At 69.1% G+C, this 57,671-nt stretch carries 46 protein-coding genes (2 of these 46 running past the window's edge); 21 read left to right on the top strand and 25 right to left on the bottom strand.

Annotated features, from left to right (window positions below; genetic code table 11):
* From GV790_RS04210 to GV790_RS04220, 3 genes are all read left to right on the top strand, one after another.
* Positions 1–13,309 carry the 3' portion of a non-ribosomal peptide synthetase gene (locus GV790_RS04210; RefSeq protein WP_425343129.1) on the top strand. It extends 323 nt beyond the left edge of the window, so the window shows 13,309 of its 13,632 coding nt (coding positions 324–13,632); its start codon lies beyond the left edge, outside the window; it ends in the stop codon at positions 13,307–13,309.
* On the top strand, positions 13,306–14,295 hold the full coding sequence (locus tag GV790_RS04215; protein WP_163810686.1) for an ATP-binding cassette domain-containing protein: 990 nt from the start codon (positions 13,306–13,308) through the stop codon (positions 14,293–14,295). Before GV790_RS04210 ends, GV790_RS04215 begins: the two co-directional genes overlap by 4 nt.
* Before the next feature lie 104 nt (positions 14,296–14,399).
* Positions 14,400–15,200 carry an ABC transporter permease gene (locus GV790_RS04220; protein ID WP_163811095.1) on the top strand — a complete coding sequence of 267 codons (801 nt, stop codon included), beginning with the start codon at positions 14,400–14,402 and terminating at the stop codon, positions 15,198–15,200.
* 103 nt (positions 15,201–15,303) lie between these two features.
* Here GV790_RS04220 and GV790_RS04225 read toward each other — a convergent pair whose 3' ends face one another.
* The gene (locus tag GV790_RS04225) at positions 15,304–15,639 is read right to left on the bottom strand and encodes an RNA polymerase-binding protein RbpA (RefSeq protein ID WP_014351500.1); all 336 of its coding nucleotides are present in this window, start codon (positions 15,637–15,639) and stop codon (positions 15,304–15,306) included.
* A 385-nt stretch (positions 15,640–16,024) separates the two neighbouring features.
* On the opposite strand from GV790_RS04225, the gene GV790_RS04230 reads away from it, so the two are divergent.
* Positions 16,025–16,348, top strand: a complete 324-nt coding sequence (locus tag GV790_RS04230) for a hypothetical protein (RefSeq protein ID WP_048833443.1) — start codon at positions 16,025–16,027, stop codon at positions 16,346–16,348.
* Here the strand turns inward: GV790_RS04230 and GV790_RS04235 are convergent.
* Entirely contained in the window at positions 16,299–17,396 is a 1,098-nt protein-coding gene (locus tag GV790_RS04235) for a hypothetical protein (protein WP_163810688.1), read from the bottom strand. The two genes, GV790_RS04230 and GV790_RS04235, sit on opposite strands and share 50 nt — an antisense overlap.
* Before the next feature lie 181 nt (positions 17,397–17,577).
* The gene (locus GV790_RS04240) at positions 17,578–18,270 is read right to left on the bottom strand and encodes a M23 family metallopeptidase (RefSeq protein WP_178127542.1); all 693 of its coding nucleotides are present in this window, start codon (positions 18,268–18,270) and stop codon (positions 17,578–17,580) included.
* A 183-nt stretch (positions 18,271–18,453) separates the two neighbouring features.
* Here GV790_RS04240 and GV790_RS04245 point away from each other — a divergent pair, with 183 nt between their 5' ends.
* Complete coding sequence (locus GV790_RS04245) at positions 18,454–18,795, top strand: ArsR/SmtB family transcription factor (RefSeq protein ID WP_163810690.1); 342 nt, start codon at positions 18,454–18,456, stop codon at positions 18,793–18,795.
* Here the strand turns inward: GV790_RS04245 and GV790_RS04250 are convergent.
* Positions 18,777–19,760, bottom strand: coding sequence for a glycosyltransferase family 9 protein (locus GV790_RS04250; protein ID WP_163810692.1), 984 nt, complete (start codon positions 19,758–19,760; stop codon positions 18,777–18,779). The two genes, GV790_RS04245 and GV790_RS04250, sit on opposite strands and share 19 nt — an antisense overlap.
* Positions 19,761–19,997: 237 nt before the next feature.
* On the opposite strand from GV790_RS04250, the gene GV790_RS04255 reads away from it, so the two are divergent.
* The 4 genes from GV790_RS04255 to GV790_RS04270 all read left to right on the top strand — a co-directional run bounded on the left by GV790_RS04255 (position 19,998) and on the right by GV790_RS04270 (position 22,945).
* Positions 19,998–20,591 carry an HdeD family acid-resistance protein gene (locus tag GV790_RS04255; RefSeq protein ID WP_163810694.1) on the top strand — a complete coding sequence of 198 codons (594 nt, stop codon included), beginning with the start codon at positions 19,998–20,000 and terminating at the stop codon, positions 20,589–20,591.
* 61 nt (positions 20,592–20,652) lie between these two features.
* Positions 20,653–20,958: a hypothetical protein gene (locus GV790_RS04260; RefSeq protein ID WP_138448780.1), complete on the top strand. Its 306-nt coding sequence runs from the start codon at positions 20,653–20,655 to the stop codon at positions 20,956–20,958.
* A 179-nt stretch (positions 20,959–21,137) separates the two neighbouring features.
* Positions 21,138–21,749, top strand: a complete 612-nt coding sequence (locus GV790_RS04265) for a class I SAM-dependent methyltransferase (RefSeq protein WP_163810697.1) — start codon at positions 21,138–21,140, stop codon at positions 21,747–21,749.
* A gap of 845 nt (positions 21,750–22,594) precedes the next feature.
* A complete protein-coding gene (locus tag GV790_RS04270; protein ID WP_163810699.1) occupies positions 22,595–22,945 on the top strand; it encodes a hypothetical protein in 351 nt (116 codons plus the stop codon).
* A 49-nt stretch (positions 22,946–22,994) separates the two neighbouring features.
* Here the strand turns inward: GV790_RS04270 and GV790_RS04275 are convergent, their stop codons facing one another.
* The 3 genes from GV790_RS04275 to GV790_RS04285 form a co-directional block, all read right to left on the bottom strand.
* The gene (locus tag GV790_RS04275; RefSeq protein WP_163810701.1) at positions 22,995–24,206 is read right to left on the bottom strand and encodes a Dyp-type peroxidase; all 1,212 of its coding nucleotides are present in this window, start codon (positions 24,204–24,206) and stop codon (positions 22,995–22,997) included.
* Positions 24,199–24,765 carry a copper chaperone PCu(A)C gene (locus GV790_RS04280; RefSeq protein ID WP_163810703.1) on the bottom strand — a complete coding sequence of 189 codons (567 nt, stop codon included), beginning with the start codon at positions 24,763–24,765 and terminating at the stop codon, positions 24,199–24,201. Before GV790_RS04280 ends, GV790_RS04275 begins: the two co-directional genes overlap by 8 nt.
* Positions 24,766–25,214: 449 nt before the next feature.
* Positions 25,215–25,751 (bottom strand): hypothetical protein, encoded by a 537-nt coding sequence (locus tag GV790_RS04285; RefSeq protein ID WP_280210853.1) that lies wholly within the window; start codon positions 25,749–25,751, stop codon positions 25,215–25,217.
* Between the two features lie 160 nt (positions 25,752–25,911).
* Between GV790_RS04285 and GV790_RS04290 the strand changes: the two genes are divergently transcribed.
* The 4 genes from GV790_RS04290 (at position 25,912) to GV790_RS04305 (ending at position 30,065) form a co-directional block, all read left to right on the top strand.
* Entirely contained in the window at positions 25,912–26,187 is a 276-nt protein-coding gene (locus GV790_RS04290) for a hypothetical protein (RefSeq protein WP_163811100.1), read from the top strand.
* Positions 26,188–26,271: 84 nt separating this feature from the next.
* Complete coding sequence (locus tag GV790_RS04295; RefSeq protein WP_163810705.1) at positions 26,272–26,955, top strand: response regulator transcription factor; 684 nt, start codon at positions 26,272–26,274, stop codon at positions 26,953–26,955.
* Positions 26,952–27,989 (top strand): HAMP domain-containing sensor histidine kinase, encoded by a 1,038-nt coding sequence (locus GV790_RS04300; protein ID WP_163810708.1) that lies wholly within the window; start codon positions 26,952–26,954, stop codon positions 27,987–27,989. The genes GV790_RS04295 and GV790_RS04300 overlap by 4 nt, the downstream gene beginning before the upstream one ends.
* 588 nt (positions 27,990–28,577) lie before the next feature.
* A complete protein-coding gene (locus tag GV790_RS04305) occupies positions 28,578–30,065 on the top strand; it encodes a DUF4153 domain-containing protein (protein WP_280210851.1) in 1,488 nt (495 codons plus the stop codon).
* A 45-nt stretch (positions 30,066–30,110) separates the two neighbouring features.
* Here the strand turns inward: GV790_RS04305 and GV790_RS04310 are convergent, their stop codons facing one another.
* Both GV790_RS04310 and GV790_RS04315 read right to left on the bottom strand, forming a co-directional pair.
* Positions 30,111–30,872 (bottom strand): SDR family NAD(P)-dependent oxidoreductase, encoded by a 762-nt coding sequence (locus tag GV790_RS04310; protein WP_163810710.1) that lies wholly within the window; start codon positions 30,870–30,872, stop codon positions 30,111–30,113.
* Between the two features lie 72 nt (positions 30,873–30,944).
* Positions 30,945–31,805, bottom strand: coding sequence for a LysR family transcriptional regulator (locus GV790_RS04315; RefSeq protein ID WP_163810712.1), 861 nt, complete (start codon positions 31,803–31,805; stop codon positions 30,945–30,947).
* A gap of 86 nt (positions 31,806–31,891) precedes the next feature.
* Between GV790_RS04315 and GV790_RS04320 the strand changes: the two genes are divergently transcribed.
* Positions 31,892–32,896: a bile acid:sodium symporter family protein gene (locus tag GV790_RS04320; RefSeq protein WP_163810714.1), complete on the top strand. Its 1,005-nt coding sequence runs from the start codon at positions 31,892–31,894 to the stop codon at positions 32,894–32,896.
* 3 nt (positions 32,897–32,899) lie between these two features.
* Here GV790_RS04320 and nuoN read toward each other — a convergent pair whose 3' ends face one another.
* The 15 genes from nuoN to GV790_RS04395 all read right to left on the bottom strand — a co-directional run bounded on the left by nuoN (position 32,900) and on the right by GV790_RS04395 (position 50,304).
* Positions 32,900–34,513, bottom strand: a complete 1,614-nt coding sequence (gene nuoN, locus GV790_RS04325; protein ID WP_163810717.1) for an NADH-quinone oxidoreductase subunit NuoN — start codon at positions 34,511–34,513, stop codon at positions 32,900–32,902.
* Positions 34,510–36,132, bottom strand: a complete 1,623-nt coding sequence (locus GV790_RS04330) for an NADH-quinone oxidoreductase subunit M (RefSeq protein ID WP_163810719.1) — start codon at positions 36,130–36,132, stop codon at positions 34,510–34,512. The genes nuoN and GV790_RS04330 overlap by 4 nt, the downstream gene beginning before the upstream one ends.
* Entirely contained in the window at positions 36,129–38,015 is a 1,887-nt protein-coding gene (gene nuoL, locus GV790_RS04335) for an NADH-quinone oxidoreductase subunit L (protein ID WP_163810721.1), read from the bottom strand. Before nuoL ends, GV790_RS04330 begins: the two co-directional genes overlap by 4 nt.
* Before the next feature lies 1 nt (position 38,016).
* Complete coding sequence (gene nuoK, locus GV790_RS04340) at positions 38,017–38,316, bottom strand: NADH-quinone oxidoreductase subunit NuoK (RefSeq protein ID WP_036536861.1); 300 nt, start codon at positions 38,314–38,316, stop codon at positions 38,017–38,019.
* Entirely contained in the window at positions 38,313–39,179 is an 867-nt protein-coding gene (locus GV790_RS04345; RefSeq protein WP_163810723.1) for an NADH-quinone oxidoreductase subunit J, read from the bottom strand. Before GV790_RS04345 ends, nuoK begins: the two co-directional genes overlap by 4 nt.
* Entirely contained in the window at positions 39,176–41,005 is a 1,830-nt protein-coding gene (gene nuoH / locus GV790_RS04350; protein WP_163811103.1) for an NADH-quinone oxidoreductase subunit NuoH, read from the bottom strand. Before nuoH ends, GV790_RS04345 begins: the two co-directional genes overlap by 4 nt.
* 16 nt (positions 41,006–41,021) lie before the next feature.
* The gene (locus tag GV790_RS04355) at positions 41,022–43,514 is read right to left on the bottom strand and encodes an NADH-quinone oxidoreductase subunit G (protein ID WP_163810725.1); all 2,493 of its coding nucleotides are present in this window, start codon (positions 43,512–43,514) and stop codon (positions 41,022–41,024) included.
* Complete coding sequence (nuoF, locus tag GV790_RS04360) at positions 43,511–44,839, bottom strand: NADH-quinone oxidoreductase subunit NuoF (RefSeq protein WP_163810727.1); 1,329 nt, start codon at positions 44,837–44,839, stop codon at positions 43,511–43,513. The genes GV790_RS04355 and nuoF overlap by 4 nt, the downstream gene beginning before the upstream one ends.
* A complete protein-coding gene (nuoE, locus tag GV790_RS04365; RefSeq protein ID WP_163810729.1) occupies positions 44,836–45,555 on the bottom strand; it encodes an NADH-quinone oxidoreductase subunit NuoE in 720 nt (239 codons plus the stop codon). Before nuoE ends, nuoF begins: the two co-directional genes overlap by 4 nt.
* On the bottom strand, positions 45,552–46,922 hold the full coding sequence (locus GV790_RS04370; RefSeq protein WP_228815096.1) for an NADH-quinone oxidoreductase subunit D: 1,371 nt from the start codon (positions 46,920–46,922) through the stop codon (positions 45,552–45,554). Before GV790_RS04370 ends, nuoE begins: the two co-directional genes overlap by 4 nt.
* Complete coding sequence (locus GV790_RS04375; RefSeq protein WP_163810731.1) at positions 46,922–47,614, bottom strand: NADH-quinone oxidoreductase subunit C; 693 nt, start codon at positions 47,612–47,614, stop codon at positions 46,922–46,924. The genes GV790_RS04370 and GV790_RS04375 overlap by 1 nt, the downstream gene beginning before the upstream one ends.
* Positions 47,611–48,165: a NuoB/complex I 20 kDa subunit family protein gene (locus GV790_RS04380; protein WP_163810733.1), complete on the bottom strand. Its 555-nt coding sequence runs from the start codon at positions 48,163–48,165 to the stop codon at positions 47,611–47,613. The genes GV790_RS04375 and GV790_RS04380 overlap by 4 nt, the downstream gene beginning before the upstream one ends.
* Positions 48,166–48,235: 70 nt before the next feature.
* Positions 48,236–48,616 (bottom strand): NADH-quinone oxidoreductase subunit A, encoded by a 381-nt coding sequence (locus tag GV790_RS04385; RefSeq protein ID WP_163810736.1) that lies wholly within the window; start codon positions 48,614–48,616, stop codon positions 48,236–48,238.
* A gap of 306 nt (positions 48,617–48,922) precedes the next feature.
* Positions 48,923–49,333, bottom strand: coding sequence for an Rv3143 family two-component system response regulator (locus GV790_RS04390; RefSeq protein WP_163810738.1), 411 nt, complete (start codon positions 49,331–49,333; stop codon positions 48,923–48,925).
* Between the two features lie 95 nt (positions 49,334–49,428).
* A complete protein-coding gene (locus GV790_RS04395; protein WP_256673018.1) occupies positions 49,429–50,304 on the bottom strand; it encodes a LysR family transcriptional regulator in 876 nt (291 codons plus the stop codon).
* Between the two features lie 124 nt (positions 50,305–50,428).
* On the opposite strand from GV790_RS04395, the gene GV790_RS04400 reads away from it, so the two are divergent.
* From GV790_RS04400 to GV790_RS04420, 5 genes are read left to right on the top strand one after another with little or no spacing between them, the layout of a single operon-like run.
* Complete coding sequence (locus tag GV790_RS04400; RefSeq protein ID WP_163810740.1) at positions 50,429–51,871, top strand: form I ribulose bisphosphate carboxylase large subunit; 1,443 nt, start codon at positions 50,429–50,431, stop codon at positions 51,869–51,871.
* A gap of 27 nt (positions 51,872–51,898) precedes the next feature.
* Positions 51,899–52,321, top strand: a complete 423-nt coding sequence (locus tag GV790_RS04405) for a ribulose bisphosphate carboxylase small subunit (RefSeq protein ID WP_163810742.1) — start codon at positions 51,899–51,901, stop codon at positions 52,319–52,321.
* Positions 52,311–53,315, top strand: a complete 1,005-nt coding sequence (locus GV790_RS04410; protein ID WP_163810745.1) for an AAA family ATPase — start codon at positions 52,311–52,313, stop codon at positions 53,313–53,315. Before GV790_RS04405 ends, GV790_RS04410 begins: the two co-directional genes overlap by 11 nt.
* A gap of 15 nt (positions 53,316–53,330) precedes the next feature.
* A complete protein-coding gene (locus GV790_RS04415) occupies positions 53,331–54,383 on the top strand; it encodes a class 1 fructose-bisphosphatase (protein ID WP_163810747.1) in 1,053 nt (350 codons plus the stop codon).
* Positions 54,384–54,422: 39 nt separating this feature from the next.
* On the top strand, positions 54,423–55,301 hold the full coding sequence (locus GV790_RS04420; RefSeq protein WP_163810749.1) for a phosphoribulokinase: 879 nt from the start codon (positions 54,423–54,425) through the stop codon (positions 55,299–55,301).
* A gap of 33 nt (positions 55,302–55,334) precedes the next feature.
* Here the strand turns inward: GV790_RS04420 and dinB are convergent, their stop codons facing one another.
* Positions 55,335–56,603 (bottom strand): DNA polymerase IV, encoded by a 1,269-nt coding sequence (dinB, locus tag GV790_RS04425; RefSeq protein WP_178127544.1) that lies wholly within the window; start codon positions 56,601–56,603, stop codon positions 55,335–55,337.
* Positions 56,604–56,702: 99 nt separating this feature from the next.
* Here dinB and GV790_RS04430 point away from each other — a divergent pair, with 99 nt between their 5' ends.
* Both GV790_RS04430 and GV790_RS31725 read left to right on the top strand, forming a co-directional pair.
* Positions 56,703–57,122 (top strand): BlaI/MecI/CopY family transcriptional regulator, encoded by a 420-nt coding sequence (locus GV790_RS04430; RefSeq protein ID WP_163810751.1) that lies wholly within the window; start codon positions 56,703–56,705, stop codon positions 57,120–57,122.
* A protein-coding gene (locus GV790_RS31725) for a M56 family metallopeptidase (protein WP_163810753.1) crosses the window boundary here: on the top strand, positions 57,119–57,671 show its 5' portion. Its footprint extends 395 nt past the window's final position; the window shows 553 of its 948 coding nt (coding positions 1–553); the start codon lies at positions 57,119–57,121; its stop codon lies off the right edge, out of view. The genes GV790_RS04430 and GV790_RS31725 overlap by 4 nt, the downstream gene beginning before the upstream one ends.

Here is a 57,671-nt window from a genome sequence, read left to right on the forward strand (position 1 = left end):
GCACGCCGCGGCCATGCAGTGGATGAACGAGCACGCCAGCTCACCCATCGACCTGGACAACGATCCGCTCATCACCAACGCGGTGCTGCGCTACGGCGACAACGACTACATCTGGTACGCCCGCGCGCACCACATCGTCATCGACGGCTACGGCGCCATGAACGCGCTCACCCGGACCGCGGAGATCTACACCGCGATCGAGAACCAGACCGAGCCCGCCGTCTCCCGGGCCACCCCGCTGGCCGAGATCTACGCCGACGAATCCCGCTACCGCGATTCCGCGCGGTTCCGCAGCGACCGCGAGTACTGGATGGAGCAGCTGGAGGGCGTGGGCGGCACGCTCAGCCTGTCCAACGCCAGCAGTGCCGTGCCGATGCCCGATCCGGGCCGCCGCCGGGCCACCGCCGTGCTGGACGAGCGCACCGAAGCCGCCGTCACCGCGGCCACCACCGCCTTCGGCGCCGCCAACTCGACGTTGTTCGCCGCGGCGCTGGCCTGCTACGTCCGCTCGGTCACCGGCACCGACGATGTGGTGCTGAGCCTGCCCGTCTCGGCCCGCACCACCGTCGCGCTGCGCCGATCGGCCGGCGTGGTGTCGAATGTGGTGCCGCTGCGGGTGCGGTTCGCCGAGGAGACCACCGTGCGCGATGTGGTGCGCGCGGTCGAACTCCAGATCACCGGCGCGCTGCGGCACCAGCGGTACCGTCACGACGACATCCGGCGCGACTGCGGATACTCGCGCGACGCGCGCGGGTTCTTCGGCCCGATGGTCAACATCATGTTGTTCCACAACGAGCTGAAGTTCGGCAGTCTGCTCGGCTCGCTGCACGTGCTGGCCACCGGCCCGGTCGAAGACCTGTCGATCAACCTCTACAACGGCGTCGGCGACCGCATCCACATCGATTTCGAGGCCAATCCGCAGCTCTACGGCGAGACCGAACTCGCCATGCACCACGAACGATTCCTGGATTTCCTCGCCCGTTTCCTCACCGCCGGCACAGAAACCAAGGCCCTGTCGCTGACCGCGATCACCGACGCCGAACGTCATCGGGTACTGCAGGCCTGGAATGCCACCGAGGTACCGGTGGCCGCCGACACCCTGGCCGGGCTGTTCGGTACCCGTGCCGCGGCCTGCCCCGACGCGACGGCGGTCGAGTTCGAGGACCGATCCCTGACCTATCGCGAACTCGACGAACAGTCGAGCCGGCTGGCCCGGATGCTCATCGACCGCGGCGCCGGGCCCGATCGCGTGGTCGGTGTGTACCTGCGCCGCAGTCTCGACCTCGTGGTCGGCCTGTATGCCATCGTGAAGGCGGGCGCGGCGTATCTGCCGCTCGACGTCGACTACCCGCGCGAGCGGATGGAGCGGATCGTGCAGCAGGCCGCGCCGGTCGCGGTGCTGACGGCCGCGGCGGACGCGGCCGGCCTCCCGGAGCACGCGCCCGGCCTGATCCTCGACACCGCCGATCTGTCCGGCTACTCGCCCGATCCGATCACCGACGCCGACCGCTGTGCCCCGTTGCGTCCGGATCACCTTGCCTACGTCATTTTCACCTCCGGTTCCACCGGCAATCCCAAGGGCGTCGGCGTCAGCCACCGCGCCATCGTCAACCGGCTGCAATGGATGCAGCACGAGTACCCGCTCGACTCCGGTGACGCGGTGCTGCAGAAGACCCCGGCCACCTTCGACGTCTCGGTCTGGGAGTTCTTCTGGCCGTTGCAGATCGGCGCCCGGCTGGTGGTGGCCCGGCCGGACGGCCATCGCGACCCCAGCTACCTGGCCGAGGTCATCGCGGCCAAAGGCGTCACCACAGCGCATTTCGTGCCGTCGATGCTGTCGGTGTTCGTCACCGATACCGATGTGCGCGGCTGCACCGGGCTGCGCCGGGTGTTCTGCAGTGGCGAGGCCTTGCCGCCGGCCACCGTCCGCGATTTCCACGCGGCCCTGCCCGGGCCGCGGCTGCACAACCTGTACGGCCCGACCGAGGCGGCCGTCGACGTCACCTATTGGCCCTGCCCGGCCGACCCGGAGACGGTCCCGATCGGCTCGCCGGTCTGGAACACCCAGACCTACGTCCTGGATGCGCGATTGCAGCCGGTGCCGCCCGGCGGAGTGGGGGAGTTGTACCTGGCGGGCACTCAGTTGGCCCGCGGTTATCTCGGTCAGCCACGACTCACCGCCGACCGGTTCGTCGCCAATCCCTTCACCCCCGGCACCCGGATGTACCGCACCGGCGATCTCGCGCGCTGGCACCTGCGTGGCCGCGGCTCGGCGGGCGGGCCCGAGCGCGGCGTTCTGGAATACCTGGGGCGCACCGATTTCCAGGTCAAGATTCGCGGGCAGCGCATCGAACTCGGCGAGATCGAGGCCGCTCTGCTCGCCGACGAACGGGTCGCTCGCGCGGTCTGCGTCGCCCACACCGGACGCACCGGTGACGAACTGGTCGCCTATGTGGTCGCCGCGCCCGGTGCGCGCGGTGACGACGCGGCCGAACGGCTCGACACCGCGGCCCTGCTCACCCGCCTGCGCGAAACGCTGCCCTCCTATATGGTGCCGACGGCCTTGATGGAGCTCGACGAGCTGCCGCTGAGCGCCAACGGCAAGATCGATCGGGCCGCGTTGCCCGCGCCCGCGGCGCATGTCCGGCCCACCGGGCGCGCGAGCATCGCACCGCGCACGGAGATCGAGCGGGTCCTGGCGAACATCTTCGCCGAGGTGCTCGAGATCGACGACATCGGCGTGGAGGACGGCTTCTTCGATCTCGGTGGCAATTCGCTGATCGCCGCGCGCGCGGTGGCCCGGATCAACGGCACCCTCGGCGCAGGCGTGACCATCCGCGATCTGTTCGAGGCGGGCACCATCGCCGCGCTCGCCGAGCGTTTCTCCACCCAGCACCTGGACACCTCGTCGCCGGCCTTGCGCCCGACGGGCCGCCCGGCCACCATCCCGCTCTCGCCCGCGCAGCAGCGGCTGTGGATCCTCAACCGATTCGCCGAGCACGCGGCCGCCTACAACATGCCCCTGGCCGTGCGCCTGGACGGCAAGCTCGACATCGCGGCGCTACGGGCGGGCCTGTTCGACGTGCTCGACCGGCACGAAAGCCTGCGCACCACCTTCCCGGAAACCGTCGAAGGCCCGAGCCAGGTGATCCACGCCGCCACCGACATCCCGCTGCATCTGGACCCCATCGACGCCCGCGGCGCCGATATCGACGCACTGGTCGCCGAGTTCGCCGGATACGGCTTCGATCTGCGCAGCCAGGCGCCGATCCGGGTGGCGCTGTACGAGACCGGGCCCGACCGGCACGTGTTGCTGCTGGTGCTGCATCACATCTGCGGTGACGGCTGGTCGGTGGCGCCGCTCGCGCGCGACCTGATGACCGCGGTCGCCGCCCGCGCCGAAGGCACGGCGCCGCAGTGGACCCCGCTGCCGGTGCAGTACGCCGATTTCGCGCTGTGGCAGCGGGAGTTGCTGGGCGAGGAAACCGACCCGTCGAGCGCGCTGAGCCGTCAGCTGAACTACTGGCGCTCGGCGCTGGAGGAGTTGCCCGAGCAGCTGGACCTGCCGCTGGACCGCCCGCGCCCGCTGCGGCGATCCACCGCCGGTGCTCGCTTCGGGTTCACCATCGACCCCGAAACTCGCCGCGCCGCAGGTGAACTCGCCGTCGCGCGGGGCGTGAGCATGTTCATGGTGCTGCATGCCGCGTTCGCCGCCCTGCTGGCGCGCGTCTGTGGCAGCAGCGACATCGTCATCGGCACACCCATCGCGGGCCGCTCCGACCCGGCGCTGGACGAGCTCGTCGGCATGTTCGTCAACACCCTGGTGCTGCGCACCGAGGTGGATCCCGCCGCCGGGTTCGATCGGATGCTCGACGTCGCCCGCGAAACCGATCTCAATGCCTTCGCCAATGCCGACGTGCCGTTCGAGCGGCTGGTCGACGTCGTCAATCCCGAGCGGATGAGTGGCAGACACCCGCTGTTCCAGGTGATGCTGTCCTACGACCGTGCGCCCGAATTGCGCATCGAACTGCCCGGTGTACACACCGAAGTGCTTCCGCTGGCGGCCGACGTGGCCAAGTTCGATCTCCAGCTCGAAGTGCACGACGACACCACCGACGGTCCGTTGCATGCCGAATTCGGCTATGCCACCGATGTTTTCGACGACTCCACGATTCAGGCGCTGGCGCGGCGGTTCACCGCGATCCTCGCCGCCGCGGTGGTGCGCCCCGATGCGCCGGTCGGCGACATCGATATCCTGGACCGGCGCGAGAAGGCCGACCTGGTGCCGATCGCGGGCGGGCCCGCCGAACCCACCGTCACGCTGGCGCGGTTGTTCGCCCAGACCGCCGAACGCCTGCCGGACGCGGTGGCCGTCCGCTTCCGCGGCAACGACACCACCTACCGCGAGCTCGACGAACGCTCCAACCAGTTGGCCAGGGTGCTGATCTCACACGGCGCGGGCCCCGAGGTGGTCGTCGCCGTCGCATTGCCGCGCAGCCTGCATTCGATTCTGGCGATCTGGGCCGTCGCGAAAACGGGCGCGGCCTACGTCCCGATCGATCCGGGCTATCCGCGTGAGCGGATCGCGCACATGATCGGTGATTCCGGGGCCCTGCTCGGGCTGACGGATCCGAGTTCGCTGTCGGCGTTGCCCAGCTGGCCCGCCGATCCCGGTAAACACAGCCTGACCACCGGCACCTGGTTGATGCTCGGCTCCGGCGAGCTCGACATGGCGTGCGCAGCGCAATCGGCCGCGCCCGTCACCGACGCCGAGCGGCTCGGCGCACTGCGCGCGGGCCAGCCCGCCTATCTGATCTACACCTCGGGATCCACCGGCACACCGAAGGCCGTCATCGTCACCCACGCCGGCCTGGCCTCCTTCGCCAACGAGCAGCGGTATCTGTTCGGCGTCACCGATTCCGCACGGACCCTGCACTTCTCGTCGCCGAGCTTCGACGCCTCGGTGCTCGAGCTGCTGCTGGGATTCGCGGCCGGAGCCACGGTCGTGGTCGCACCCGCCGATCTCTACGGCGGCAGTGAACTCGCCGACTTCCTGCGCACCGAACGCGTCACCCACGCGTTCATCACGCCCGCCGCGCTTGCCACCGTGCCCAGCGAGCGGCTCGACGACCTGCGCTCGGTGATGGTCGGTGGCGAGGCCTGCACGGACGCGCTGGTGGCCACCTGGGCGGCGCGCTACCGCATGCACAACATGTACGGCCCGTCCGAGGCGACGGTCGCGGCCACCGTCTCGGACCCGATGCGGACCGGCGAACCGATCCCACTCGGCCACCCGGTGCGCGGTATGCGACTGTTCATCCTGGACAACCGCCTGCGCCCGGTGCCTCCCGGCACGCCCGGCGAGCTGTATGTGTCCGGACCGGGCATCGCGCGCGGCTACCACGGTAGGCACGCGCTGACCGCCGCCCGGTTCCCGGCGAATCCGCACGGCCGCCGCGGCGAGCGGATGTACCGGACCGGCGACCTCGTGGTGGCCGATCCCGCGGGCAATCTGCGCTTCCTCGGCCGCGCCGACGATCAGATCAAGATCCGCGGCTTCCGCATCGAGCTCAGCGAGATCGACCACGTGCTGCGCGCACATCCCGGCGTCGATTTCGCCGTGACAGTGGTGCACACCGATGCCAACGGACACCAGCGGCTGGCCTCGTATGTGAGCGGTGTGGAAGCGATCGACCCGGCAGCGGTGCTCGACACCGCACGCGGACGACTGCCCGGGTACATGGTGCCCGCCGCGGTCACCGTGCTGGACGAGGTTCCGGTAACGCCGTCGGGCAAACTGGATCGAAAGGCCTTGCCCGAACCGGTATTCGCGGCCACCGCCGCCTCCCGCGCGCCTGCCACCGAACTCGAGCTGCGGGTCGCCGCGCTGTTCGGCGAGGTGCTCGGCCGGCCCATCACCGGCGCCGAGGACAGCTTCTTCGACGTCGGCGGCAACTCGTTGCTGGCCACCCGGCTGGCCGCCTCGGTGTATCAGCACTTCGGCGTCGAATTGCCGGTGCGCACCATCTTCGAGGCGCCCACCGTGGCGGGCCTGGCCGCTCAGCTGGCCGAGGCTCCGCGTACTCAGCGCATCCCGCTGGTCGCGCACAGCCCGCGCCCGCACCGGATCCCGTTGTCGCTGCCGCAGCAGCGGCTGTGGTTCCTCAACCGTTTCGCCCCCGAATCCAGTGCCTACAACATCGCGTTCGCGCTGCGGATCGACGGCGATCTCGATATCGCAGCCCTGGGCGAGGCGCTGGCCGACATCGTCGACCGGCACGAAGTGCTGCGCACCCGATACCCCGACGACGAGCAGGGTCCGCACCAGGTCATCGTCCCGGTCGCCGATGCGGTACCCGCGGTCGTCCCGGTACCGGCCACCGAGGCCGAGGTGCCCGGGCTCCTCGAACAGCTGGCCCGGCGTGGATTCGATCTGAGCACCGACACCCCGTTACGGATCACCGTGCTGCGGGTGGACGAACGCCACCACGTGCTCGGCGTCGTCGTCCACCACATCGCCGCCGACGGCTGGTCGCTGGCTCCGCTCACCCGCGACCTCGCCACCGCCTACCTCGCACGTCGCGGTGGTGCCGCACCGAATTGGCAGCCACTGCCGGTGCAGTACGCCGACTTCGGGCTCTGGCAGCGTGAATATCTGGGCGAGGCCACCGACGCCGACAGCCCGGCCGCCCGGCAAGTGGAGTTCTGGCGCACCCAGCTGGCAGATCTGCCCGACGAACTGCCGCTGCCCTACGACCGCCCACGGCCCGCCGAACCGACCCAGATCGCTGGCTCGGTCCAGCGCACCCTGCCCGAGCCGGTGCGCAGCGCACTCGCCGAGCTGGCGCGCGACCAGGGCGTGAGCATGTTCATGGTGCTGCGCACGGCGCTGGCGGTGCTGCTGCGGGCGGTCACCGGCGGCCGCGACATCCCGATCGGCACCCCGGTGGCCGGGCGCACCCAGACCGAACTCGACGATCTGGTCGGCATGTTCGTCAACACGCTCGTGCTGCGCTCCGACGTCGACCCGGATCTCGCCTTCACCGCGCTGCTGCGCGCCGATCGCGACGCCGAACTCGCCGCCATCGCCAACGCCGACATCCCCTTCGAGCGCGTGGTCGAAGAACTGGGCCGGGATCCGCGCGCGACCGGCAGGCATCCGCTGTTCCAGGTCGCGTTGACGGTCCAGGACACCCCGCATCCACACCTGGAACTGCCCGGGCTGGCCTTGCAGGCGCACGCCCTCGATATCGCGTTGGCGAAATTCGACCTGGAACTGCGTGTCACCGATCCGGCCGAGGCCGGGGACGACGGCGCGCTCGAATTCGTCTACGCCGCCGAACTCTTCGACGAGGCCACGGTGCAGACACTGGCGGACCGATTCCTGACCGTGCTCGCCACGATCACCAGCGACCCAGGTATCCGCGTCGACCACATCGACGCACGCACCGAGGACGAACGCCGGCGCTTCGCCCCCGCTTATGGCGCACCCGCGCGACCGAAGCTCACGCTGGCGGAGGTTTTCGCACAGGCCGTGGCCGCGCATCCGGACCGCACCGCGGTCCGCTCGGGTGCGCTCGAGTTGACCTATGCGGAGCTGGAGCGGCGGTCGAATCGAGTGGCGCGCCGATTGATCCGGCACGGCATCGGCTCCGGCGACCGGGTCGCCCTCGGGCTGACCCGCTCGGTCGAGTCCGTGGTCACCGTGCTCGCCATCGCGAAGACCGGAGCCGCGTTCGTGCCGGTCGATCCGAACTACCCGGCCGACCGAGTCCGGCACATGCTGAGCGACTCCGGGTGCGCCGTCGGCGTCACGGTCTCCGCGCACCGGGAGCGGTTGCGTGCCGCCGACGACCGCGGCATCGCCTGGATCGTGCTCGACGACACCGCCGATGCGGAATTCGAGCCCGCGGCCGACGCCGCCATCGCCGGTGAGCGGCTGCGCCCGACCCGCATCGATGACCTGGCCTACCTGATCTACACCTCCGGTTCCACCGGGAAGCCCAAGGGCGTGGCCGTCACCCACGCCGGCCTGTCGAACCTGGCCGACGAGCTGGCGCAACACGCCGGGGTGCAGCCGGATTCGCGCACGCTGCACTTCTCCTCACCGAGCTTCGATGCCGCGGTGCTCGACCTGCTGCTGTCGATCGGTTCCGGTGCCACGATGGTCATCGCGGCACCGGATATCTACGGCGGTGACGAACTGGCCGAACTGCTCACCACCGAACGGGTCACCCACACCTTCATCACGCCCGCGGCGCTGGCCACGATCGACCACGATCGCTGGCCGCTGCCGGATCTGCGGAGCCTGATGGTGGGTGGCGAGGCCGTCGGGCCGGAGCTGGTGGCCCGCTGGGCGGTCGACCGCACCATGATCAACGGCTACGGACCGACCGAGACCACTGTGCTGGCCACCATCTCCGCGCCGTTCCAACCGGGCCGCCCGATTCCGATCGGCACTGTCGTGCGCGGTGCGCGGGCCGTGGTGCTCGACGAGCGTCTGCGTCCGGTGCCCATCGGGGTGCCCGGCGAGCTGTATCTGGGCGGACCGGGCCTGGCGCGCGGCTATTTCGACCGTTTCGCACTGACGGCGTCGCGGTTCGTGGCCGATCCGTACGGGCCGGCCGGATCGCGCGTCTACCGAACCGGCGATGTGGTGCGCTGGACCGCTGACGGCGAGCTGATCTACCTCGGACGCAGCGACCACCAGGTGAAGGTGCGTGGGTTCCGGATCGAGCTCGGCGAGATCACCGCAGCGCTGGCCGGGCATCCCGGCGTCGGTTTCGCGCACACCCAGGTCCGTGAGATCGCCGGTGCCGACCGCATCGTCTCCTACGTGCAGCCCGCCGGGGATCTCGATCTCGACGCGCTGCGCGCCCATGCCGCGGCGCAGCTGCCCGCGCATATGGTTCCGGCGGCGATCACCGTGCTGGAACGGATCCCGCTCACGCCGGTCGGAAAGCTGGACACCGCGGCACTTCCGGAGCCGACGCTGTCGCCCGCCCGCACTACCCGGCCGCTGTCCACCGACGCCGAGCGGCTGGTCGCCGACGTGATGTCCGACCTGGTCGGTGCCGATATCACCGGCGCCGACGACAATTTCTTCGACATCGGCGGAACCTCGCTGCTGGCCACCCAACTGGTCGCCCGGCTGGCAGCGGCAACGGGCACGCGACTGCAAGTGCGTGCCGTTTTCGCCGGCCCCACCGTCGCCGAACTGGCGGCGCGACTGGACGCGGGATCGCCCGACGAGGGCACCCCGCCACTGGTCGCCGGCGCCCGTCCGCAGCGGATCCCGTTGTCGGCGGCCCAGCGCCGGCTGTGGTTCCTCAACCGCTTCGACAGCGCGGCGGGCGCACCGAGCTCGGGGGCCTACAACGTGCCCGTGGTGTTGCGCCTGCGCGGACGGCTCGACCGCGCGGCACTCATCGCCGCGCTGCACGCGGTGCAGCGCAGGCACGAGACGCTGCGCACGGTCTTCCCGGTGATCGAGGGCGAACCGGCGCAAGTCGTGCTGGATCCGGCCGACGCGGCGATCCGGGTACGGACCGAGACCGTGCGGGCCGACGCGGTGGAACCGATCGTGCGCGAATTCGCCGCGGAGGGCTTCGACCTCGGCACCACGGTGCCGCTGCGGGCCGCCATCCTGACCGTCGCCCGCCCGAGTGTGGTCACCAGCGAACGCGACGAGCATGTGCTGGTGCTGGTCGTGCATCACATCGCGATGGACGGCTGGTCGCTGGAACCGCTGGCCGCCGACGTGGCCGCGGCCTATTGCGCCGCCAGGGAAGGCCGCGTGGACACCGTGCCCGCGCTCGAGATCCAGTACGCCGACTACACGCTGTGGCAGGAGCGGGTACTCGGCGCCGAGGACGACGCCGATTCCCTCATCAGTCGCCAACTGGACTACTGGCGCAACACCCTCGACCAGCTGCCCGAGCTGCTCGCGGTGCCCGCCGACCGGCCGCGTCCACCGACACCGTCCTATCGCGGCGGCACGGTGCGCTGCGCGGTCGACGCCGCCACCCACCGGGAACTGAGCGCTGTCGCCGCCGGGCACAACGTCAGCATGTTCATGGTGTTGCACGCCGCGTTGGCAGTACTGCTGCACCGGATGACGGCCGTGGACGACATCGCGGTCGGCACGCCGATCGCGGGACGCGGACATCCGGCGCTCGACCGCATGGTCGGCATGTTCGTCAACACCTTGGTGCTGCGCACCCGGGTGGACGGCGACGCCGCGTTCACCGACCTGCTCGCGGCGGTGCGCGATAGTGACCTCGACGCCTTCGCACACGCGGACCTGCCCTTCGAGCGCCTGGTGGAGGTGCTGAATCCGGCTCGGTCGCAGTCGCATCACCCGCTGTTCCAGGTGATGCTGTCGGTCCGCAACGAGCCGGTCCGGGTGTTGGAACTGCCCGGCCTGCGCATCGACGCCGAAGACGCCGACACCGGGATCGCCAAGTTCGATCTGCAGTTCACCCTCACCGAGAACCGCACCGCCGCAGGGGGCCCCGGCGGCATCTCGCTCGCGATCGACTTCGCGCGCGACCTGTTCGACGAGGAGACCGCGGAGAGGTTCGGCAAGCGCTTCGTCCGCCTGCTGACCTCGATCGCAGCCAGCCCCACCACCCCGGTCGGCGACCTGGACCTGCTCGATCCCGCCGAATGGCCGGAACTCGCGCCGGTACGCGGCGCCCAGCCGGATCGTCCGGTCACCCTGCCCGAGGTGTTCGCCGCGGCGGCGGCGTACGACCCGCACGCCATCGCCGTACGGTCGGACGGAACCGAGGTCACCTATTCGGCCCTCGACCGATGGAGCAACCGCCTCGCCCGCGTGCTCATCGACCGCGGAGTCGGACCGGAAACGCTGGTGGCGCTGGGTATTCCACGGTCGGTGGAATCGGTGGCGACGGTGCTCGCGGTCGCGAAGGCCGGCGCGGCGTTCGTACCCGTCGACCCGAACTATCCGGCCGGGCGCATCGCGCACATGCTGTCGGATTCGGGTGCCGCCCTCGGCATCACCCTCGCCGAGTACCGCGACAGCCTGCCCTCGACGGCCGAGTGGCTGGTGCTCGATGCCCCCGATATCCGCTCCGTGGTGTTGGCGGCCTCAGGTGACCCCATCACCGACGCTCACCGGATCACCCCACTCCGATTGGAGAACCCGGCCTACGTCATCTACACCTCCGGTTCCACCGGAACACCCAAGGGCGTCACCGTCACCCACGGCGGTCTGTCCAACTTCGCCGCCGAGACCGCGCAGCGTTTCGATGTCCGCCCCGGATGCCGGGTGCTGCACTTCGCGACGCCGAGCTTCGACGCCGCCATGCTGGATCTGCTGTTCGCCCTCGGCGGCGCCGCCACCCTGGTGATCACTCCACCGGGCGTGGTCGGCGGTGAGGAACTGCGCCGGGTGTTCATCGATGAAGCCATCACGCATGCCTTCATCACCACCTCGGCGCTCGGCACCGTCGATGCGGCCGGTGTCACCGAGCTGGCGCACGTACTCGTGGGCGGCGAAGCGCTACCGCCGGAACTGGTGACCAGGTGGTCGCGTGGCCGCAACCTGTACAACGTCTACGGCCCGACCGAGACGACCATCGTCACGATCATGTCCCAGCCGATGGCGCCGGACCGGCCCATCACCATCGGCGGGCCGATCCGCGGCGTGGACGCACTCATCCTCGATCCGCGGTTGCATCCGGCGGCCATCGGCGTCACCGGGGAACTGCACCTGGCCGGAGCCGCCCTGGCCCGCGGATACCTCAACCGCCCCGGCCTGACGGCGACCAGGTTCGTCGCCAACCCGTACGGCAAGCCGGGCGAGCGGATGTACCGCACCGGTGACCTGGTGCGTCTGTGGCCAGGCGCGGACGCGGGGTCCGGCGACATCGAATACGTCGGCCGGACCGACCATCAGGTCAAGATCCGCGGGTTCCGTATCGAACTCGGCGAGATCGACACCGCACTGGGCAGGCACCCCGCGGTCGAGGTAGCCCTCACCATCGGCCACCGCACCGCCGCGGGCGCCACCGCGCTGGTGTCGTATGTGAAGCCGCTGGCCGGCGCGGTGGTGACCGCCGCCGAGCTGACCGCCCACCTGGCGGATCTGGTGCCCAATTACATGGTGCCGCAGTCGATCATGATGATCGACCGGGTGCCGCTGAGCCCCGTCGGCAAACTCGACCGGCAAGCGCTGCCGGAACCGGTGTTCACCGGCGGTCAGGGCTACCGGGCACCGGCGACGCCCACCGAGGCGGCGGTGTGCGCGGCGTTCGCCGAGGCGCTCGGCATCGACCGTGTCGGCGCCGACGACAGCTTCTTCGAACTCGGCGGCAACTCGCTGCTCGCGACGAAGGTGGTGGCACGCCTGCGCGCCGAGGGCATCGAGATGCCGGTGCAGATGATGTTCGGTGAGGCGACCCCGTCCGCGCTCGCGGCACGGCTCGACGACAGCGGCGTCGCCGATGCGATGGCCGAGGCCCTGGCGCCGATCCTGCCGCTGCGGCCCGACACCGGCGCCAGCCGCGAGCCGCTGTTCTGCGTGCACCCGGCCATCGGTCTGGCGTGGTGCTACTCCGGGTTGCTCGCGCACCTGCCTGCGGATCGCCCCGTCTACGGCCTGCAGGCGCCGCACGTCACCGGAGGCGCGGGCTACGGCACGCTCGCCGAAGCGGCCGATCATTACGTCGAGCACATCCGGTCGGTGCAGCCGCACGGGCCCTACCACCTGCTCGGCTGGTCCCTGGGCGGGCTCATCGCGCACGAGATCGCGGTGCGGCTGCAGGAGGCGGGGGAGCAGGTGGCGCTGCTGGCGATGATGGACAGCTACCGGCTCTCCGAGAGCCTGCTCGATCAGGCCATGCCGAGCGTCGCCGACATCATCGGTGAATTCGGCAGCGAGCTGATCGCCGACGCCGGAGCGCTCGACGACCAGATGAGCCTGTCCGAGGCCGCCGCGCTGCTGCGATCCCAGCCGGGACCGTTCGCGGCGCTGACGGTCGAACACCTGGAACGGCTCTACGCCGGCTATGCCGACGGCACGGTGCTGGCCAACAGTTTCCGGCCCCGGGTGTTCGGCGGCGACCTGCTGTTCTTCACCGCGGCCGACGACGAGATCAACCGCGCGGACCGGGATCGATGCGCCGCCGCCTGGCGTCCGTTCGTCACCGGCGCCGTGCACGACCATCAGCTGCGCTGCACCCACGCGGCGATGACCACACCCGAAGCACTCGCGGTGATCGGACCGGTGCTGCGCTTCCACCTCGACGGCGCGGACCGGCAAGCGAAGGAGACACACAGGTGAGCCTGGCGGTGGAAGTCCTCGGCCTGGTCAAGAACTACGGCCGTGTGCGAGTGCTCGACGGGATCGACATCCAGATCCCGGCGGGCACCGTGATGGGATTGCTCGGGCCCAACGGTGCGGGCAAGACGACCACGGTGCGCATCGTCACCACGTTGCTACGGCCGTGCGCCGGGACGGTCCACGTCGCCGGCGTGGACGTGCTGCGCGATCCGGCCGCCGCCCGCCGCCGGATCGGGCTGTCGGGCCAGTACGCCGCCGTCGACGCGAACCTGTCCGGCTACGAGAACCTGCGCATGGTGGCCCGGCTCTACGGGATGTCGCATCGGCAGGCCGCGGCGCGCGCGGGCGAGCTGCTCACCGCGTTCGGGCTCGACCATGCCGCCGATCGCCGGGCGGGCACCTACTCCGGCGGCATGGCACGCCGGCTCGATCTGGCCGGTGCGCTGGTGGCGCGGCCGCCGGTGGTGGTCCTGGACGAACCGACCACCGGTCTCGATCCACGCGGCCGGCTCGACATGTGGCGGGTGATCGGCGATCTCGTCGACGACGGCACCACCGTGCTGCTGACCACCCAGTATCTCGAAGAGGCCGACCAACTCGCCGACCGGATCATCGTCATCGACCGGGGCAAGGTGATCGCCCGCGGTTCGGCCGACGAACTGAAGACCTCCATCGGCGGTGACCGGCTGACGGTCACCTTGGCCACCGGCCAGGAAGCCAAGCCGGCGCTCTCGGTGCTGGCCCAGGTGGGCATCGGCGAGCCGGTGCACGACATCGGCAGCCACGATGTGTCGATCGTGGTGGGCGAGGGGTCGCGCACCATGGTCGAGGCCCTGCGGCGGCTCGACGACGCCGGTGTGTGTGTCGTCGACGCGAACGTGCACCGCCCCACCCTCGATGACGTATTCCTTTCCCTCACCGGCACCGCGGCACCCACGCCAGCGGCGGCGGAATCCGATGACGTACAAGAGGAGATCATGTCGTGAGCTCAGCGCCGGCAGCGGTACGTGACGAAGCCCCAGCGGCCGAGGATTCCGCGGCGGACACCGACGCTCGCAGAGCGGCGAAACCGCGTGCGGCGGCAGTGGATATGTCGCCGCGCGGACGGGTTTTCCGCGACAGCGCCATCGTCGCCTACCGAAACCTGCTGACCATCCTGCGCGTTCCGACGCTGTTGGTGACCGCGACGATCCAGCCGCTGATGTTCGTGTTCCTGTTCGCCTACATCTTCGGGGCCTCGCTCGGCGGCAGCCAGTACCGGGAGTTCCTGCTGGCCGGGATCTTCGCCCAGACGGTGGCCTTCAACGCGGCGTTCACCACCGTCGGGTTGGCGGGCGATCTGCACAAGGGGATCATCGACCGGATGCGGACGCTGCCGATGTCGCGGATGGCGGTGCTGCTCGGGCGCACGCTGTCGGACCTGGTCGTCAACATTCTCAGCCTGATCGTCATGGTGGGCTGCGGTTACATCGTCGGCTGGCGGATCAACGGCCCGATCACCGACGCCGCGCTCGCCTTCGGTGTGATCTTGCTGTTCGCGTTCGCGATGTCCTGGGTCGGCGCCCTCACCGGTTTGCTGTCTCCGACAGTGGAGGTCGCGCAGAGCGTCGGCTTGATCTGGATGTTCCCCCTGTCGTTCATCTCCTCGGCGTTCATTTCCGCGCAGACGCTGCCGGGGCCGTTGCGCACGATCGCCGAATGGAATCCGATCACCGCGGTGGCGGCGGCGGGGCGCAAGTTGTTCGACAACAGTTCGCCACCGTCGTTCGCGACGCCGACCGGCTGGCCCGCCGAACATTGTGTCGAGTACGCGGTGATCTGTTCGGTGGCCATCCTCGTGGTGGTGGTGCCCTTGGCGCTGTTGCGGTATCGGCGCGTCGCCAGCCACTGACTCGAGGCGCCGTGGCTTCGGGCCCGTGGCGCCACAGGACAGACGAAAGGCCGCTCATCCCGGACGAATCCGGTGTGAGCGGCCTTTTCGGCGCGGGGCTGCCTCAGCCGCGCCTGCGGGTCTTGAGCAGTTCGAGGCGCTCCTTGAGCAGTTCCTCCAGCTCTTCCTTACTGCGCCGTTCCAGCAGCATGTCCCAGTGGGTGCGCGGCGGCTTGACCTTCTTGGCCTCCTGCGTGGTGCCCTCGAGCAGGACGCCTTCCTGGCCGTTGCGGCACAACCACGTCGGCGGGATCTCGGCGTCGTCGGCGAACGGGACGTCGAACTCTTCACCATTGTCGGTCCGATACCGGGCCATCCGGCGGGGCGCCAAATCGTGGTCGCGGTCGGTCTCGTAGCTCACCGCTCCGAGCCGACTGCCCCGGAGTACGCGATCTGCCATCTGTTCGGTCCTCTCTGTGTTTGATGTGCCGCTCCTGCGTCGCGGCGTGTTCGCGGCCCCACGGTGGCCCGTATCTCCGCGGCGGCGGAAACCCGAGCCGGGCTGCGAACGGGTTCGCAGGACTCGCTCCTCCATGGATAACCGGTGGCGCGGTCGCGAACCTCCTCGGCGTCCGGCTCTCGCGCACGGATGCGCGGAACCGGTTGTGGGCTGCTCGCTCCCGGCGTGGCCGGCCGGGCGCGAACACCATGTGCTCTGTGAACGTGTGGTGGGCTACTTTCGTTCCCTGCGGGGGAGAACCTGGCTATTCTACGCTGTTCGCCGCCGTCACCGGAGCGGCGTGCCCTGTGCGGACGGTCGCCGGGTGCGGTTAGGGTGTCGGGTCATGTCGCGCCGGTCACTGTCCTGCCTGTGGTGCGGGCGGGAAATCGTGGAATCCGAGGTCGGGCGTCGCCGCCGGTATTGCCGTCAGTCGTGCCGTCAGCGGGCCTACGAACATCGCAACAGCTTGAAGGGGACGGGGATTCCCGAGGATTCGGTGGTGCTCAGCGCACAGGAGGCGGCCGATCTGGCCGACCGCTGGTTCGCGGCACGGTGTGCGGCCGAGGATGTGGCGACCGCGATCGGCGAGGGTGCCGACGCGGCCGAACTGGCCGCGCTCAGTGAGACTCTGCTCCAGCTCGCCCGTGACGCCGAACGTCTGCGCTGACTGCCGCGGAGTCGGATCTGCGCGTAATCGCTTCGCCGGCGCGAGCGCGGCCGCGGCGGTACACCAGCACGCCGAGGCAGGCCACCACGACGACCAGTGCGGCAAAGGCGCCGACGGTGAGCGCGTCCGGACGTAGCAGCGGCTGCGCGCGCATGGCCTGCCAGAACGTCAACCCGAACAGTCCCGCGTAGCCCACGGCGAGTACGCCGACCAGGTCGGTCCGCGTGCGTTCACCGCGCAACCAGGGCAGGCGCGTTGCCAGCGCTGCCGAAATGATCACCGCCGCCAGCAGCACCTGGATCCCGTGGAGTCCGAGGAAATGCGGAATTCGCAGGTCGCCGCCGATGGTGCTCCAGTGTGTGATCGGCATGCCCGCCCCGTCCCGAGCGAGTTCGGTGCGCAGATCCGGCTCGACGACGGTGTGCCCGGCCACCAACTCCACGATCCGGCCTTCGGCGTCGACCACACGCTGCTTGCCGGTGAAGCCCATCAGATACGCCTGCGCCATACCCGCGACCGCCAGGACGAGACCGGCCCGGATCGCGCGGGTGGTCGGCCGGTCGACCAGCCGCTGCGCGCACAAGATCAGGGCCAGCACCAGATTCGCCACGAACAGGCCGGGAACGCCGGAGGCGAAGATCTGCTGCCCGATGACGTTCACCGGGTCGGGATCGGAATTGTTGAAATGGCTGAACGTTCCGCGCGCGGCTTGCACGGCGATGAAACCGACGTCGAGCACACCCGTCACCGCGAAGGCCGTCCCGAGCCACCAGGTGGCACGGCGGCCCCGGTGCGGCAGCGCCAGCAACCAGATCAGGGTGAGACCGTAGAGCGCGAAGGCGACGCCGAACTTCAACGGCTTCAGCCAGACCGACTCGCCGAGCAGCTGACGGTCGTCGACGACCAGGCCGCAGGCCGAGACGATCGTCAGGGCGGTCATCGCGCCCACCATCACCAGCAGTGGCCGGTGCAGGGCTGCGCGTTCGGGAAAGCCGGAGCGGAATCGGTCCGAAGCCGGTGCCGGGGAAGCGATCTCGGGTGTGACCATGCCGCGACACTAGGGACCCGCACCGCGCGGCCACATCACGCCGGCGCGCCATTGCCGCCCCCTACCGGAGTACCGGATCGCGGTGGGCGGCCCATCCGCAGCCCTAGGACGGCGAAGGCCCGCAGGCGCTCTCGCCTACGGGCCGTCCCCGTGAATTCTCGGCGACGGGTCGCCGCCGGTGTCAGGAGTGGTCGCCGTGGACGCTGATCCCGCGCGCGGCCAGCCAGGGCTGCGGGTCGATCGGCCCGACGCCTGGCACATGGACCTCGTAGTGCAGGTGCGGACCGGTGGAGTAGCCGCGGCTGCCGACGGTGGCGATCACGTCACCGGCGCGCACCGGCTGACCGACGGTCACCAGGATGTCCTGCATATGGCCGTACACGCCGACGGTGCCGTCGTCCTGCTGGACGCGCACCCACAGGCCGAAACCGCTGGCCGGGCCGGCCTCGATCACGACACCGTCGGTGACGGCCGCGATCGGCGCGCCCAGCGGGTCGGCGAAATCGATGCCTGCGTGCATCGCACCCCAGCGCATGCCGAAGGTGGAGCTCATGGGACCGGCCACCGGCCGGATGGTCTTGGGCCGGGCGAACTCGATCGCCAGGAGGTTCTGTTCCCAGGCCACCGCCTCCGGCACGGTCTGGGCCCGCTGGGCTTCGGGCGGGGTGAACGCGGTGAAGGTCGCGTCGGCGGTGTCGGCCACCAGCTGCGGGGAGTGCAGGGCCGCGGTCGAGTTCTCTTCGGTGCATCCGGCGAGCACGCCGAGCGAGGCGCCGATCGCCGTCGAGGCGGCCACCACGCGGGTGGCGACGCTGCGACGACCGGTGCGGGGCGCGCCGGGACGGCGAGAAAGTAACGGAACGGTCACGGGCATAGCTCGAAGCTACGGGACCGTCGGTCCCGCCTCGCAATCCTGTGGCTACCATCACCAGCGCCTATAACCCCAGTTCGTTGATTACGAACTGATAACGACACGGTTGATATTCCGCGTCGAGCTGGGCAAATGCGGTAATTGGGCGATTTGACGGCGAAACCGCTAGTTGATCACACTGTGTTAGTGGCGACTAATGGAGTCCGGGCGATCGAAGCGCTCGCCGACCCGACTCGGCGGGCGATCTTCGAAGCATTACCGCATGCGCAACTCTCGGTGGGCGAGCTGGCCGAGGCCGTTGGCGTCAGTAGTTCGGCGGTGTCGCAACACCTGCGGGTCCTACGGGAGGCGCGCCTGGTGATGATGCGCCCGGACGGCAACCGCAGGCGGTACTTCCTGGATCCGCGCGGGCTGGCCGACGCCCGCGACTACGTGGAGCGATTCTGGCCGAGCGCCATCGCCGCCTACTCCGCGGCGGTGCACACCGCGAGCGTCGAAGTGCCGACTCCTCAGCCGACGCGGCGGTAAGCGCGAGGGCGTTCGCCGGTGCTGCCCGCCCAGGAGTGCTTTCCGAGCTGAGCGTCGATCGCGCCGAGCACCTCGCTCACCCCGATCCGCAGCAAGCCCGCGTCGGTGCTGTCGGCGTCCGGGTCGCCGACCTGCCCCGCCCAGAGCACATCGTGGCGGGCGAGCAGATGCGGCGGTGGTCCGCCACGGCGCGGGGGAGTCGGGCCGAACAGCTGCACGGTGCGGGTGCCGAACGCGGTGGCCAGATGGGCGACGCCGGTATCACCGCACAACACCAGCGCGGCTTCGGCGACCGTCGCGGCCAATTCGATGAGATTTTGTTCGCCGGCCAGCACCCGGTGCGGTGGCAGCCCGGCCCGCGCGGCGATGCCGAGTGCGGTCTCGCGCTCGAACTCGTCGCCGGTGATGACCACCTCCCGGCCGAGCACCGACTGATGCCGGATGACGGCGGCGAACCGGTCCGGCGGCCAGCGCCGTGCCGGTGCGCCGGCGCCGATGTGCACGACGACGGCGTCGCGGTGGCTGGTGGTGGCCACCGGCGGGACGAGGCCGAGGTTGCGCCGGTCGGCGTCGATGCCGTCGAATTCGAGCAGATGGCACCAGCGGTCGACCAGGTGCATATCGGGATCCCACTGCGGGCCCGGCAGCTCGGGGAAGGCCGGATTGTGGTAGGTGAGGATGCGCCGCGCGTCGGTCTTGATCAGTTCGACGATCGACTCGGTGTCCGGGCCGTGCAGGTTGACCGCCAGATCGGGGGCGGGTCCGTCCCAGCGCAGGCTGCCGCCCTCGGTGGTGGGGACCATGGCGTCGACGGAGGTGATCAGATCGACGATGGGCCGTAGCCGATGCGGGGCCGCCAGGACGATGCGGTCGTCCGGCCTGGCCCGGCGCAGCGCGCGCAGCGCCGGGACCGCGGTGAGCAGTTCACCGAGACCGCGTGCCTGAAGCACGAGAACAACCGACACCCTCTTCTCCTAGCCACCCGAGACTCGTCAAACCCGACCCACTCGACTCACCTGACGGCGTTCACGACGAGAGCCATTGACCCACAATTACCCGGCGTGTACAGCGGCAAACGTGATCATCACGGCGTTCTCGGTCACAGTCGGCCGCCGGTGTGCACGACCGGCGGTGGCGGCGCGCGGGCGCGGGTAGTGAGCAAATGCCCAGAGAACCAGGGATTTCGGGCATAACATCACTTCATGACGACGAATATCATCCCGCAGGGCCCGGTGCAGACCCTCGCGCGTGCCGCCTGGCAATCGATCTTGGTCACCGGATTGCTCTCGGTGGTCCTCGGCGTCCTGATTCTGGTGTGGCCCGGTAAGACGCTGCTGGTAGCCGGCATCATCTTCGGGATCTACCTGGTGGTCAGCGGCCTGTTGCAGCTGGTCGCGGCGTTCGCGGCGCCGGCGAGTGCGGGTATGCGGGTGCTGTATTTCATCGCGGGCGTGCTGTCGATCATCATCGGCGTCTTCTGTTTCCGCGATGAGCTGGCCTCGCTTCTTCTGCTGGGTCTGTGGATCGGGATCGGCTGGTTGTTCCGCGGAGTCGCGATGACGATGGCCGCGGTCGCCGAACCGGGCCTGCCCGGTCGTGGCTGGCAGGGGTTCTTCGGTGTGATCACCGCGATCGCCGGTGTCGTGCTGATCGTCTGGCCCGTCGAATCGGTCGCCACCTTGGCCTGGGTCGCCGGTATCTGGCTGGTCGTGCTCGGCATCATGGAGATGATCACCGCCTTCGGGGTGCGCAAGGACGCGAAGGATCTGGGTGTTCCGGCGCAGCCGGTCGCATGACACAATCGCGGGGTCAATGGTCGACGTCGGGGGTCGACATCGAAAGGAACTGGAGGCACGAATGTTTCGTACTGCTGGGATCGTCGGTGCGCTGGCCACCGCGGGTGCCATCACCCTGCTGGCCCCTGGCGCCGCGCACGCCGCAGGCGGCACCCTGACCCTGAACGGTGCGCCGCACGCGAACCCGGTGGGCTGCTTCAACACCGGCGACAGCTTCTACACGACGCTGCAGACCACCGTCGGCAACGGCACCGATCAGGCGATCACCCTGTACGCGGGCCCCGACTGCGCGGGCCAGGCCCTCGGCGTGATCGACCCCAACACCATCGGTTACGTCCCCAGCGGCGGCAGCGTCTCGGTGCCGTAGTACCCGGACCACCGAATTCCCCGTGGACCCCGCGATCTCTCGCGGGGTCCACGCGCTTTTGCGGGTAGGACGGCATACACCCGCACCCCGGTGGACGCTGGACGCGGGTGGTCGTGTCCGCGCGCTGTGGTGCGGGCTACGGTGGCAAGACCAGCCGACGTATCGAGTAGGGAGCCATCGTGGGTGAGCGTGTTCCGAGCCAGTGGGAGGAGATCACGGCCAACGACCCGGCGCACTCCACCTGGTACGTGGAGCGGTTCCGCGGCCTGGCCGCCCAGGGGCAGGACATCGTGGGGGAGGCCAGGCTGATCGACGCGATGCTCGGCAGGGGCTCGCGCGTGCTCGACGCCGGATGCGGGCCCGGCCGCATCGGCGGCTATCTGCACGAGGCCGGTCACGCGGTCGTCGGCGTCGACGTGGACCCGGTGCTGATCGAGGCGGCCGAACACGACCACCCCGGCCCCACCTGGTTGGTCGGCGACCTGGCCGAACTGGATCTGCCGTCCCGCGGCATACCCGACGGCTTCGACGTCATCGTGTGCGCGGGCAATGTGATGACCTTCCTCGCGCCGAGTACCCGCCGAGCGGTGCTGTCGGGCTTCGCCCGCCATCTCGCCCCGGATGGCCGGGCCGTCATCGGATTCGGCGCCGAACGAGGCTACCCGTTCGAGGAGTTCTTCGCCGACGCCGCGGCCGCGGGCCTGGCATCGGACCTGCGGTTGTCGACCTGGGATCTGCGCCCGTTCCGCGACGACTCCGACTTCCTGGTCGCGGTGTTCACCCGCGCCTGAGGGGTCGTCGGGCTCTCGTGAAATAGCTGCCGGCGGTTAGCAATTCGAGTTCGATGCGGGCAGCGTCATTCTGCACCGGAAGATTTCGTATTCGTGCGAAACCGCCGCTATTCCAATAAATTTGAGGATCGCGCCGTCGTGGTCCGATCGCCTCAGAGGCCGAATTGGTTCCAGGCGGCGGTATTTCGGTGGTCTCATGGCGGAGATAAAGATTCATTCGCATCAGCTTGGAGCCGGTGGAGATTGCCTTTTCGTGGGATGAGAAATTGTCACCGTTCTTGTCCGTGTCAGCGTCAGGATTTGCCCGGATGGGGCTGAATGGAGGCGCAAATATCGCTCTGACCTGCGATTATTACTTGAGCGAGGTCGGTTGACGGAGACGTCAGGAAGGAATTTTGGCGACGCTCGAAAATTCATGAAGATCGACATCGGTGTTATTCATTGCATATTCGCAGGTCAGCGCATCGCGGCAGGTGCGTTCAACTCGAGTTCACTTCGATGTGGATAACGTTAAGATAAATAGCGCATCACGTTTGAATAACGGCACTACCAATGGTGTGCGGCGGTGCAAGAGCATCGCGATTCGCACACGGATAGGAGTGGAAATGGGTTCAGTGGACCTGGGCAGCCTCGGAGACCTTCTGAGTGCATTCGGTGACATCTTCAGCGGTTTCGGCGGGCTCTCCAGCTTCTCGGCCGAGTAATACGCAGACTGCTGTGCCTATTCCCGCTTGGCCCAGGTCGGCGCGCTTTCGGGTGGTCTGTCGGCAGGCGCGGGCCGACGCTCCGGCGAATATACGACTTGGCGTAGTAGAGGCGCGTCGCATCGGCTAGCGTTGGGCGCTATGGACGTTGTCTACAACATCGTGGTTGTCACCCATCTGCTCGGAATGGCCGCGGTCGTCGGCGGTTACGCCGCGAGCCGGCCGGTGGTCTCGGAGCTGATGGTGTGGGGTGCGCGGCTCCAGTTGATCACCGGCGTGATCCTGGTCGGGCTGGCGGAGTCGATCGACTCACTCGACAAGGACCTGAACATGGTCAAGATCGGCATCAAACTCGCCGTCTCGGTGCTGGTCGCGGCGTTCGCCGAAATGAGCCGCGCCGACGCCAAGCGCGGCAAGGCCGTTCCGTGGATGACCCACGCGGCCGGTGGGCTCGCCATCCTCAACGTGCTGATCGCCGCGCTCTGGACCTGAGTTCGTCGCGGCCGGTTCCCGGCGCCGTACCGCGCCGGGAACCGTGTGCTCACCGCTCGAACAGGGTCTGCCCGAGATACCCGCCGGGCGCGCGGACACCCGGTGGGATGACGAACACCGCCGAACCCACCGGAATCGTCCACACATTGAGCGCATCGAACTCGGCCAGCCGCTGCTGCACCGGCAGGAACTGCGCCGTCACATCACGCTGGAAGGCCGCGAACAGCAGGCCCGAATTCGAGGTCTCGCCCGGACGCGGCGGATCGTCGTAGTTGTAACCACGACGCAGGAACCGCTCGCCGTCATGGGTGTGATGGGCGCGGGCGATATGCGACGACGGTGGGATCACCGGGATGCCGTCGCGGTCGACCGCCGCGAAATCCGGTTCGTCGAACTCGCTCGCCCCGGTCAGCGGCGCACCGTTGGACAACCGGCGCCCGACCGTCAATTCCCTGCCCTCGGGGTCGATTTCGTCCCAGGTGTCCAGGGTCATCGCGATCCGGCGCAACACCAGCGACGTACCGCCCGCCAGCCATGGCTGCGCGGCACCGTCGTCCCACACCAGCCGATCGAAATCCGGTGTGCCGGCGACCAGATTGACCGTTCCGTCGACCTGACCCATCAGGTTGCGCGGTGTGGTACCCGGTGCGGCGTCGCGGAATCCGCGCTGCACCCAGCGCACCGATACCAGCGACTTCACACTCTTGCAGAGCACCCGGACCGCATGCGCGACCGTCGTCGATTCCTCGGCGCAGATCTGCAGCAGCAGATCGCCATCGCCGTAGGCGGGATCGAGCCGGTCGATCGTGAACGGCGGCAGGGGTTTCAGCCACTGCGGACGCCGATCGGCCAGTCCGGCCACGTCGAACACGCGCGGCCCGAAACCGACCGTGACGGTGAGCCGGGACGGGCGCCCCGCCAGTTCCGGTTCGGTATCGCCGAGCGCCGGGCGGCCGGCGGTGAGGCGCGCCGCGTCCTCGGTCCAGATCTTCAGCACGCCGACGATGTCGGCACGGTCGGTGCCCGGCCGCAGATCCAGCGCCACGAACGCCGCGTGTGCGGGCGGTGCGGTCGCGATACCTGCCTGATGTTCGCCGTAGAACGGTTCGACCGCCGCCGACGCGGGCGAGGTCTCCTCGCGGTGGGTGGTGAACGCGGCCGCACCGAGACCGAGACCGGCGACGCCCGCGGCGGCCGCACCGCCACCGAGCAGCCGTCGCCGGTTCAGCCGAACGGAACGGGCGCGGGCCGGCTCAACCACCGTGCCCCGGCGCCGCGGCGCCGTCGCCGTGTTCGCCGCCGGGCTCGTAATTCTCCTGGTTGCCCGGGAAGTCGCGAACCTGCGCGGTGAACGTGGTGGTCGAGCCGTCGTCGAAGGTGAGCGTGACCGGCGCCTCCGATCCGGTGCGCAGCGGACCGCGCAGACCCATGAACATGATGTGGTTGCCGCCGGGCTCGAGCGCGAGCTCGCCGCCTGCCGGGATGCGGAAGCCGCCCGGCTTCGGGCGCATGACCTTGACGCCGTCGTCGCCGGTCACCACCTCGTGTAGTTCGACGGTGGCCGAGGCCGGGCTGGTCGCCGCAACGACGGTGACGTCGGTGTCGGCGTTGTTGCGCAGCTGTCCGAACGCGGCCGACATGCCGCTGTCGGCGGCCTTGGCCCATTGCTCGGTGATGGTGACGGCCGAGGCGGCATCGGACGGTGCGCCGGAATCGCCGGACTCGCTGGTGCAGCCGAGCGCGACCAGCGGGGCGGCGGCCACCAGGGCGGCGGCGGCTGCGCGGCGCAGGCGTGAGCGCGCGGGAACGAGGTGGAACATGGGATCTCCCTGTACGGGTCGGTGTTCGAGTGGTCGATGTGCGGGTGTGGTTCCCCCGCCGAGTCGTGCGAGACCGGCCGTGCCCAGCGCCGACACAGCGGTACGGTGCCCGTGCTATCGGGCACGGTCCGCGCTTCCGGGCACGCGATGACAACGCGCATCCACGCGCATCGGTCCGGCACGCGTCGTGAAACGGCCGGGCAGGCAAGGATTCCGCGAGACGGGTCGACGCCACGGGTGCGCGACTACGCCGGTGCCGTCAGTGGTCCAGCGATCTGCGCCGGACCGGTGTCGGACGTCGGTGATCGGCGCGGGCTCGGTCGTGGGCCGGCGAGTGGCCGGCCGACGTCGTCGAACGGTGCCGCGTCGTCGCGCAGGTCACGGTGACGAGCACCGGCACCGCTGATCCGCGCACGAGCGTGCCGCGTATCGCGATCGGCGGAGGGGAACTACCGAGCCGAAACAGGTGGCCCGCGCGTACCGCGGCCGGAGATGAGCAGCGGGCGCGGCGGGATCAGCGGATCACGGCCCGCGACAAGAGAACTCGGCGCCCATGGCGGTGGACCGGCGAGCGCGGCGCACAGCGCCGACACCGCACGGCGCACACTCGATATCGACCGCCCCACAGCGAGTTCGGCGCCACGGATCAGCACCGCACCGGCCGGGATCGCGACCAGGTGGGTGGCAAGCATGATCGCGGCCGAGTGTGATCCGTGCTGGTGCCCGGGTCCGGCGGTCAAAGCGAGATGGCCGATGGCCTGCCCGGCGGTCAACAGCAGCATCACCTGCGTGCGGCCGGGCCGCAGCGGCAGCGCCCGGGCGAGTGTGCCGATCAACGCGCACGCGCCGAGCAGCAGGGTGATCGACGACGATCCAGGGGCGACGACGCCGCCACCGAGCGCGTGGGCGGCGATACTCACCGCGCCGCACGCGGAGCCGACGAACGCGCCCCGCAGCGAGGCGACTGCCGACCCGGACGAACGCACCCACCCATACTACGGACAGTCGTAGCCCGGGTGGTGCCCGGTTCGGGTCACGATGAGGCCTTGACGCCGCAACCCCGCACGCTGGATACTTCGGTCGCGATAGCTGTCAGGTATCAATTGCTTCACTATCAGACGAGAATTCGTTGACGGAGTGGGCATGATGGTCCTTCACGCAGTTCCCGAGTTCCTCGCGCAAGTGGCAGATCCCACGCCGCAGGCGCCACCGATCTCCGGCCAGATCGACAAGCTCGTGCGCTACTTCACCTGGTTCGTGCTGCTGTCGGGCGTTCTCGGCATCACCGTGGCCGGCGGTCGCTTCGCCTGGGAGAAGTGGAACAACGGCTCATTGGCCTCGCCCAAGATGGTGGTCGGCGGGATGCTCGGCGGCGTCATCGCCACCAGCGCGGGCACCCTGATGAACTCCCTGATCGGCTGAACCGCGCGCATCGGGCGCGGCGCTCACCGAATCTCCACAATTGGCCCCGGATCTCTCCACAGCCGCTGGCTAATGTAAGCCCGCATGGAGCACAGTGCGGCGCGCAGGATCCTGGTGGTCGACGACGAGATCACCATCGCCGAGTCGGTGGGCGCCCGGTTGCGGGCGGAAGGTTTCGTCGTCGAACTCGCCCATGACGGTCCGGCCGCTGTCGCCGCCGCCGAGGCCCGTCGACCGGATCTGGTCGTCCTCGATGTGATGCTGCCCGGATTCGACGGGCTCGAGGTGTGCCGGCGTATCCAGGCCGCACATCCGGTGCCGGTGCTGATGCTCACCGCGCGCACCGAGGAAACCGACCAGCTGGTCGGCCTCGGTGTCGGTGCGGACGACTACCTCACCAAGCCCTTCTCCCTGCGCATCCTCACCGCGCGCGTGCACGCGCTGCTGCGGCGGGTGGAGCGCAGCGCCGAGGGCGACGGCGCCGCGCTGGTCGTCGGTGATCTGCGCATCGACCTGGATGAGCGCCGGGTGTGGCGGGCCGGCGTGGAAACCCAGCTGACGCCGCTGGAATTCGATCTGCTGGCCCGGCTGGCACGCCGTCCGCGCGCGGTACTCGCCAGGGAGGGGCTGCTGGAAGAGGTATGGGACTGGGCCGATGCGGCGGGCAGCCGCGCGGTGGACAGCCACATCAAAGCGCTGCGCCGCAAGCTCGGCGCCGACCTCATCCGCACCGTGCACGGCGTCGGCTACGCACTAGAGGCGCGATGACCGGCCCCGATCGATGGCGGCAGCTGGCCCGCCGGATCGCCGACACCCTGCCGCGACCGCTGGATCCGGTGCGCTCGATCAAGCTGAAGCTGGCGATCCTGATGCTGTGCTCGGGCGGCGTGGCCTTCGGCTACTTCCGGCTGCAGATCGGCTGGCTACCGCCACGCACCACCCTCGCCGCGACCGCGATCGCCTTGGTCACCTCGCAGGTGCTCGCGCATGGCATCACCAGGCCGCTTCGGGAGATGACCGCGGCCGCCAAACGCATGGCGCACGGCGATTACAGCCGCCGGGTGCGCGCCAGCTCTCGCGATGAGGTGGGCGAGCTGGCCGAGGCGTTCAACCAGATGGCCGCGGATCTGGCGGCCGCCGACCGGCAGCGCCGAGAGTTGATCGCCAACGTCTCGCATGAGCTGCGCACGCCCGTCACCGCATTGAACGCACTGCTGGAGAACCTGGTCGACGGTGTGTCCGAACCGGATCCGCGCACCCTGCGCACGGCGCTGGCGCAAACCGAACGGCTCGGGCTGCTGGTGACCGAACTGCTCGATCTGTCCAGCATCGAGGCCGGCGCGCTGCCGCTGGACCGGGAACGGTTCGCGATCGAACCACTGCTGGCCGAGGTGGTCGCCGAAGCCGAGGTCACCACGGCCGCTCTAGGCCGTGGGGTGCGGTTCCGGACCGACGTGCGTCCCGGCGGGGTGTGCGTCTACGCCGACCGTGCACGGTTGCATCAGGTGCTGCTCAACCTGCTCGACAATGCCGCCAGGCACGGCCCGGCCGGTGGCGAGGTGCGGATCGAGGTGAGCGGCGAGCCGGACCGCGTCGTCATCGACGTCGGCGACGACGGTCCCGGCATCCCCACCGCCGAACGCGCCCACATCTTCGATCGTTTCACCCGCGGCGGCCGCGCCGACGGCGGCGGGACCGGCCTCGGCCTCGCCATCGCCCGCTGGGTCGTCGACCTGCACGGCGGCACCATCGCCGTCGCCGACCCCGGCTCACGCATCCGAGTGGTCCTCCCCGGCCGCTGACCCGAACCGACCCACACCCCGGACCGACCCCGGTCCCGGGGCGATCCCGCACACCCACAGGAGGGGACATCCATGCCCACAGAACCTGATTCCGGCAACCGGACACTGTCGACACCGGAGCGAGCCGAGGACGGAGACCCGACGGCGGCGTCCGATGAGGCGGCCGCGGTTTCGTCATCGGCCGCCGTCCACGCTGCGAAGCCTGGGGCGTCCGAATCAGCGGCCCCGGCTCCGCGGGGATCTGAGGACGGCAACGCACCGGCAGCGACCGACGACACGAAAGCGGTTGCCTCGGTGGCGGCGTCATCGGCGATCAACCCGGGCACGAAGCCCCCTGCACCGGAGCCGGACGGTTCGGCTCCGCAGGAATCGGGCACCGACGCGACCGATGACCGGGTGGCGGTTGCGTCGGAAGACGCCGCGCAGGATGCGTCGGCCGATGCGGCTTCCGCGTCGGTGCCGACCGTGGCTGCTCCGACGCCGACTTCCGCGGGCGCGCAGCTGACCGGTGTCGCGGACAAGTCGTCCGCGGCGGTCTGGGCTGACCCGAGCACGCAGGTTGTTCAGCCACCGGCGGGGACCGTGCTCGTGACATCGCCCCCGAATGCCCGTCCGCCGGTGACGCCGATGCCGCCGGCTGCCGGACCGAAACCGCCGCCACGGTGGCGGCGCGTCGCCCAGCCCGCGGGATTGCTCACCGCGGCGGCGGTCTCCGGGCTCGGCGCGGCGACGCTGGTACCGACGGACCGGCCAGGGATCGGCTGGTTGCTCGCGGCAGGGGTTGTCGTCGCCACCATCGCGGCCGTCGTTCGCCGATCACGTCGGGTCCGTGCGGCGTCTTCGGACAACGTCGCGCAGTTGCCGCTGGGGAGCGGCCGCATCTGGTGGACGGTGCTGGCGGCGGCCTTGCTGGCGGTGGGGGCGTTCCGGGCCGCCGGCTGGTTGTTCACGTTATGCGTGCTGGCGGCGGCCGCCGCGGCGTCACTGGCGGCGGTGGGCCCGCGGTCGGTGTTCGGGCTGCGGTACGACCTGTTCGCGATTCCCATCGAGGCGGCGCGGAGCCTGCCGTGGCTCTACACCGGTGCCCGCCGGGTCCAGGGGCCGGGACGGGAGCGCGCGACGCGGCTGGCCGGCTCGATCGCGGCGACCGCGCTGCTGCTCGCGGTGTTCGTTCCGCTGCTCGGCAGTGCCGACGCGAGCTTCGCGCACGTGGTCGAAAGTCTCATTCCCGCCGTCGACTCGGACGCCGTGGCGCAGTGGATCCTGATGTTCGTCATCGCCGGGCTCGGCACGGTCGGCGCGCTCTACGTGATCGCCGGACCTCCCCGACGCGCGACCGACGACGCGCCGGAGACCGGACGACGGCTGCGCCGCAGCGAATGGGCGCTGCCGGTGGCCGCGTTGACGCTGGTGTTCGCGGTGTTCGTGGCCGTGCAGTTCATGGCCATGTTCGGCGGCGACGACTACGTGCAGCGCACCGCGGGCCTCACCTACGCCGAATACGCGCGCAGCGGATTCTGGCAGCTGTCGACCGTCACCATTCTCACCCTGGTGGTGATCGCGATCGTCTTGCGCTGGGCGGCACGGGATTCGGGCATTGATCGGCTGTGGCTGCGGGCGCTGCTGTCGGCGGTGACGGTGCTGTCGCTGATCATCGTGGCCTCGGCGCTGATGCGGATGTGGACCTACCAGCAGGCCTACGGTTTCACCGTGCTGCGGTTGCTGGTGCTGACCTGCGAGCTGTGGATCGGCACGGTGTATCTGCTCGTCTTGGTGGCGGTGCTGCGGTTGCGGCACCGGCGGCTGGCCCGCGCGGCCGTCGGCACGGCCATGGCGACGCTGCTGGCGCTGGCCGTGCTCGACCCGGAACGCTTCATCGCCGACAAGAACATCGACCGCTGGCAGGACGGGCACGCCCTCGACATCGGCTATCTGAGTGGGCTTTCCGCCGATATCGTGCCCGCCACCGACCGTCTGCCCGCCGAGTTGCGCGCCGTCATCGCCGATCCGATCCGGGACCGCTTGCCCGCCGACACCTGGCGCAGCTGGAACTACTCGCGTGCGGCGGCACGGTGACCGGCCGGGTCAGCGGGTCGAACACGGCCGAGGCCGGGCGTGGGCTCACCCCTCGCGCGGGGCGAGCAACCCGCCGACCAGGTTCGGGAACCACCGGTAGGCGGCGATCATGGCGCGGCTGTAGCGCGGCACGATGATGTACTGCTGATTGCGGCGCATGCCACGCATGATCGCGCACGCCGCCCGGTCGGGGGCGAGCGCATCGATCGGCTTGCGCCGCAACATCGTCCGCGGCTGCCGGGCGGACGGGGTGGACGTCGCGCCTGGTACCGCGACACTGATCCGCACGCCGCTGCCCGCGGCTTCGGCCCGCAGCGAGGTGGTCAGCCCGACCACCGCGTGCTGGGTCATGGCATAGGCCACCGACCGGGCCGACGGCAGCAGCCCGGCCACCGACACCGTATTGACGATGTGGCCGAATCCCTGCGCGCGCATCACCGCGTAACCGTGCCGGGTGCCGTGCACCATGCCCCATAGGTCCACATCGACCATCTCGTGCCAGCGGCCCAGTGGCAGCGTGCCGAAGTCGCCATCGATGCGCAGATCGGCGGTATTGAACAGATAGTCGAGACGGCCCAGATCGGCGACGGTGCCGGTGAGTAGCCGCCGGACCCGGTCGTCGTCGGTGGCATCGACCACCTGGGTATAGCGGGTGGCGCCGTCCAGACCCCGCGACAATTGCCGCAGCCGGGCCGCATCGCCGTCGGCGGCGACCACGCAGACGCCCGCCGTCACCAGCTGCCGGCACAGCGCCGCGCCGATCTCCGACGTGGCGCCGGTGACCACCGCCACTTTCTCGACACCCATCGACACAACTAAACATCCACGTTTTACATCGTCAACTCGCGCCGGGTCGCGGTCCCGCTCAGCGGCACCGCCTCACCGCCGCGTGAACCGCAGCCGATCGATGTTGTCCACGATCGCGCGGGTCAGCGCCCGCTCGGGTGCGGAGGCCGCCCGGCGCGCGGTACTGATCAGCACGAACTCCGTGGTGCCGGGGCTCGGCAGGCCGTGCACCGGAACGAGATCGGCGGGCAGCAGGCTTTCGCTGTGTACCGCGAACCCGAGGCCGGCGAGCACCGCGGCGCGCAGGCCGAGCTGACCTTTGGTGGTGCACGCGATGTGATGGGGGAGCCCGGCGCGATCGAGGGTGCGCAAGGCCGCGTCGCGGGTCAGGCTGGGCGGCAGATAGGTGACCACCGGTATCGGTTCGCCCGCCGCCGGCGGTTGCGCGCCGGCCGGGCCCACCCACACCAGCCGATCGCTGAAGACCAGCCGGCCGTGCTGTTCGCCCGGCCTGCGTTTGACGAAGGCGAGATCGAGGTGGTTACGGCGCAGCCGCGCATGCACTTCCTCGCTGAGCCCGACGGACATGTCCAGATCGACGCGCGGATAGTCGCGGCGGAACTCGCGCAGGATCTCCGGAAGCGTCTCGGCCACCAGATCCTCGGAGACGCCGAAACGGATGCGCCCGGTGACGGTCTCGCCGCCGAAATACTGCGCCGCCCGGCTCTGCGCGTCGAGGATTTCGCGCGCGAAGGCCAGCATGGCCGCGCCGTCGGAGGTGAGCGTGACCGAATGGGTATCGCGCAGAAACAGCTCACGACCGAGTTCGCGTTCCAGCTTCGCGACGTGGCCGCTGACAGTGGGCTGACGAAGCCCGAGTTGACGGGCCGCGGCGGTGAAACCGCCGTGCTGCTCGACCGCCACGAAACTGCGCAGCAGAACCGGATCGAACACCGAACACCTCGCTATCGTGATTCGTAATAGCTGATATAGCAGCTATCGTATTCCCCGATGGTGCGCCGCCGCCTACCGTTCTACTGATGCGGTTGCTCAGTAAGTTCTCGATCGATGGTTTCGTCCTCGCGATCTTCGCGATGGTCGGCGTCGCGACGATCGTTCCGGCCACCGGCGCCGGGGTGATCGTCCTCGACTGGGCCACCAAGGCCGCCATCGCCGCATTGTTCTTCCTCTACGGCGCGCGCCTCTCACCCGCGCAGGCCTGGCAGGGCGTCAAACACTGGCGTCTGCACACGGTGATCCTGGCGACGACCTTCGTGGTGTTTCCGCTGCTCGGGCTGGCACTGCGAGTCCTGGAGCCAGGGGTGCTGTCCGAGCAGCTCTACGCCGGGGTGCTGTTCCTGTGCCTGGTGCCCTCGACCGTGCAGTCCTCGATCGCCTTCACCTCGATCGCGCGTGGCAATGTCGGCGGGGCGATCGTGAGCGCGTCGTTCTCCAACCTGCTCGGCGTGTTCCTGACCCCGCTGCTGGTGGTGGCGCTGATGCACACCACCGGTGAGGCCCATATCGACGCGGGCGCCGCGGTGGCGATCGTGGTGCAGCTGCTGGTGCCGTTCCTGCTCGGGCAGCTGGCGCGGCCGTGGATCGGGGAGTGGCTGACCCGGCACGCGCAGCCGGTGAAGCTGGTCGACCGCGGATCCATCCTGCTCGTGGTCTACGCGGCGTTCAGTGCCGGTATGCGCGAGGACATCTGGAGCAAGGTCGGCGTCGGCGACATCCTCGTGCTGCTCACGGTCTCGGCGGTGCTGTTCGCCGTGGTGGCGGGCATCGCGACCGGGGCGGGCAGGCTGCTCGGGTTCCCGCGCGAGGACCGGATCGTCATCCTGTTCGCCGGATCGAAGAAGAGCCTGGCCTCCGGCCTGCCGATGGCAGCGGTGCTGTTCGGCGGCACCGACGTCGGCCTGATGGTGCTGCCGCTCATGCTGTTCCACCAGTTGCAGTTGATCGCCTGTGCCGTCATCGCGCAGCGGCTGGGCCGGCAAGCCGAAGAGCTCGAGAAGGTCACGGCGGCGCCGGCGGCCTCGTGAGCGCTACCGCGCGAAGTTCGCGGCGTCGGTCGCGAGATCCAGCACCGGCTGCGGGAAGATGCCGAGCACCACGGTGACGACGACCGTGACGCCGATGACCCCGCACGTCATCCGCGGTGCGGTGATCACCGGCGGATCCGCGGGCGGGTCGGTGAAGAACATCAGCACGATCACCCGGATGTAGAAGAAGGCGGCAACAGCGCTGGCGAGCACACCGACGATCACCAGATAACCGGCGTCACCGTCGGCCGCCGCCTGGAAGACAGCGAACTTCGCGACGAACCCGCTGGTCAAGGGCAGACCGGCGAAGGAGAGCAGCAGCAGCGCGAAACCGGAGGCGAGCCAGGGCGATCGGCGTCCGAGCCCGGCCCAGCGCTCGAGCGAGGTGGCTTCCTCGCCGGAGCCATCACGGACCAGGCTCACCAGCGCGAACGCGCCGAGCGTGCTCAGGCCGTAGGTGAGCAGATAGAACAGCACCGACGACACCCCGGCGTCATTGGCGGCCACCAGCGCCGTCAGCAGGAAACCCGCATGTGCCACCGACGAATACGCCAGCATCCGCGTGACGTCGGTCTGGGTGATGGCCATGACCGCACCGACGATCATGGTCGCCACCGCCACCGCGCCGAGCACCGGCCGCCAGTCGTCGGCCAGCCCCGGCACCGCCACCTGCAACACCCGCAGCAGCGCGCCGACGGCGGCGATCTTGGTGGCGGCGGCCATGAACGCCGTCACCGGGGTCGGCGCGCCCTGGTACACGTCGGGAACCCAGGACTGGAAGGGCACGGCGCCGATCTTGAACAGCAGGCCGACCGCCAGCATCGCCACCCCCAGCAGCGCGAGGGTCGCGTCGCCGGAATCGGCGGCGAGGGCGTCGGCGATGCCGCCGAGCCGGACGGTGCCCGTCGCGCCGTAGAGCAGAGCGACGCCGTAGAGGAAGAACGCCGAGCTGAACGCGCCGAGCAGGAAGTACTTCAGCGCCGCCTCCTGCGAGAGCAGCCGCTTGCGCCGGGCCAGCCCGCACAGCAGATACAGCGGCAGCGACAGCACTTCGAGCGCGACGAACATGGTCAGCAGATCGTTCGACGCCGGGAACAGCAGCAGCCCACCCACCGCGAGCATGGTCAGCGGGAACACCTCGGTCGCCGCCACACCCGCGGCGGCCGCGGCCTTCTCGGCGCCGCTGCCCGGCACCGCGGAGGCCTGCGGAGTGAACGCCTCGAGCTGCAACGCCGGCCGCGCCGCCGCGCGGGACCAGGTGCCGGGCCCCGACCTCGGCGCGGCGCGCTGAGCGATGATCAACACCCCCAGCACCGACACCACCAGCAGCGTGCCCTGCAGCAACAGCGTCACCCCGTCGACGGCGACGGCCCCGACCGCCGCCGTGGTCCGCGTGCCCGCGAGTGCGATCACCGCGACCAGCGCGGCGATCAACGCGCCAAGGGCCAGCGACATATGCGTGAGGTAACGCAGCCGTCGCGGCACGAAGGCCTCGACCAGCACACCGATGACTGCCGCGCCGAACACGATCAGCATCGGCGAGAGCGTGCCGTACTCGATGCTCGGAGCGGGTACGGCCGCCGCGAGGACGAGACCGGCGTCGAGACCACCACTCATTTGTGCCCACCTCCGGTGGTCGCTGTGCCCGCCTCGGTCTGCGCCGGGGCCGACGGTTCGGGGTCGGTGATACCGACCGTGGTGAGGGTCTGGGTGACCGCGGGATCGATGAAGTCGGTGACCGGTTTCGGATAGACCCCGAGCACGATCAGCGCCGCGATCAGTGGCGCCACCACCGCCAGCTCCCGCGGCAGCAGATCACGGATGCGTTCGTTGCCCTCGGTGACCGGGCCGGTCATCATCCGCTGGTACACCCACAGCACGTAGATCGCCGCCAGCACCAGCGCGCCGGTGGCGACGACGGCCGCGACCTGATAGCGGCTGAAAGTGCCGACCAGGACCAGGAATTCGCTGACGAACGGCGCCAGCCCAGGCAGGGACAACGTCGCCAGACCGGCGATGAGGAAGGTGCCTGCCAGCACCGGGGCGACCTTCTGCACTCCGCCGTAATCGGCGATGAGCCTGGTCCCGCGCCGCGACACCAGGAACCCGGCGATCAGGAACAACGCGGCGGTGGAGATGCCGTGGTTGACCATGTACAGCGTCGCCCCGGTCTGGGCCTGACTGGTCAGCGCGAAGATGCCGAGGATGATGAAACCGAAATGCGAGATCGAGGTGTAGGCGATCAGCCGCATCACATCGGTCTGGCCGATCGCGACCAGCGCGCCGTAGATGATCGCGATCACCGCGAGCGTCACCAGCAGCGGCGCGTAGGTCCGGGTGGCGTCGGGGAACAGCAGCAGCCCGTAGCGCAGCATGCCGAAGGTGCCGACCTTGTCCACCACCGCCATCATCAGCACCGCGCTCGACGGCGTCGCCGCCACCGCGGCATCGGGCAGCCAGGTGTGCAGCGGCCACAGCGGCGCTTTCACGGCGAAGGCGAACATGAACCCGAGGAACAGGGCATTCACCAAGGCCGGATCGCCGCCCAGCTCGCCGGCGTTCGCGGCGGCGACCACGGTGCGGAAATCGAAGGTACCCGCCGTGCCGTCACCGAGTCCCTGCTGCACTGTGAGCACGTACAGCCCGATCACCGCGGCCAGCATGATGAGCCCGCCGAGCAGGTTGTAGAGCAGGAACTTCACCGCCGCCCGTGCGCGCCGCACCCGTACGGCCACCTCGTCGGTGCGCGGGCCGAAACCGCCGATGAGGAAATACATCGGGATCAGCATCGCCTCGAAGAACACGTAGAACAGCAGGATGTCCAGGGCGAGGAAGGACATCAGCACCATCGCCTCGACCAGCAGGGTGAGCGCCACGTAGGTGTGCGCGACCCGCCGCCCGCTGCCGACCTCGCGTTCGTCGTTCCAGCCCGCCACCATGAGCAACGGCACCAGCGCGGTGGTGAGCAGCACGAGTACCAGCGCGATGCCGTCGACGCCGAGGGTGTACCCGGCGCCGAAAGCCGGTATCCAGCTGTGCGATTCGACGAACTGGAACTGTGCACCGCCGGGTTCGAAGCGGGTTGCGAGCAGTACCGCCACCACCAGCACCGCCACCGAGAACCCGAGCGCCACCCAGCGGGCGAGCACCCGTTGTGCGGCGGGGAGCAGCATGACGATCACCGCGCCCGCGACGGGCAGCAGCCACAGCGTGGTCAACCAGGGAAAGTCGGTCACCAGATCCTCACCGCCAGCAGGGCGGCGGCCACCAGGGCCGCGCCGGTGAACATGGACAGCGCATACGAGCGCACGAAACCGGTTTGCACCCGCCGGATCCGGGCCGACAGGCCACCGATGACGGCGGCCGTGCTGTTGACCAGTCCGTCGATGCCGCGATTGTCGACGAACACCAGCGAACGAGTCAGGTGCCGTCCCGGCCGCATCAGCCCGGCCTCGTTGACCGCGTCACCGTAGAGGTCCTTGCGGGCGGCGACGGTGAGTGCCGACACCCGCTGCGGCGCGGTCTCCGGAACCGGGTGCCGCGCGTACTGCTGATACGCGACCCCGACACCCGCGGCCACGACCAGCAACGCCAGTGCCGTGATCACCGGCACCGGAAGGGCGGGCTCGCCGTGATGGGAGCCGACGACCGGCTCCAGCCAGTTCTGCAATGCCGATCCCCACACCAGCAGCGCACCGGAGGCCACCGAACCGACCGCGAGCAAGATCATCGGACCGGTCATCACCGCGGGCGCTTCATACGGATGGGTATCCGGTTTCCAGCGTCGTTCGCCGAAGAACGTCATCAGCATGACGCGGGTCATGTAGAAGGCGGTGAGCCCGGCGCCGAGCAGGGTCACCGCGCCGAGCGCCAGGCCGGCGGCCCCACCTTCGGCGAAGGCGGCCTCGATGATGCGGTCCTTGGAGAAGAATCCGGCGAACGGCGGCACCCCGATGATGGCGAGATAGCCGAGTCCGAAGGTCACGTAGGTGATCGGCAGCAGCGTGCGCAGTCCGCCGTAGCGGCGCATATCGGTCTCGTCGTTCATGGCGTGCATGACCGATCCCGCGCCGAGGAACAACCCGGCCTTGAAGAAGCCGTGGGTCAGCAGATGCATGATCGCGACCGCGTAGCCCGCCGGCCCGAGGCCGACCGCCAGCACCATGTACCCGATCTGGCTCATGGTCGAGGCGGCAAGGGCCTTCTTGATGTCGTCCTTGGCGCAGCCGATGATCGCGCCGAACAGCAACGTCACCGCGCCGACGAGAACCACAGCCAGTTGTGCGTTCGGCGCGAGATCGTAGACCGGGTTGGCCCGGGCGATCAGGTACACACCGGCGGTGACCATGGTGGCCGCGTGAATGAGCGCCGAGACCGGAGTCGGACCCTCCATGGCGTCACCGAGCCAGGACTGCAACGGCACCTGCGCGGATTTACCGCAGGCGGCCAACAGCAACAGCAACCCGATCGCGGTCAGGGTGGCTTCGCTCGCCGCCGGTGCGGCGCCGAACACCTCGCTGAAACCGATGGAGCCAAAGGTGGCGAACATGACGAACATCGCCAGCGCCAGCCCCATGTCACCGACCCGGTTGACCACGAACGCCTTCTTGGCCGCGGTAGCCGCCGAGGGCTTCTCCTGCCAGAACCCGATCAACAGGTAGGACGCCACACCGACGCCTTCCCAGCCGAGATAGAGCACCAGGAAGTTGTTCGCCAGCACCAGCACCAGCATGGCCGCCAGGAACAGGTTGAGGTAGGCGAAGAATCGCCTGCGGGCCGGGTCGTGGCTCATATAGCCGACCGAGTAGATGTGGATCAGCGAGCCGACACCGGTGATCAGCAGTGCGAAGCACATCGACAGCTGGTCGAGCTGCAGTCCCAGTCCCACATTCAGGCCGGTGACCGGAACCCAGTGGTAGAGATCGAGTTCGATGGCGCGGGTGGCGTCGTCGCGGCCGAGCATCGCGACGAACGCGACGATCGCCACCGCGAACGACGCGAGCGCGGTCAGGCAGCCGAGCAGATGACCCCAGGCGTCGGCGCGGCGCCCCGTGAGCAGCAGGATGACGGCGCCGGCCAGGGGCAGGGCGGGCAGCAGCCACAGCGTCGCGGTATCCACGTCAGAACTTCAGCAGGTTGGCGTCGTCGACCGAGGTCGAGCGGCGGGCGCGGAAGATGGTCATGATGATCGCCAGCCCGACCACTACTTCGGCGGCGGCGACCACCATGGTGAAGAACGCGAAGACCTGACCGTCGAGGTTCGCGTGCATCCTGGCGAAGGTGACGAAGGCCAGGTTCACCGCATTGAGCATCAACTCGATGCACATGAACACCACGATGGCGTTGCGGCGCAGCAGCACACCGGCGGCGCCGATGGTGAACAGCAGCGCGGACAGGAACAGGTAGTTCTCGGGATTCACCGGCTCCCTTTCTCCTCGGAGGTGCGGGATTCGCCGCGCACCGGTTCGCTCGGCTCGGACGGTGTGCCGACGGAGATGACCGCGGCTTCGGTCAGCGCCCGGGTGCGGCGGTGGCGCAGGATGGTCGACACCGACAGCTCTTCGAACGAACCGTCGGGCAGCCGCGCGGGCACGTCGACGGCGTTGTGCCTGGCGTAGACACCCGGCGTCGGTAGTGGTGTCGGCCTGGCGTGTTCGGGATCGCGGAAGCGCCGCCGCGACATCTCACGCTGGCCCAGTTGCGGCCCGAACTTCTCCCGGTGCGCCAGCACCATGGCGCCGATGGTGGCGGCGATGAGCAGCGCGCCGGTGAGCTCGAAGGCCCACACGTAGCGAACGAAGATCAACTCGGCCAGCTCGCCGATGACGTCGCGGCCGGGGAATCCGGTGGCGGGATAGGTGATCCCGGAGTTGCGGACGCCGTGTGAGATCCCGGTGATGAACAACAGCCCGAACCCGAGGCCGACCACTGCCGCCGCGATGCGCTGGCCGCGCAGGGTCTCGCGCAGCGACTCGGCCGAATCCACGCCGACGAGCATGAGCACGAACAGGAACAGCATCATCACCGCGCCGGTGTAGACCACGATCTGCACGACACCGAGGAACAACGCGTCCTGTGCGATGTAGAACACCGCGAGCGCGATCATGGTGGCGGCCAGGCAGATCGCGGAATGAACCGCCTTCGCGGCGAAGACCATGCCGAGTGCGCCGATCACCGCCAGTGGCGCGAGGATCCAGAACTGCACGGCTTCGCCGGTGCCGGTCCGGGTGATCGGTTCGGCGGCCAGCGGCGCCGCCGCGGCGAGATGGGTCATGACGGTCATCGGGTGCCTCCGTCCGCGCCGGTGCCCGCCGCCGCGGGCGAGCGTTGCGGTTCGGTGCCGTCGATGGCACCGGTGTAGTAGTCGGCCACGGTGGCGCCGGGGCGCATCTCGTGCGGTGGTGCGGTCATGCCCGGTTCCATCGGGGCGAGCAGCCGGTCCTTCTCGTAGATCAGGTCGGCGCGGTTGTCGTCGGTCAGTTCGTAGTCGTTGGTCATCGTCAGCGCGCGCGTCGGGCAGGCCTCGATGCACAGGCCGCAGCCGATGCAGCGCAGGTAGTTGATCTGGTAGACGCGGCCGTAGCGTTCACCGGGGGAGTAGCGCTCGGTCTCGGTGTTGTCGGCGCCTTCGACGTAGATGGCGTCGGCCGGGCAGGCCCACGCGCACAACTCGCAACCGATGCATTTCTCGAGCCCGTCGGAGTACCGGTTGAGCTGATGACGGCCGTGATAGCGGGCGGCGGTCGGTACCTTCTGCTCCGGATAGAACTCGGTATTGGGCCGTTTGAACATGGTGGCCGCGGTGACGGCGAAACCGGCCAGCGGTTCGAACAGTCCGCCCGCCGGCACGGTATGTGACGGCCGCTCCGGCAGCGGCGGCGTCGGGAAGCCCAGGAAAACGCCGGTGCCGCTGGAGGATCGGTCGGGGGCGGCCACCGGTTGCTCGACCTCGGGCGGCGCTCCCGGTGCGCGGCCCGCCCGCAGGAACAGCCCGACCATCAGCGCGCACACCAGCACGCCGCCGATGACGAGGATCGGGGTCTGTACGTGGTAGCCCTCGAGTTCCAGCACCCGCGCGGTGGCCACCACCATCACCCACAGCAGCGACACCGGGATCAGCAGCTTCCAGCCGAGGTTCATGAACTGGTCGTAGCGCAGCCGGGGCAGGGTGCCGCGCAGCCAGATGAACACGAACAGGAACGTCCAGACCTTGAGCGTGAACCACAGCAGCGGCCACCAGCCCGAATTCGCGCCCGACCACATGTTCAACGGCCACGGCGCGGCCCAGCCACCCAGGAACAGGGTGGTGGCCAGCGCCGACACCGTCGCCATATTGATGTATTCGGCGAGCATGAACATGGCGAACTTGAGCGAGGAGTACTCGGTGTGGAATCCGCCGACCAGCTCACCCTCGGCCTCGGGCAGATCGAACGGCGCCCGATTGGTCTCACCGACCATGGACACGCAATAGATGAGAAATGACGGCAGCAACAAGAAGGCGTACCAGGTGCCGTGCTGGGCGGCCACGATGCCGGAGGTGGCCATGGTGCCGCCGAGCAGGAACACCGCCGCGAAGCACAGCGCCATGGCGATCTCGTAGGAGATGACCTGCGCGGTCGAGCGCAGTCCACCCAGCAGCGGATACGTCGAGCCCGACGCCCAGCCGGCCAGCACGATCCCGTAGACGCCGATGGACGTGATCGCCAGGATGTAGAGCACCCCGACGGGCAGGTCGGTCAATTGCAGCGGTGTGGTGTGCCCGAAGATCGATACCTGCGGCCCGAACGGGATGACCGCGAAGGCCATGAACGCCGGGATGGCGGCGAGCACCGGCGCCAGGATGTAGATCGGTTTGTCGACGATGGCCGGGACGATGTCTTCCTTCAGGGCCATCTTCACCCCGTCGGCAATCGATTGCAGGCTGCCGAACGGGCCGGTGCGGTTGGGGCCGATACGCATCTGCATGCGGGCCACGATCTTGCGTTCGGCCAGCACCGCGATCATCGGCGTCAGCAGCAGGAACACGAAGACGGCGACCGATTTCAGTAGCACCAGCCACAGCGGGTCGGTGCCGAAACCCGCGGGCCCGTCCGCGGCCTGGGCGAGCATCACCAGATCGGACAGCTCATGCATGACCCTCGACCTCCAAGTCCAGGTCGGCCCGGCGCAGCTCGACGACGCCGCCCGGGTGCGTCGCCAACGCGGTGTGCACCGAGTGACCCGGTGCGTTCAGTGGGACCCACGCCACCCGGTCGGGCATGTCGGTGACCACCAGGGGCAGGGTGAGCGCACCGTGTTCGGTGGTGATGGTGACCGGTTCGCCGTTCGCGGCGCCGATGTCGGCGGCGGTGCCGGGCGAGACCCGCACGACGGCGGGGTGCGCGGTGCCCGCGAGGTTGGGTTCGCCGTCCTGCATGCGTCCGGCGTCGAGCAGCATCCGCCACCCGGCCAGCACCGCGGTGCCGGGGCCCGGGCGGGTGACCGGATGCGGCAGATGCGCGGGCGCGGGGGCAGGCGCGCCGTTCCAGGCGCCGAGTCCGGCGAGTTCGGCTCGTGCGGTCGCGGCATCGGGCAGCCCGATCGGCGTGCCCATCTCGGCGGCCAGGGTGTGCAACACCCGCAGATCCGATAGCGGCGCCGCGGTGCGCCGCACGGTGGATTCACCGAGCGCGGCCTCGAACGCGCGGGGCCTGCCCTCCCAGTTCAGGAAGGTGCCCGCCTTCTCCATGGCCGAGGCCACCGGGAACACCACATCGGCGCAGTCGGTGATCTCGCTGCGGCGCAGCTCCAGACTCACCACGAACGGGGCGGCCCGGACGGCGGCGAGCGCGGCCTTCGGGTCCGGCAGATCGGCGAGCTCGACGCCACCGACGAGGAGCGCGAGTCCGGCTGCCGGGTCGAGGATTCCGGCCGTATCGCGGCCAGCGGCGACCGGTATCTCACCGCCCCAGACATCGTGCAGCTGACGCCTGGCCTCCGGATCGCACACCGGTCGGCCGCCGGGCAGCAGCCCGGGCAGTGCGCCGGCTTCGATCGCCCCGCGCTCGCCGGCCCGCCGCGGCACCCAGGCCAGCGCGGCACCGGTGTCGTCGGCCAGGCGCACGGCCGCCGACAACGCACCGGGGATGCCGGCCAGCCGCTCACCGACCATGATGACCGCGCCCGGCCGCCGCAGCAGCTGCGCGAGTTCGGCGAGCCGGGCGGAATCGACAGTGGCACCGATGCTTTCGCCGGTCTGTGCACCGCCGGTGCGGATCGCCTCGAACAGGTGCGGTTCGGCACCGGGGACGGTCGGCAGCAGGGTGGCCGACATCCGCCGCACCCCGCGGGAGGCGAAGGCGGCCATCGCATAGATCGGCAGACCGCGCTTGCGGGCAGCCTTACGCAAGCGCAGATAGACGATGGGCGATTCTTCCTCCGGCTCGACACCGGCCAGCAGCACCACCGGCGCGGCCTCGAGATCGTCGTAGCCGACCGTCAGGCCCTGCCCGGCGACGCGCGCGGCCAGGAAATCGGCCTCCTCGGCCGAATGGATCCGGGCCCGCATGTCGATGTCGTTGGTCTCGAGCACCAGCCGCGCGAACTTGGCGTAGGCGTAGGCGTCCTCCATGGTGACCCGGCCGCCCACCAGGACACCGGTGTTCGAGATCGCGGCGGCCAATCCGCGCGCGGCCACGGCCAGCGCGTGCGACCACGACGCGGGCGCGAGTTCACCATCGGGCCCGCGCACCAGCGGGGTGGTCAGCCGATCCGGTTCGGTGGCGTAGGCGAAGGCCCACCGGCCCTTGTCGCAGTTCCATTCCTCATTGACCTGTGGGTCGTCACCGGCGAGGCGGCGCAGCACCTTGCCGCGCCGGTGATCGGTGCGCTGGGCGCAGCCGGAGGCGCAGTGCTCGCAGACGTTCGGGCTCGACACCAGGTCGAACGGCCGGGCCCGGAACCGGTAGCTGGTACCGGTGAGCGCGCCGACCGGGCAGATCTGGACGGTATTGCCGGAGAAGTACGAGTCGAGCGGTTCGGCCTGTGCGGTGCCCACCTGTTGCAGGGCGCCGCGGTCGAGCAGCTCGATGAACGGATCGCCGGCGATCTGCTGGGAGAAGCGGGTGCATCGGGCGCACAGCACGCACCGCTCGCGGTCCAGCAGCACCGCTGTGGACAGCGGAATCGGTTTGGGGAAGGTGCGTTTCACCCCGTCGAAGCGCGATTCGGCCGAGCCGGTGGACATGGCCTGGTTCTGCAATGGACATTCGCCGCCCTTGTCGCAGACGGGGCAATCCAGCGGATGGTTGATCAGCAGCAGCTCCATCACCCCGCGCTGCGCCTTCTCCGCCGCGGTGGAGCTGAGCTGGGTATGCGCGACCATGCCGTCGGACACCGCCATGGTGCACGAGGCCACCGGTTTGCGCTGTCCGTCGACCTCGACCAGGCACTGACGGCAGGCGCCCACCGGGTCGAGCAGCGGATGGTCGCAGAAACGGGGGATCTGGATGCCGATGAGTTCGGCGGCGCGGATGAGCAGCGTGCCCGCGGGCACGCTGACGGTGGTGCCGTCGATGGTGACGCTGACGAGGTCGGCGGGCACCACGCCGCTGGTGTCGGTGCGCACGGTCGCGGTCATCGGATCACCTCTCGGGTATCGCTGTCGGCCCAGGCGGTGCTGCGCGCCGGATCGAACGGGCAGCCGCCGCGGCGCAGATGCTCGGCGTATTCCTCACGGAAGTACTTCAGCGAGGACACGATCGGGCTGGCCGCGCCATCGCCGAGCGCGCAGAAGGATTTGCCGTTGATGCTGTCGCAGATGTCGAGCAGCTTGTCCAGATCGGCCGCGGTGCCCCGGCCGGCTTCCAGCCGGGTGAGCAGCTGGACCAGCCAGTAGGTGCCCTCACGACAGGGTGTGCACTTGCCGCAGGATTCGTGGGCGTAGAACTCGGTCCAGCGCAGCACCGCGCGCACCACACAGGTGGTGTCGTCGAAGATCTGCAAGGCCTTGGTGCCGAGCATCGACCCGGCGGCGGCGACGTTCTCGTAATCGAGTGGGACGTCCAGATGCTCGGCGGTGAACAGCGGAGTCGACGATCCTCCTGGTGTCCAGAACTTCAGCTCGTGTCCGGCGCGCACACCCCCGGCGTAACCGAGCAGCTCGCGCAGCGTCACCCCGAGCGGCGCCTCGTACTGGCCGGGCTTGGTCACATGCCCCGACAGCGAGTACAGCGTGAAACCGGGCGACTTCTCGCTGCCCATGGACCGGAACCAGGCGATCCCGTTGCGGATGATCGGCGGGACGCTGGCGATGGATTCGACATTGTTGACCACCGTCGGGCAGGCGTAGAGACCGGCGACGGCCGGGAACGGCGGACGCAACCGGGGCTGGCCGCGCCTGCCCTCGAGCGAATCGAGCAGCGCTGTCTCTTCGCCACAGATGTAGGCGCCGGCCCCGGCGTGCACGATGAGTTCCAGGTCGTAGCCGGAGCCGAGGATGTCGCGGCCGAGCAAACCGGCCTGGTAGGCCTCGGCGACCGCGGCCTGCAACCGGCGCAGCACCGGCACCACCTCGCCGCGCACATAGATGAAGGCGTGCCCGGCGCGGATGGCGTAGGCGGCGATGATGACGCCCTCGATCAGCGCGTGCGGGGTGGTGAGCATGAGCGGAATGTCTTTGCAGGTGCCCGGTTCGGACTCGTCGGCGTTGACGACCAGGTAGTGCGGTGTGATCGTGCCGTCGGGTTCGGGGCCCTGCGGGATGAAACTCCATTTCATGCCGGTGGGGAAGCCGGCGCCGCCGCGCCCGCGTAGCCCGGCGTCTTTGACCGTGCTGATGACCTGATCGGGCGACATCCCGAGCGCGATGCGCAGCGCCTGATAGCCGTCATGGCCGCGGTAGGCGTCCAGCGTCCACGACTGCGGTTCGTCCCAATGGCGGGTGAGTACCGGGGTGAGTGTCACTGCTGCCCGCCCTCCGACTGCTGCGGTACGGCGGGTGTCTCCATACCGTGTTCGCGTGCGGTGTGCAGCCCGGCCAGGGTGGCCGGGCCGGGGATACCGTCGAGGGCGCCGGGGCGCTCGTCCGGAAAGCCGGCGAGGATGCGGGCGGTCTCCCGGAAGGTGCACAGCGGCGCCCCACGGGTCGGGGTGACCTGAGCGCCCGATCGCAGCGAATCCACCAGCGCGCGCGCCGATTCCGGCGTCTGGTTGTCGAAGAACTCCCAGTTCACCATGATCACCGGCGCGAAATCGCAGGCGGCATTGCACTCGATGTGTTCGAGGGTGATGGCGCCGTCGTCGGTGGTCTCGCCGTGGGCGATCCCGAGGTGCTCGCGCAGGGCGGCCAGGATGGCGTCGCCGCCCATCACCGCGCACAGGGTGTTGGTGCACACCCCCACGTGGTAATCGCCGGTGGGGGTGCGCCGGTACATCGAATAGAACGTGGCCACGGCCGTGACTTCGGCGGCTGTCAATTCCAGCTGTTCGGCGCAGAATTCGATGCCGGTGGCCGTGACGAACCCTTCTTCGGCCTGCACCAGATGCAGGAGCGGCAGCAGCGCCGAACGCGGATGGGGATAGCGGGCGATGATCTGTGCCGCGTCGGCGGCCAGCCGGTCGCGCACCGCATCCGGGTACGGTGCCGGTTTGGTGGTGAGCCGCAACAGGATCTCGGTCATCGGTCCACCCCACCCATCACCGGGTCGATGCTGGCGACCGAGGCGATGACGTCGGCCACCATGCCGCCCTCGCACATCGCCGCCACCGCTTGCAGATTCGTGAACGAGGGATCGCGGAAATGCACCCGGTACGGCCGGGTGCCGCCGTCGCTGACCATGTGCACCCCGAGTTCACCGCGCGGCGATTCGACCGCGCTGTACACCTGCCCGGCCGGCACCCGGATGCCCTCGGTGACGAGCTTGAAGTGGTGGATGAGCCCCTCCATGGAGGAGCCCATGATCTTGCCGATGTGCCGCGGCGAATTGCCGAGACCGTCGGGCCCCAAGGCCAGATCGGCGGGCCAGGCGATCTTCTTGTCGTCGATCATGACCGGCCCCGGCCGCAGGCGGTCCAGACACTGCTCGACGATCTTGAGCGATTCCTTCATCTCTTCGACCCGGATGACGTAACGGCCGTAGCAGTCGCAGCCGGTGGTGGTCGGGATGTCGAATTCGTAGGTTTCGTAACCGCAGTAGGGCGCGGCCTTGCGCAGATCGTGCGGTAGGCCGGTGGCGCGCAGCACCGGGCCGGTGATGCCGAGCGCCATGCATCCGGTGAGGTCCAGGTAGCCGATGTCCTGGGTGCGGGCCTTCCAGATCGGGTTCTGGGTCAGCAGATGTTCCATATCGCGCAGGCGTTTCGGTAGCAGCGCCAGAAGTTCACGGACCTTGTCGACGCCGTCGTCGGGCAGATCCTGGGCGAGCCCGCCGGGCCGGATGTAGGCATGGTTCATGCGCAGGCCGGTGATGGTCTCGAAGACGTCGAGGATCAGCTCGCGTTCCCGGAAACCGAACAGCATCGGGGTGAGCGCGCCCAGCTCCATCCCGCCGGTGGCCAGCGCCACCAGATGCGAGGAGATCCGGTTGAGCTCCATCAGCAGCACCCGGATGACGGTGGCGCGCTCGGGGATCTGCTCGGTGATGTCGAGCAGCTTCTCCACCCCGAGGCAGTAGGCGGTCTCGTTGTAGAACGGCGACAGGTAGTCCATCCGGGTGACGAAGGTGACGCCCTGGGTCCAGTTGCGGAACTCGAGATTCTTCTCGATGCCGGTGTGCAGATAACCGATGCCGCAGCGGGCTTCGGTGACGGTCTCGCCCTCGATCTCCAGGATCAGCCGCAGCACACCGTGCGTGGAGGGATGCTGCGGGCCCATATTGACGACGATGCGTTCCTCGCCTGCGCCGCGCAGCGCCTCTGCCACCTCGTCCCAGTCCTGGCCGCCGACGGTGACCGTGGTCGGTTCTGGTGGCGGAGTGGGGGCCGGGCGCGTGGGGGCGCCGGGATCATCGGTGTGGGTTCCGGCGGCGTGGGTGTCGGTGTTGTTCATCAGCTGTAAGCCCTCCGCTCGTCGGGCGGCGGGATACGCGCGCCCTTGTATTCGACCGGGATCCCGCCGAGCGGGTAGTCCTTGCGCTGGGGGTGCCCGCGCCAGTCGTCGGGCATGGTGATGCGGGTGAGTGCGGGGTGCCCGTCGAACTGGAGGCCGAAGAAGTCGTAGGTCTCGCGTTCGTGCCAGTCGGTGGTGGGATACACCCGGTACAGCGACGGGATGTGCGGGTCGGCGTCGGGCGCCGACACCTCGATCCGCAGCCGTCGCCCGTGCGTGATCGACATCAGGTGATACACCGCGTGCAGTTCGCGTCCGGCATCGTCGGGGTAGTGCACGCCGTTGACGCCGAGGCACAGTTCGAACCGCAGCGCCGGATCGTCGCGCAGCGCTCGAGCCACCGCGACCAGCTCCGCGCGCCGCACGTGCAGGGTGAGTTCGTCGCGGAATACCACCACTTTCTCCACGGCGGCATCGAAGTCGAGATCCACCTCGGCGAGGGCCGTGCGCAGCGACTCGACGAGGGCGTCGAAGTAGCCGCCGTAGGGCGGGGCGGTGCCGCCGGGAAGGCCGACCTGGCGGATGAGCCGGCCGTAACCGGAGGTGTCGCCGGTGCCTGCGGCCCCGAACATGCCGTGCCGGACGCCGATCACCTCGTCGCCGGAGCCGCCGCGCGGATCGCCGGCCGTCATCGCAGCAGCCCTTCCATCCGAATGGTGGGGGTTGCGGCGAGCGCGGCGTGTTCGGCGGCGCGAATGGCTTCCTCGCGGTTGACGCCCAACGGCATCTGCTGGATCTTCTCGTGCAGCGCGATGATCGCGTTGAGCAGCATCTCCGGCCGCGGCGGGCAGCCGGGCAGATAGATATCGACCGGCACCACATGGTCGACGCCCTGGACGATGGCGTAGTTGTTGAACATCCCGCCGGAGGACGCGCAGACCCCCATCGCGAGCACCCATTTCGGTTCGGTCATCTGGTCGTAGACCTGACGCAGCACCGGCGCCATCTTCTGGCTCACCCGCCCGGCGACGATCATCAGATCGGCTTGGCGTGGGGAGGCGCGAAAGGCTTCCATCCCGAACCGGGCGAGGTCGAATCGGCCCGCGCCGGTGGCCATCATCTCGATGGCACAGCAGGCCAGCCCGAAGGTGGCGGGCCAGAGCGAGCCCTTGCGTAGATAGCCCGCCATCGATTCGACGGTGCTGAGCACGAAACCACTGGGCAGTTTTTCTTCGAGACCCATAATCGACTGCTTCTCCTGGATCGTCCCCGCGGAGCGGGGAGCGCGGTGCGAACGTTCGATGCCGGTCTGCTCAGTCCCAGCTCAGGCCGCCTCTGCGCCATTCGTAGGCGTAGGCGACCGAGACATTGACGATGAACAGAGCCATCGCGGCAAGACCGAACAGACCGAGCGAATCGAAGTGGACCGCCCACGGATACAGGAACACGATCTCGATATCGAAGATGATGAACAGCATCGCGGTGAGGTAGTACTTCACCGGGAAGCGTTGCCCGGTAACGTTTCCCGGCCCGCCGGCCACGGCGTGCGGTGTCGGCTCGATGCCGCATTCATAGGGTTCGAGCTTGGCCCGGTTGTAGCGTGTGGGCCCGATGAGGGCCGCGATGGCAACCGAGCCCAGCGCGAACGCGGTAGCGATCGCGCCGAGTACGAGAATCGGCACCTCGGTATTCACGACTGCACTTCCCCTCCTTGCGAACGGGAGCGGGCGGGGTTGCCGTCCGTCCTCGAACGGGGTGCGGGCGGTCGATGCGGTGGTCCGCGTCGCCGGGGTCGCGTCATCGCCGTGGTGGGCGAGGGTGGGCTGTTCCGAACCTGGCGTTGCGGGTCGTCATGTCATCTCCCGCGCTCATGTGAGCTAGAGCACAGCCTACAACCGATTCGGGGGCGGACCCGGGGATTCGTCGCGGTCTTTGATCGAATTAGCAACTGACATTTATGACCGAAACGGGGCAATCCGCGGGCGCGTCGTCTCCGCTGTTCAGGCGGCCGGCCGGCCGCGCAGCAGGCTGACCACGGTGTCGGTCAGCTGGATCGGATCGATCGGGTGCGTGGCCGTCGCTTCGGCGCGGGACCAGCGGGCCAGCCATTCGTCATCCGGGCGTCCGGTGAGCACCAGTAGCGGCGGGCAGTGCGCGAGCTCGTCCTTGAGCTGCTTGGCGATCCCGAGTCCGCCGGCGGGGGTGGCCTCACCGTCGAGGATGGCCAGATCGATGCCGCCGGCGTCCATCTGCTCGATCACCACATCAGCGGTGGCGACCTCGAGATAGTCGAGCTCCGGTAGATCCGGATGCGGCTGTCTGCCCAGTGCCAGCATCACCTGGCTCCGGGTGTCGGCATCGTCGCTGTAGACCAGGACCCGCAGCGCGGCGGGATCTTTCGCATCGGCCACGTCGGCATGGTACGTCCGGAGCCGGGTGGTTGGTGGCACGTTCGCCGAGATCGGCCGTGTCGGTCGCCGGGAGACGCCGGGCCGCGGCGGCACGCTCAGGTGGACCGGAAGGCGTCGGCGCCCACCCGAGCGGGGTCGAGCAGATGCGCGAGGAACAGCCGGGTGGTGGGGCTGGGGTTGCGGGTGGTGATGGCGTGCCAGGGACGGTCCAGCGGGGTGCCGTCGACGGGGAGCACGCGCAGGGCGCCGGAGTCGAGATGCTCGCCGACGGCGTCGCCGTGGATGAGGGTGACGCCGAGTCCCTCCCGCGCGGCGGCGAGGACCGCACCGTGCGAACCGAGCGTGAGGGTGGGCGGGTCGATCTGCAACTGAGCGAGCAGGTTCAGGGTGGCCTCTCTGGTGCCCGAGCCGCGCCCGCGCAGCAGCCAGGTGGCGCGCATCGGGTCGCAGGCGCGTCCGGCGGGGCCGACCACCACGAGCCTGCTCGGGCGCCGCGCGCGGGTGACGAGCCCGGCGTCGCGGGGTGGTCGCCCGGCGATGACGAGATCGGTTTCGTGATGCTGCAATTCGAGGAACAGCACATCGCGCGGATGGATCGACAGGCTCAGTTCGATGTCCGGGTAGCGGGTACGGAACCCGGCCAGCGGGCGCAGCAGTACGTATTCACCGGCGGTGGCGACCACGCCGATGCGTAGCCGCCCGGATTCGGCGCGGCGGACCGCGGCGTGTGCCTCCTGCATGAGTCCGAGGATGCCGCGGCAATAGTCGGCGTAGACCCGGCCCGCCTCGGTGAGGGTGATGCCGCGCCCGGATTTGGCGATCAGCTTGGCGCCTAGCTGTTTCTCGATATGGGCGACGGCGGCGGAGACGGCCGCCTCGGTGACGTGCAGCTGGCTCGCGGCGCGGCGGATGCTGCCGGTGCGGGAGACGACGAGGAAGGTTTCCATCCTTGCCGCACTTACTCTCCCCATTGTCAGACGGTAGCAAACCTGAGGAAACGGTTGAGTTTTTCGGCAAACATTCAAATTGTTTGTCCTGCACGGCGCCGTCATCCTGGACATCGCAAGGCGTTCACCCCCGTGAGCAGGAGGAATGATGGCCGACGAAACCGAGCGTGACCGTTGGGATCCGGGCGTCCAGTCCTACGCCTCGATGGGGTACTACGCCCCGGACTACGAGCCTTCCGACACCGACGTGCTGGCCGTGTTCCGAGTGACCCCGCAGCCGGGCGTCGATCCGATCGAGGCCGCCGCCGCGGTGGCGGGCGAATCGTCCACGGCCACATGGACGGTGGTGTGGACCGACCGGCTCACCGCGCACAGCAAGTATCAGGCCAAGTGCTATCGCATCGATGAGGTGCCGGGCCGGCCGGGGGAGTACTTCGCCTACATCGCCTACGACCTCGATCTGTTCGAGGAAGGGTCGATCACCAATCTCACCTCCTCGGTGATCGGCAACGTCTTCGGTTTCAAACCGTTGCTGGCGTTGCGGCTCGAGGACATGCGAATTCCGGTGGCGTATGTGAAAACCTTCCAGGGTCCGCCGCACGGCACGGTGATGGAGCGCGAATATCTGAACAAATACGGCCGGGCCTTGCTCGGGGCGACGGTGAAACCGAAACTCGGTTTGTCGGCGCGCAATTACGGCCGGGTGGTGTACGAGGCCTGCAAGGGCGGGCTCGACTTCACCAAGGACGACGAGAACATCAACTCCCAGCCGTTCATGCGCTGGCGCGACCGCTACCTGTTCGCGATGGAGGGCGTGAACCGGGCGATGGCCGAGACCGGCGAGATCAAAGGCCACTACCTCAACGTCACCGCCGCCACCATGGAGCAGATGTACGAGCGAGCCGAGTTCGCCAAGGAACTGGGCAGCGTGGTGATCATGATGGATCTGACGGTGGGATACACCGCCATGCAGTCGATGTCGCACTGGGCGCGGCGCAACGGCATGCTGCTGCACCTGCACCGGGCCGGGCATTCGACCTTCACCCGGCAGAAGACACACGGGGTGAGTTTCCGGGTGCTGGCCAAATGGTGCCGGCTGATCGGCGTCGATCATCTGCACGCGGGCACGGTGGTGGGCAAGCTCGAGGGTGATCCGGCCACCACGAAAGGCTTCTACGACACCCTGCGGGAGAACGTCATCCCCACCGAACCGGCCAACGGAATCTTCTTCGATCAGCACTGGGCCAGCCTGCCGGGGGTGATGCCGGTGGCCTCCGGTGGTATCCACGCCGGGCAGATGCACCAGCTGGTGGAACTGTTCGGTGATGACGTGATCTTGCAGTTCGGCGGCGGCACCATCGGTCATCCACTGGGAATAGCGGCGGGCGCCGAGGCCAATAGGGTGGCCCTGGAAGCGATCGTGCAGGCCCGCAACGAGGGTCGCGATCTGCTGCGCGAGGGGCCGGAGGTGCTACGCAAAGCCGCCGCAGCCAACCGTCCACTCGACGTTGCGCTGGCGACCTGGGGTGAAGTCAGCTTCGACTACACCTCCACCGACGCACCCGACGCGGTGCCGACGGCGACCCACTGAGCGGCGAGTACCACTGGAGGACATGCCATGTATCTGCGTCACGGAGCCTTCTCGTATCTGCCCGACCTGACCGACGCCGAGATCGGCGCCCAGGTCCGCTACGCCCTGCTCAACAACTGGCCGGTCTCGATCGAGTACACCGACGATCCGCATCCGCGCAACGCCTACTGGGAGATGTGGGGGCTGCCGCTGTTCGATCTCGACGAACCCGATGGTGTGCTGGCCGAGATCAACGCCTGCCGGGCCACCTTCCCCCGCCACTACGTGCGGGTGCTCGCCTATGACGCCAGCTACGGCAGGCAGACCACGGCGCTGAGTTTCCTGGTCCAGCGCCCAGTGGACGAACCGGGATTCGCGCTGAACCGCGTGGAGGGTTCCGACCGGCGTCAGCGTTACAGCCTGCACTCCTACGCCACCGACGTCAGGCCCGGTGCCCGGTATGCCGACTGAACGCGCGTCCACCGGTTTCCGGCTGCACCGGCCCGGGGCCGAGGACCCCAGGCCGGTGCGGGCGGTGCCCGTGGACTCGGAGGCGAGTGCGCCGGAGGCGGTGCTGGCCGACAACGCCGTCCTCGATCTGGCCACGGACGTGGCGACCGCCGACGTCGAGCAGGTCTTGACCGCCCTGAACGCCGAGCTGGTCGGGCTGGCGAAGGTCAAGCGGCGGGTGCGTGAGATCGCGGCGTTGCTGCTGATCGAGCGCGCCCGCGCCCGATTCGGACTGGAATCCTCACGTCCGACTCTGCACATGAGCTTCACCGGCGGCCCCGGCACCGGGAAGACGACCGTGGCGCTGCGGATGGCGCAGATGCTGCACGCGCTCGGCTACGTGCGCACGCCCAAGGTGCACACCGTCACCCGAGACGATCTGGTCGGCCAGTTCATCGGCCACACCGCCCCGAAGACGAAGGAGGCGCTGGCCAAGGCAGCGGGCGGGGTGCTGTTCATCGATGAGGCCTACTACCTGTTCCGGCCGGAGAACGAACGCGACTACGGCCAGGAGGTCATCGAGATCCTGTTGCAGGAAATGGAGAACGAACGCGGCAGCCTGGTGGTGATCTTCGCCGGCTATCCCGACCGGATGGACCGGTTCTTCTCCGCCAATCCCGGCCTGTCGTCGCGGGTCGCGCACCACCTCGAGTTCGACGATTACACCCATGCCGAACTGTTGCGGATCGCCGAGCTGATGGTGGAGGGGGAGAACTTCCGGTTCGACGATGCCGCGCACACCGCGTTCGCCGATTACCTGACCGCTCGGATGAGCCGACCGCGGTTCTCCAACGCGCGCAGTGTGCGCAATGCGATCGACCGCTGCCGGCTGCGGCAGGCGCGACGGCTGGTGGAGCTGGATCGTCCGCTCACCAAGGCAGACCTGATCACGTTGACCGATGCGGACGTCTACGGCAGCAGTGTTTTCGGCGCCTCGGCCGAGCCCAGCGGATGAGGAGAGCACCGCGCGATGCCCGAAGGATGGAAGACCCTCACCCGCTACACCATCGAGGAGGAACACCGGCATCCCGGCTCCTCGGGTGAGTTCTCGGCCCTGGTCAATGTGGTGGCGACGGCAACGAAACTGATCGCCAATCAGGTGACCAGAGGCGCGATTCTGGCCACCCGGGCCGGCGCCGAACCGGGTGGTCCGCCGACGGCGCGGCGTGCACTCGACGCCCTCAGCAACGAGATCATGATCAGCGAGACGCAATGGACCGGGCATCTGTCGGCCCTGCTGTCCGAACAACTCAGCGAGGTATACCCGGTCCCGCAGGGGCAGCGGCGCGGCAAGTACCTGCTCGCCTTCGATCCACTCGACGGTTCCAGCAATATTGATGTGAACCTGCCGGTCGGCACCATTTTCAGTGTGCTGCGCGCCGACCCGGACGGTTTCTGCCAGCCGGGCATCCGGCAGGTGTGCGCCGGGTTCACCCTCTACGGCCCGGCCACCATGCTGGTGCTGACCACCGGCAGCGGGGTCGACGGGTTCACCCTCGACCGTGAGATCGGCGCGTTCGTGCTGACCCACCCGCGGATGCGCATCCCCGAGGACACCTCGGGTTTCGCGATCAACGCCGCCAACGAGCGCTTCTGGGAACGTCCGGTGCGCCGTTACGTCCACGAATGCCTCGACGGCGTGGACGGGCCGCGCGGGCGCGATTTCAATATGCGCTGGGTGGCGTCGCTGGTCGCCGACACGTTCCATATCTTGACCAGAGGCGGGGTGTACCTGTATCCGCGCGACACTCGACCCGCCGCGGGCCCGGGCCGGGTGTCGCTGCTCTACGGGGCCAACCCGATCGCCTTCATCGTCGAACAGGCCGGCGGTGCCGCCTCCACCGGCAGCGCGCGGGTACTGGAGGTGGCGCCCACCGACCCGCATCAGCGGGTGCCGTTGATCTTCGGATCGCGCCACGAGGTCGAACGGATCGAGCGCTACCACCGCGAACCCGATGCGGGCCCGAGCTTCGACACGTCATTGTTCGGCACCCGCTCGCTGTTCCGCTCGGCCGGGCGCTAGCGGCGTCGATTCTGTTGTCCGGTCATCGAGGAGGGGCCCATGTCGGTCAAGCATCCCGTCGTCGCCATCACCGGATCCTCCGGTGCCGGCACCACCAGCGTCACCCGCACGTTCCAAGAGATCTTTCGCCGCGAGGGCATCAATGCCGCGTTCGTCGAGGGAGATTCATTTCACCGCTACGACCGCAACGAGATGAAGCTGGCGATGGCCGAGGCCGAACAGAACCGCAACACCACCTTCTCCCATTTCGGGGAGGAGGCGAATCTGCTGGCGGAGCTGGAGCGGCTGTTCCGCGACTACGGGCAGACCGGGGTCGGTGCGGTGCGCCGGTATCTGCACGATGAGAAGGAAGCCAAACCCTACGGCCAGCCCGCAGGCACGTTCACCCCGTGGGAGGATCTCGCGCCGGGCAGTGATCTGCTGTTCTACGAGGGTCTGCACGGCGCGGCCGTCACCGACACCGTCGATGTGGCGCGCTATACCGATCTGCTGGTCGGCGTGGTGCCGATCGTGAATCTGGAGTGGACGCAGAAGGTGATCCGGGACAAGACCGAACGTGGCTATTCCAGTGAGGCCGTGATCGATACGATCCTGCGCCGCATGCCCGATTATGTGAAATACATCTGCCCGCAGTTCTCCCGCACCTACGTCAACTTTCAGCGGGTACCGACCGTGGATACCTCGAATCCCTTCATCGCGCGGTCGATTCCGACAGCCGATGAGAGTTTCGTGGTGATCCGCTTCGCCGAACCGAAGGTGATCGACTTCCCCTATCTGCTGTCGATGCTGCACGACTCGTTCATGTCGCGACCCAATTGCATCGTGGTACCCGGCGGCAAGATGGAACTGGCCATGCAGTTGATCTTCACCCCGCTGATCCTGCGGCTGATGGACAAGCGGCCCACCGCGGCACGGTGACATCACCTGCGGCGCTGCGGCGGCGGTGCGGATCTAGTCGGGAAGCAGCGGCACCGACAGGCCTTCGCCGCGGCCGAGTAGCGCGGCTCTGGTGACGGCGCCGGATCCGAAACGGCGGCGCAGATCATCGAGGGCGGCGTCCAATGGTGCGGTGGGACGGCCCTCGAAGGGCAACGTCAACTGGATGGCGTCGGCATCCTCGAGGTTGGTCAGCGCCAACCCGATCAGGGTGATGCCACGTTCCTGGATCAGCGGCAGAGCGGCAGTGAACAGGATGCGAGTGGCGTACCGGATGGTTTCGGTGTCGTCGGTGGCCTCGGCGAGGGTGTGCGAACGGGTGGCGCGCGTGAAATCGTCGAAACGTAAGCGCAGCACCACTGTTCGGGTCACGCGTTGCGCGCCGCGCAGGCGCCGGCCCAGCCGGTCGACGAGGCCGTCGAGGTAGGCGGCGAGTTCCTCGGGCGGGCGCGGGCGGCGGCCGAGGGCGCGCTGGGCGCCGATCGAGCGACGGCGTTTGCCGGTTTCCACCCGGCGCGGATCACGGGCCCACGACAGCGCGTACAGGTGCCGGGCGGCAGCGGGGCCGAGCATCGACCGCAGGCCCGATTCACCGAGTTCGGCGAGCTGCCCGACGCGGGTGATGCCGTGCTGGTGCAGCGTCGCCGCGGTGACCACGCCGACGCCCCACAACCGCTCGACCGGCAACGGATGCAGGAATTCCAGTTCCCGATCGGGTTCCACCAGGCGAAGGCCATCGGGTTTGGCGACGGCGCTGGCCACCTTCGCCAGGAATTTGGTGCGGGCGATGCCCACCGAGATCGGCAACCCGACCTCGGCGCGCACCCGGGCGCGCAGCCGCTCGGCGATACCCAGCGGCGGCCCGGCGATGCGGCGCAGACCCGCCACGTCCAGGAAGGCCTCATCGATGGAGATGCCTTCCACGACGGGCGTGGTGTCGCGGAAGATCTCGAAGACCGCCGTGCTGGCCTCGGCGTAGGCCGACATCCGTGGCGGCACCACCACCGCCTGCGGGCACAACCGCAGCGCTTGGCCGCAGTTCATCGGAGTCCGTACGCCGAGGGCCTTGGCTTCGTAGCTGGCCGCGAGCACCACGCCCCCGCCGACGAGCACCGGTCTGCCCCGCAGCGTCGGATCGTCGCGTTGTTCGACCGAGGCGTAGAACGAGTCCAGATCGGCGTGCAGGATCGAGGCGTCCGCGCGCGCGGCGATCCGCGGACGGCGCGAGCCCGCGGGCTCGACCGCCCGTCCTGAGGAGGTGGGCGCGGAATCGGACACGAACATATGTTCGCATGCGGGTCCGACAGGTTTCGCTGCCCAGGGTTTGCCGATCTACGGTTCGGGTACGTAGCAATGGTGGTCGGCGAGTACGCTGAGCGCACGATGAGACGGTTGCGGGCCAGTGATGAGGGAGTCGGCACGGTGCGTGGGTTCGGTGATCTCGAAGCGGTGATCATGGATCGGATCTGGGATCGGGACACCGAGACGACCAGCGTCCGCGACATTTACGAGGAGTTGTGCGCCTCCCGCGATATCGCGTACACGACAGTCATGTCGACGATGGACAATCTGCATCGCAAGGGCTGGCTGGCCCGGGAACGCGCGGGCAAGGCCTATCGATACTGGCCGACGCTCACCCGGGAGGAACACAGCGCCCGGTTGATGCTCGAGGCGCTGGGCTCGGGTGGTCGCTCCGATCTGGTGCTCAGCCATTTCGTCGACCGGATCAGTGACGAAGAGTCGGCGGGCCTGCGCGCCGCGCTGCGCCGACTGACCGCACGCAAATCCCCCGGGCCCGCGTGAGCATCACGTCGACGCTGCTGCTGTACGGGTCCGCGGTGGCCGTGGCGGGCCCGCCGGTGCTGCGCCGGCTCACCCGAGCCGGGACCGCCCCTCGCCTCGGTGTGCTGGCGTGGGTGGTGACGGTGGCGGGCGCGCTGGTGGCGTGGGCCGCGGCGGCCGTCGTCTTCGTCGTCGAACACGCCACCGTGTGGCGCCACTGCGATGAGGCCATCCGCGCTTGTTACGCGGTGTTCGGCATGCCCGTGCACCCCTACGACCACCCGGCCGGCCGCCTGGTCACCTTCGCGCTCGCGCTCCTGGTGGCCGTGGCGGCCGGGGTGCTGGGATGGCGGAGCCTGCGGATGCTGATGCGGATGCGCCGGCGGACCCGCGCGCACGCCAGGGCGGTGCGCATGGTCGGACGCCGCATGCCGGGACTTCCCGCCGTCGTGCTGGACGCGCCGCAACCGCAGGCCTACGCCGTCCCCGGACGACCGGACACCATCGTGGTCACCACCGGTGCGCTGGCCGCGCTCACCGACGATCAGCTCGCCGCTGTCCTGGCGCACG

It is taken from the genome of Nocardia cyriacigeorgica (assembly GCF_010858045.1).
In the GTDB taxonomy this organism is placed as follows: Bacteria; Actinomycetota; Actinomycetes; order Mycobacteriales; family Mycobacteriaceae; genus Nocardia; species Nocardia cyriacigeorgica_E.

Bases quoted from the DNA above. Each gene is read 5' to 3' on its own strand.
- nuoN (WP_163810717.1), bottom strand. From the start codon at position 34,513: ATGAGTGGTGGTCTCGACGCCGGTCTCGTCCTCGCGGCGGCCGTACCC.
- GV790_RS04415 (WP_163810747.1), top strand. From the start codon at position 53,331: ATGCCCGAAGGATGGAAGACCCTCACCCGCTACACCATCGAGGAGGAA.
- GV790_RS04345 (WP_163810723.1), bottom strand. From the start codon at position 39,179: ATGACCGTCATGACCCATCTCGCCGCGGCGGCGCCGCTGGCCGCCGAA.
- GV790_RS04300 (WP_163810708.1), top strand. From the start codon at position 26,952: ATGACCGGCCCCGATCGATGGCGGCAGCTGGCCCGCCGGATCGCCGAC.
- GV790_RS04220 (WP_163811095.1), top strand. From the start codon at position 14,400: ATGTCGCCGCGCGGACGGGTTTTCCGCGACAGCGCCATCGTCGCCTAC.
- GV790_RS04375 (WP_163810731.1), bottom strand. From the start codon at position 47,614: ATGACGGCCGGCGATCCGCGCGGCGGCTCCGGCGACGAGGTGATCGGC.
- GV790_RS04355 (WP_163810725.1), bottom strand. From the start codon at position 43,514: ATGACCGCGACCGTGCGCACCGACACCAGCGGCGTGGTGCCCGCCGAC.
- GV790_RS04280 (WP_163810703.1), bottom strand. From the start codon at position 24,765: ATGTTCCACCTCGTTCCCGCGCGCTCACGCCTGCGCCGCGCAGCCGCC.
- GV790_RS04320 (WP_163810714.1), top strand. From the start codon at position 31,892: ATGCGGTTGCTCAGTAAGTTCTCGATCGATGGTTTCGTCCTCGCGATC.
- GV790_RS04260 (WP_138448780.1), top strand. From the start codon at position 20,653: ATGTTTCGTACTGCTGGGATCGTCGGTGCGCTGGCCACCGCGGGTGCC.
- GV790_RS04270 (WP_163810699.1), top strand. From the start codon at position 22,595: ATGGACGTTGTCTACAACATCGTGGTTGTCACCCATCTGCTCGGAATG.
- GV790_RS04420 (WP_163810749.1), top strand. From the start codon at position 54,423: ATGTCGGTCAAGCATCCCGTCGTCGCCATCACCGGATCCTCCGGTGCC.
- GV790_RS04295 (WP_163810705.1), top strand. From the start codon at position 26,272: ATGGAGCACAGTGCGGCGCGCAGGATCCTGGTGGTCGACGACGAGATC.
- GV790_RS04430 (WP_163810751.1), top strand. From the start codon at position 56,703: ATGAGACGGTTGCGGGCCAGTGATGAGGGAGTCGGCACGGTGCGTGGG.
- GV790_RS04290 (WP_163811100.1), top strand. From the start codon at position 25,912: ATGGTCCTTCACGCAGTTCCCGAGTTCCTCGCGCAAGTGGCAGATCCC.
- GV790_RS04370 (WP_228815096.1), bottom strand. From the start codon at position 46,922: ATGAACAACACCGACACCCACGCCGCCGGAACCCACACCGATGATCCC.
- GV790_RS04400 (WP_163810740.1), top strand. From the start codon at position 50,429: ATGGCCGACGAAACCGAGCGTGACCGTTGGGATCCGGGCGTCCAGTCC.
- GV790_RS04235 (WP_163810688.1), bottom strand. From the start codon at position 17,396: ATGGTCACACCCGAGATCGCTTCCCCGGCACCGGCTTCGGACCGATTC.
- GV790_RS04255 (WP_163810694.1), top strand. From the start codon at position 19,998: ATGACGACGAATATCATCCCGCAGGGCCCGGTGCAGACCCTCGCGCGT.
- GV790_RS04380 (WP_163810733.1), bottom strand. From the start codon at position 48,165: ATGGGTCTCGAAGAAAAACTGCCCAGTGGTTTCGTGCTCAGCACCGTC.
- GV790_RS04395 (WP_256673018.1), bottom strand. From the start codon at position 50,304: ATGGGGAGAGTAAGTGCGGCAAGGATGGAAACCTTCCTCGTCGTCTCC.
- dinB (WP_178127544.1), bottom strand. From the start codon at position 56,603: ATGTTCGTGTCCGATTCCGCGCCCACCTCCTCAGGACGGGCGGTCGAG.
- GV790_RS04240 (WP_178127542.1), bottom strand. From the start codon at position 18,270: ATGCCCGTGACCGTTCCGTTACTTTCTCGCCGTCCCGGCGCGCCCCGC.
- GV790_RS04410 (WP_163810745.1), top strand. From the start codon at position 52,311: ATGCCGACTGAACGCGCGTCCACCGGTTTCCGGCTGCACCGGCCCGGG.
- GV790_RS04230 (WP_048833443.1), top strand. From the start codon at position 16,025: ATGTCGCGCCGGTCACTGTCCTGCCTGTGGTGCGGGCGGGAAATCGTG.
- nuoH (WP_163811103.1), bottom strand. From the start codon at position 41,005: ATGCTCGCCCAGGCCGCGGACGGGCCCGCGGGTTTCGGCACCGACCCG.
- GV790_RS04405 (WP_163810742.1), top strand. From the start codon at position 51,899: ATGTATCTGCGTCACGGAGCCTTCTCGTATCTGCCCGACCTGACCGAC.
- GV790_RS04310 (WP_163810710.1), bottom strand. From the start codon at position 30,872: ATGGGTGTCGAGAAAGTGGCGGTGGTCACCGGCGCCACGTCGGAGATC.
- nuoE (WP_163810729.1), bottom strand. From the start codon at position 45,555: ATGACCGAGATCCTGTTGCGGCTCACCACCAAACCGGCACCGTACCCG.
- GV790_RS04225 (WP_014351500.1), bottom strand. From the start codon at position 15,639: ATGGCAGATCGCGTACTCCGGGGCAGTCGGCTCGGAGCGGTGAGCTAC.